This window comes from Haliea sp. (genome assembly GCF_041395985.1).
In the GTDB taxonomy this organism is placed as follows: Bacteria; Pseudomonadota; Gammaproteobacteria; order Pseudomonadales; family Halieaceae; genus Haliea.
Map to the genome: position 1 here is coordinate 285,162 of NZ_JAWKZJ010000005.1, position 51,008 is coordinate 336,169.

General features: G+C 59.1%; 37 protein-coding genes and 2 pseudogenes (1 of these 39 only partly in view). 12 read left to right on the forward strand and 27 right to left on the reverse strand.

The genetic code is table 11. The features are described 5' to 3' along the window. Positions 1–1,024: the 5' portion of a CDP-glycerol glycerophosphotransferase family protein gene (locus R3E49_RS11615; RefSeq protein ID WP_371295197.1), read on the reverse strand. It extends 194 nt beyond the left edge of the window; 1,024 of the gene's 1,218 nt are visible here — the first part of the coding sequence; the start codon lies at positions 1,022–1,024; its stop codon lies beyond the left edge, outside the window. A gap of 544 nt (positions 1,025–1,568) precedes the next feature. On the opposite strand from R3E49_RS11615, the pseudogene R3E49_RS11620 reads away from it, so the two are divergent. Beyond that, positions 1,569–2,632 (forward strand): annotated as a pseudogene (locus R3E49_RS11620) (IS3 family transposase); the annotation flags it as partial. Here R3E49_RS11620 and R3E49_RS11625 read toward each other — a convergent pair. After that, positions 2,628–3,787 (reverse strand): IS3 family transposase gene (locus R3E49_RS11625; protein WP_199228102.1). Its coding sequence is split into 2 segments (ribosomal slippage): positions 2,628–3,523 and positions 3,523–3,787, totalling 1,161 coding nucleotides; the frame shifts between segments, so codons are not numbered across the junction. The pseudogene R3E49_RS11620 and the gene R3E49_RS11625 sit on opposite strands and share 5 nt — an antisense overlap. A 50-nt stretch (positions 3,788–3,837) precedes the next feature. Here R3E49_RS11625 and R3E49_RS11630 point away from each other — a divergent pair. The 3 genes and pseudogenes from R3E49_RS11630 to R3E49_RS11640 all read left to right on the forward strand — a co-directional run. Beyond that, positions 3,838–3,975, forward strand: a pseudogene (locus R3E49_RS11630) (IS3 family transposase); the annotation flags it as partial. Positions 3,976–4,146: 171 nt separating this feature from the next. Next, on the forward strand, positions 4,147–5,088 hold the full coding sequence (locus R3E49_RS11635; RefSeq protein ID WP_371295198.1) for a glycosyltransferase family 2 protein: 942 nt from the start codon (positions 4,147–4,149) through the stop codon (positions 5,086–5,088). Next, positions 4,994–6,049 carry an alpha/beta hydrolase gene (locus R3E49_RS11640; protein WP_371295199.1) on the forward strand — a complete coding sequence of 352 codons (1,056 nt, stop codon included), beginning with the start codon at positions 4,994–4,996 and terminating at the stop codon, positions 6,047–6,049. Before R3E49_RS11635 ends, R3E49_RS11640 begins: the two co-directional genes overlap by 95 nt. Before the next feature lie 49 nt (positions 6,050–6,098). Here R3E49_RS11640 and pth read toward each other — a convergent pair whose 3' ends face one another. Then, positions 6,099–7,961, reverse strand: coding sequence for an aminoacyl-tRNA hydrolase (pth, locus tag R3E49_RS11645; RefSeq protein WP_371295200.1), 1,863 nt, complete (start codon positions 7,959–7,961; stop codon positions 6,099–6,101). 197 nt (positions 7,962–8,158) lie between these two features. Between pth and R3E49_RS11650 the strand changes: the two genes are divergently transcribed. Further along, complete coding sequence (locus R3E49_RS11650) at positions 8,159–9,124, forward strand: sugar-transfer associated ATP-grasp domain-containing protein (RefSeq protein ID WP_371295201.1); 966 nt, start codon at positions 8,159–8,161, stop codon at positions 9,122–9,124. A 159-nt stretch (positions 9,125–9,283) separates the two neighbouring features. Further along, on the forward strand, positions 9,284–10,138 hold the full coding sequence (locus tag R3E49_RS11655; protein WP_371295202.1) for a hypothetical protein: 855 nt from the start codon (positions 9,284–9,286) through the stop codon (positions 10,136–10,138). Positions 10,139–10,146: 8 nt separating this feature from the next. Here the strand turns inward: R3E49_RS11655 and R3E49_RS11660 are convergent, their stop codons facing one another. The 22 genes from R3E49_RS11660 to R3E49_RS11765 form a co-directional block, all read right to left on the reverse strand. Beyond that, entirely contained in the window at positions 10,147–11,382 is a 1,236-nt protein-coding gene (locus R3E49_RS11660; protein ID WP_371295204.1) for a hypothetical protein, read from the reverse strand. Next, positions 11,346–12,287, reverse strand: coding sequence for a TolB family protein (locus R3E49_RS11665; protein ID WP_371295205.1), 942 nt, complete (start codon positions 12,285–12,287; stop codon positions 11,346–11,348). Before R3E49_RS11665 ends, R3E49_RS11660 begins: the two co-directional genes overlap by 37 nt. Before the next feature lie 446 nt (positions 12,288–12,733). Next, the gene (locus R3E49_RS11670) at positions 12,734–13,687 is read right to left on the reverse strand and encodes a polysaccharide deacetylase family protein (RefSeq protein ID WP_371295207.1); all 954 of its coding nucleotides are present in this window, start codon (positions 13,685–13,687) and stop codon (positions 12,734–12,736) included. Continuing rightward, entirely contained in the window at positions 13,684–15,087 is a 1,404-nt protein-coding gene (locus R3E49_RS11675; protein ID WP_371295208.1) for a putative O-glycosylation ligase, exosortase A system-associated, read from the reverse strand. Before R3E49_RS11675 ends, R3E49_RS11670 begins: the two co-directional genes overlap by 4 nt. A 79-nt stretch (positions 15,088–15,166) precedes the next feature. After that, positions 15,167–16,519, reverse strand: a complete 1,353-nt coding sequence (locus R3E49_RS11680) for a phenylacetate--CoA ligase family protein (RefSeq protein ID WP_371295209.1) — start codon at positions 16,517–16,519, stop codon at positions 15,167–15,169. Further along, positions 16,516–17,196, reverse strand: a complete 681-nt coding sequence (locus tag R3E49_RS11685; RefSeq protein WP_371295210.1) for a glycosyltransferase family 4 protein — start codon at positions 17,194–17,196, stop codon at positions 16,516–16,518. Before R3E49_RS11685 ends, R3E49_RS11680 begins: the two co-directional genes overlap by 4 nt. A gap of 414 nt (positions 17,197–17,610) precedes the next feature. Then, the gene (locus R3E49_RS11690) at positions 17,611–18,810 is read right to left on the reverse strand and encodes a TIGR04063 family PEP-CTERM/XrtA system glycosyltransferase (RefSeq protein ID WP_371295211.1); all 1,200 of its coding nucleotides are present in this window, start codon (positions 18,808–18,810) and stop codon (positions 17,611–17,613) included. An 11-nt stretch (positions 18,811–18,821) separates the two neighbouring features. After that, on the reverse strand, positions 18,822–20,729 hold the full coding sequence (locus R3E49_RS11695) for an XrtA/PEP-CTERM system amidotransferase (RefSeq protein WP_371295212.1): 1,908 nt from the start codon (positions 20,727–20,729) through the stop codon (positions 18,822–18,824). A gap of 43 nt (positions 20,730–20,772) precedes the next feature. Then, positions 20,773–21,813: an acyltransferase family protein gene (locus R3E49_RS11700; protein WP_371295213.1), complete on the reverse strand. Its 1,041-nt coding sequence runs from the start codon at positions 21,811–21,813 to the stop codon at positions 20,773–20,775. Between the two features lie 74 nt (positions 21,814–21,887). Next, on the reverse strand, positions 21,888–23,093 hold the full coding sequence (locus R3E49_RS11705; protein ID WP_371295214.1) for a TIGR03088 family PEP-CTERM/XrtA system glycosyltransferase: 1,206 nt from the start codon (positions 23,091–23,093) through the stop codon (positions 21,888–21,890). Beyond that, entirely contained in the window at positions 23,090–24,625 is a 1,536-nt protein-coding gene (gene xrtA / locus R3E49_RS11710) for an exosortase A (protein ID WP_371295215.1), read from the reverse strand. Before xrtA ends, R3E49_RS11705 begins: the two co-directional genes overlap by 4 nt. Next, positions 24,618–25,883: a TIGR03087 family PEP-CTERM/XrtA system glycosyltransferase gene (locus R3E49_RS11715; protein ID WP_371295216.1), complete on the reverse strand. Its 1,266-nt coding sequence runs from the start codon at positions 25,881–25,883 to the stop codon at positions 24,618–24,620. The genes xrtA and R3E49_RS11715 overlap by 8 nt, the downstream gene beginning before the upstream one ends. Positions 25,884–25,887: 4 nt before the next feature. Beyond that, positions 25,888–26,919 carry a FemAB family XrtA/PEP-CTERM system-associated protein gene (locus R3E49_RS11720; protein ID WP_371295217.1) on the reverse strand — a complete coding sequence of 344 codons (1,032 nt, stop codon included), beginning with the start codon at positions 26,917–26,919 and terminating at the stop codon, positions 25,888–25,890. Next, positions 26,916–27,845 (reverse strand): XrtA system polysaccharide deacetylase, encoded by a 930-nt coding sequence (locus R3E49_RS11725; RefSeq protein ID WP_371295218.1) that lies wholly within the window; start codon positions 27,843–27,845, stop codon positions 26,916–26,918. The genes R3E49_RS11720 and R3E49_RS11725 overlap by 4 nt, the downstream gene beginning before the upstream one ends. Then, on the reverse strand, positions 27,842–28,975 hold the full coding sequence (gene wecB, locus R3E49_RS11730; protein WP_371295219.1) for a non-hydrolyzing UDP-N-acetylglucosamine 2-epimerase: 1,134 nt from the start codon (positions 28,973–28,975) through the stop codon (positions 27,842–27,844). Before wecB ends, R3E49_RS11725 begins: the two co-directional genes overlap by 4 nt. A 12-nt stretch (positions 28,976–28,987) precedes the next feature. Next, positions 28,988–30,553 (reverse strand): TIGR03016 family PEP-CTERM system-associated outer membrane protein, encoded by a 1,566-nt coding sequence (locus R3E49_RS11735; RefSeq protein ID WP_371295220.1) that lies wholly within the window; start codon positions 30,551–30,553, stop codon positions 28,988–28,990. Continuing rightward, positions 30,550–31,521, reverse strand: coding sequence for an XrtA-associated tyrosine autokinase (locus tag R3E49_RS11740; RefSeq protein ID WP_371295221.1), 972 nt, complete (start codon positions 31,519–31,521; stop codon positions 30,550–30,552). The genes R3E49_RS11735 and R3E49_RS11740 overlap by 4 nt, the downstream gene beginning before the upstream one ends. Positions 31,522–31,579: 58 nt before the next feature. Then, complete coding sequence (locus tag R3E49_RS11745) at positions 31,580–33,118, reverse strand: XrtA system polysaccharide chain length determinant (RefSeq protein ID WP_371295222.1); 1,539 nt, start codon at positions 33,116–33,118, stop codon at positions 31,580–31,582. A 41-nt stretch (positions 33,119–33,159) separates the two neighbouring features. Continuing rightward, a complete protein-coding gene (locus R3E49_RS11750) occupies positions 33,160–33,798 on the reverse strand; it encodes an XrtA/PEP-CTERM system exopolysaccharide export protein (RefSeq protein WP_290745863.1) in 639 nt (212 codons plus the stop codon). Between the two features lie 142 nt (positions 33,799–33,940). Then, positions 33,941–35,422: an ExeA family protein gene (locus R3E49_RS11755; protein ID WP_371295223.1), complete on the reverse strand. Its 1,482-nt coding sequence runs from the start codon at positions 35,420–35,422 to the stop codon at positions 33,941–33,943. A gap of 125 nt (positions 35,423–35,547) precedes the next feature. Beyond that, a complete protein-coding gene (locus tag R3E49_RS11760) occupies positions 35,548–36,861 on the reverse strand; it encodes a nucleotide sugar dehydrogenase (protein WP_371295224.1) in 1,314 nt (437 codons plus the stop codon). Positions 36,862–36,872: 11 nt separating this feature from the next. Next, entirely contained in the window at positions 36,873–37,898 is a 1,026-nt protein-coding gene (locus R3E49_RS11765; protein WP_371295225.1) for an SDR family oxidoreductase, read from the reverse strand. 195 nt (positions 37,899–38,093) lie between these two features. Between R3E49_RS11765 and prsK the strand changes: the two genes are divergently transcribed. Genes prsK through R3E49_RS11780 form a run of 3 tightly spaced genes read left to right on the forward strand, consistent with a single transcriptional unit; the run spans position 38,094 to position 44,920 of the window. After that, positions 38,094–40,169, forward strand: coding sequence for an XrtA/PEP-CTERM system histidine kinase PrsK (gene prsK / locus R3E49_RS11770; RefSeq protein ID WP_371295226.1), 2,076 nt, complete (start codon positions 38,094–38,096; stop codon positions 40,167–40,169). Between the two features lie 11 nt (positions 40,170–40,180). After that, complete coding sequence (gene prsR, locus R3E49_RS11775) at positions 40,181–41,539, forward strand: PEP-CTERM-box response regulator transcription factor (protein WP_371295227.1); 1,359 nt, start codon at positions 40,181–40,183, stop codon at positions 41,537–41,539. A 15-nt stretch (positions 41,540–41,554) separates the two neighbouring features. Continuing rightward, positions 41,555–44,920, forward strand: coding sequence for a VanZ family protein (locus R3E49_RS11780; protein ID WP_371295228.1), 3,366 nt, complete (start codon positions 41,555–41,557; stop codon positions 44,918–44,920). A 16-nt stretch (positions 44,921–44,936) separates the two neighbouring features. Here R3E49_RS11780 and R3E49_RS11785 read toward each other — a convergent pair whose 3' ends face one another. Both R3E49_RS11785 and R3E49_RS11790 read right to left on the reverse strand, forming a co-directional pair. Continuing rightward, entirely contained in the window at positions 44,937–45,440 is a 504-nt protein-coding gene (locus R3E49_RS11785) for a low molecular weight protein-tyrosine-phosphatase (protein WP_371295229.1), read from the reverse strand. A 22-nt stretch (positions 45,441–45,462) separates the two neighbouring features. After that, entirely contained in the window at positions 45,463–46,266 is an 804-nt protein-coding gene (locus R3E49_RS11790; RefSeq protein WP_371295230.1) for a S1C family serine protease, read from the reverse strand. 156 nt (positions 46,267–46,422) lie between these two features. On the opposite strand from R3E49_RS11790, the gene R3E49_RS11795 reads away from it, so the two are divergent. From R3E49_RS11795 to R3E49_RS11805, 3 genes are all read left to right on the forward strand, one after another. Next, a complete protein-coding gene (locus tag R3E49_RS11795; RefSeq protein WP_371295231.1) occupies positions 46,423–48,033 on the forward strand; it encodes an acyl-CoA ligase (AMP-forming), exosortase A system-associated in 1,611 nt (536 codons plus the stop codon). Further along, the gene (locus R3E49_RS11800; protein ID WP_371295232.1) at positions 48,030–49,301 is read left to right on the forward strand and encodes a pyridoxal-dependent decarboxylase, exosortase A system-associated; all 1,272 of its coding nucleotides are present in this window, start codon (positions 48,030–48,032) and stop codon (positions 49,299–49,301) included. Before R3E49_RS11795 ends, R3E49_RS11800 begins: the two co-directional genes overlap by 4 nt. Positions 49,302–49,451: 150 nt before the next feature. Next, complete coding sequence (locus tag R3E49_RS11805) at positions 49,452–50,873, forward strand: TIGR03013 family XrtA/PEP-CTERM system glycosyltransferase (protein WP_371295233.1); 1,422 nt, start codon at positions 49,452–49,454, stop codon at positions 50,871–50,873. Positions 50,874–51,008: the final 135 nt, after the last annotated feature.

Genomic DNA, 51,008 nt, shown 5'->3' on the forward strand with positions numbered 1-51,008 from the left:
TAAACACAACCTCGTTAAGCTCACCAGGGTCGCTGAATACCTCTGAAGATTCACGATAGAGAGTGTCGGTAATCGCTGAGTGACATTTGAATTTGGGGTTTCGGTACAGACCCACTGGCTTCATTAGAAGCGCATACTCTACTCTTATAGAACTGTGATCGCACAACATACAATCGGATACCTGCATTAAATCAAAAGGGTTCGCCGTCCGTATGAAAGCCATATTATGGTGTTTGGCCTCAAGCCGCTCACACATTCGCTTGATCCACTCGCCGTCGCCCCCATCACATTGGCCCAAGGTCAACAATCGGGGATGGCAGGTAACGATTACATTGAGGTTCGGATTGTTTTCGCACAATGAATCAATGCACGCTACATCAAGATCTCTAAGAAGAGACATTTTTGTCCAATGTGACGAAATCAGGACCGTGGAGGCGTCGGGGTTGAGGCCTAGCGACGATAGGAGAGTTCCTCTCTCAACCTCTTCCTCGAGAAGAGCGACCAGCTTCGGAGATCCGGATACAAACATTGCTTTGTCAAAGCGACTTGCAATATCGGGGGCCGAATCCCTCAAGCCCCAAAGGTGACCCGGGCCACTAAGGAACGCTAGGTCGATATTAGATTGCCGCAGAACGGTCTCTACAAACGGCACCGAATTTTCTTGCGCCAATTCATTACCAAAAGCACTGCCGTGATCGATATAAACCCCCAAGCTTGGCCACCGTAGCCAGAGATCAAGGCGATCAGTCACAATCACATAGTTCCAGATACCTGTCTGCGCTTGCACCTTGGATACCTCATGTCTCGAAAACAAAACTTGCATCCAATCCGCTGAGAAGATCAGAGGGACAGATTCCTCGTTGACGGTGGCAACCCGAAATCTGGGGTCATGAGCCATAAGCGCAAGGACCGGTGCTTGGTTTAAAAAACCAATTTCATTAACGACTGGGAATAGCACACGAATGGGACCAAAGTTTTCGGATATCCATGCAAAAATTGACCGCGTTATAAAATTATTAAGCATCGCGGATTCAACTGAATAGAATAGGCCCTTAACGGGGTCTCAGGTAGTGTTGAAAGAAAAATCCGCCAGGCCCCAATCAAATAAACACTAGCGAATTTATTGATGCAACGATCCGATATTCCTCACCCGGATCGAGGGGCCCGAGCGTGACATGCTGATGGTTTGGAGCAGATAGTCATGATCATACTGCTTGCTTGTGGCCTGGGTCAGGTGTTCAGTCGTCTTGTCCTTCTGCGACTTGTGCAGGTTGCCGAGGTTTTGACACCAACAAAGCATATCGTAGACCAAGGCCTTTCGAAACAGCTGCGCAGCCCTTAATGATATACCGGAATGTCAGGATTTCGTGCTGAAAACTCCCCCCTTTGCTGCAGGTGTGATCAGCAGGATGATCGCCGCTGACGGCGTCAATTATGCTTGAGCTTGACCTTCTCGTTTGCGTTAGAGTCTATGATCTTCTCCTTCCTATCCAATACTCTACATTGAAGTGGTTGAATGGATGTGACCAACCCAGTTAAGGATAATACCCTGAAACTGGAGGTTGGAAATGACCACAAGAAAGCAGTACTCGAAAGAATTCAAGCTGGACGCTATCAGCCTGGTGCTGGAGCAGGGTTATTCACGGTCAGAGGCGGCGCGTAGCCTGGAGATCAATGCCAACATGCTTGGGCGTTGGCTCAAAGAGCACGCGGCACCCGAGGGGCAGGCGTTCCGGGGCAATGGCAAGCTGACAGCGGAGCAGTTGGAGATCCGTCAATTGCGGGAGGAAAATCGCCGACTGAAGATGGAGAAAGAAATCTTAAAAAAGGCGACGGTCTTCTTTGCCAAGGAAACGCGGTGAAGTACGCGTTCATCACCCAGCACAAGAAGGCCTGGCCAGTCGACGTGATGAGTCGACTCCTGGGTGTCAGCCGCAATGCCTACTATCGGCAGTGCCAACGTCAGCGAGACAGACTGCCGGATCCCGAACACGAGGCGATGATTGCAGCAGTGAAGGAAGTCGCCAAAGGTAGCTGCGACAGCTATGGGTCTCGGCGGATGAAGCGCGCCCTGAACGCCCTGGGCCATCCCGTGGGCCGACGCAAGGCCCGGTCGCTGATGCGCGAGGCTGGCGTCAAAGCCCGGTACCGAAAGAAATACAAGGTGACAACCAACAGCGATCACAAACAGCCGGTGTTCGACAATGTGCTGGCCCGGGAATTTACCGCCTCCGTACCAGACCAGGCGTACGTGACTGACATCACTTATATCTGGACCCGGGAAGGCTGGCTGTACCTGACTGTGTTCATCGATCTGTTCAGCCGTCGTGTGGTGGGCTGGAGCATGGATTCGCGGATGAAGGCCAGGCTGGTGACGGATGCGCTACGCATGGCGGTCTGGCAGCGGCGACCGAGGGCGGGATTGATAGTGCATTCAGACCGAGGCTCTCAATACGCCAGCAAAGCCTACCGGCGCTTGCTGAAGGCTAATGGCTTTATTGGCAGCATGAGCCGCAAGGGAGACTGCTAGGACAATGCGGTCGCGGAGAGCTTCTTCGCGAGTTTGAAGAAAGAACGCGTGCAGTGGCGGCACTATCAGATCCGCGCTGAGGCACAACATGTTCTGGTCAACAATTCCCGGACACTTTTTTCAGCGAGTTTTCGTACTCCACCGGTGACAGATCACCGGCTGCTGTATGACGCCGCTCCAGATTGTAGTAACGGATATAGGCGGCAACGTCTTGCTTCATATGCTCACGTGTCGGCTGCACCACTTTGTAGAGCCAATCATGCTTGAGACTGCCAAAGAACCGCTCCACTACCGCGTTGTCCCAGCAGGCGCCGACGTCACCCATGCTGGCACGCATGCCATAGCCTCGCAGCAGTTGGCGGTACTTGGCGCTGGTGTACTGCGAGCCTCTGTCGCTGTGAAACACCAGGCCCTTGGGCGGTCGCCTGAGCGTATGGGCCATGATCAACGCTCGAGTAACCAACGCCGTCGTCATGCGCTTGTCGATATGCCAGCCCACGATGCGGCGCGAATGCAGGTCCATGACCACCGCCAGGTACATCCAGCCTTCGCCAGTGCGGCAGTAGGTCACGTCGCCGGCCCAGACCTGATTCGGTGCCGGTGGATTGAAGTTCTGATTCAACAGGTTATCCGCCACGGCATCTCCGTGCTTTCTTTTGGTCGTCACTTTGTGCGCCACGCGCTGAACCACCTTCAGCCCCATTTGCTGCATCAAGTGGCGAGTTCGATAGCGTCCGATTACAAAGCCTTCTCCGCGCAGAGCTTTCATCATCTCCCGACTACCCAGGCTGCTTCGACTTCTCTCGAACAGCGCTTTCATGCGCCGGCGCAGCATCAGTTCCTGCGCTTCGATCACCTTGCCTGGCCGGCTCGCCCAGTCATAGTAGGCCGATGTGCTGACCTGCATGACCCGGCACAGGGTGCGAATCGGGTACTGGACCGATTCAGCCCGGATGAACTCAAATCTCACTTCATTTCTTTCGCGAAGAAGGCTGACGCCTTTTTTAAAATTTCCTTTTCTGTCCGTAAGTTACGATTCTCCTTGCGCAGGCGCTTGAGCTCCTCGCGCTCGGACTCAGCCAGAGCACGGCCTTCGGCCTGGGCATCGAGTTTGTCCTTCCAGCGGTACAGCAGTGCCGGGTTGATACCCAGCGCCTTGGCTGCCTCTGGGACCGTATATCCCTGCTCCCGAACCATGGCGACGGCCTCTTCCTTGAACGGTTCCGGGTAACGTTTATGTGTACGTTTTTGAGTCATGCTGACACCTCAATAATCGACCAATATTGTCGCTTATTAAAGTGTCCGGTTCTATTAGACCACTACAACAGGACATTCTGGATTACATCGTGATGTTCTATAACAGTCGGCGGCTGCATTCTACGCTGCAATACGTCAGCCCGAATGACTACGAATCAGCAGTTTTTGAAATGAAGAAAGCGGCTTAACTGGGTTGTCACAAAATGGTTGACCACTCCACATAGAGACTGGCTCGATCATTATCGGCAAATGAGATCATGCTTTAAACAGCAAATGACGCTCGGAGTAAACTTATCTAAATGCATTGATGTAGAATGCGAGACGCTGGCCAGCGTTTAGTACACTACCAGGGAGCCTGTATGGAAGATCGTTCAATCGCTGTCGTAATCCCAGCGTATAATAGTGAGTCCACTCTAACAGAGACACTTACGTCGATTAGAAAGCAATCTGCTCCGCTCGACCAAATTATAGTGGTCGACGACGGATCTATAGACTCAACTCGAGATATCGCAGCAGAGTTCGACAAAAACATTCTACTTATCTCGGTACCGAACGGGGGGCAGGGAAAGGCTAGGGCGATTGCCATTGCTCGATCTTCGACTCGCTACATTGCGCTATGTGACAGTGATGACATCTGGGAGCCCTTTCATATCGAGCGACGCCTAATGCTACTGGACCGGTACCCTCAGGCAGACTTCACTTTCTCGGACTGCTATTCTTTCGGAAATGTGGAATACGGTGGCCATACATTACTCGACGAAGCACCCAAAGGATGGAGAGACGCTTTCACAACGATAGACGATTTAGGTTTTTATCAGTTGAGGACCCCATATCTCGGACTGCTAGCGTTCAACCCGGCTTATCTTTCCGGTGTTGTGTTTCGACGTGAAAGTTATCAGAAAATGGGAGGCTTTCTCAATAAATATAGTCGCTGGATAGGTGAGGATAGCGAATTTACCCGGCGCTTCGCCAGCCTTGAAGGCTGTGATTTCGTCGGCGACACGCAACCTACCTGGGGCTATAGGCGCCACGACTCTAACTACTCAGCTGTGCAGTGGAAAAACATCAAGGCCAAGGCCGACATCCTCGATGAACACTTGCGCCTGGGAGTCGTGCCGCCTCCCTGTATTGAGGCCACCGTATCCGAGCGCGACACTACCCGGGGAATTGCCTTCGACCAGGCGTGCTGGGAGAAGGCTCGCGGCGATGTTGCCCATCTGTACTCCGAGCTTCCACCAGCGCAGCGCACCGCAAAGAGACGAGCAAAACTCGTACTGGCAAAAGCAGGCGTATTTCTATAGGGAGATTCTTTTCCGGGACAGCATGAGACACCAACATCGGTTCACACGCCTGGCTTTTATCGCCCTGATTGGCGCAGGAGGTATAGCCCTTTTGATTTCTTCAGGACATTTTTTCCGCTGGAAACCCGTTTCAGTAATCTACAATGATGATAAAACCCAACAACCGGCGCTGCGGATGCAGATTTATCCAGCCAGGACCGAGGGCAGCAACCATCCCGCGGTGCTGTTTTTTCACGGTGGTGGGTGGATCACCGGCAGCCCGGACCAGTTCAAGTGGTTCGCGAAACGTTTCGCTGCCTGTGGCATAGTCGCTGCCCTTGTAGAGTATCGCGTCCATTCCCGACACGGCACCTTACCCGATCGTGCGGTAGATGATGCATCCACCGCCTATCGATGGATGCAGCGGAACCATGCCAGATTTGGTGTAAATCCCGCGCACATCGCACTTGTCGGAGGGTCCGCTGGAGCTCATGTCGCTGCCGCAAGTACACTCAGCTGCGCCGGCAGTAACGACTGCACCGGTCAGGATACTAAACCGCCCTTCGCCTTGGGGCTGTTGAATCCAGTCCTGGAGCTGACTGTTGCCAATGAGTCCCAAGGATACACGAAAGAAGAACTACTGCTAATTGATGCTCTGGGGCCATCCAAAGCCGCTGAACTGTCGCTTGGCTCCAAACTGGCGCGGGCAGACATACCAAAGCTAGTTATCTACGGCAGCCTGGACCCGCTGTTGCCAACGGCATATCAAGCCGTATCATCACAAGTTGAAGGCTCCAGAGACAGCATACAGCTGTTGATTGCAGCCGGTGAGAAACATGGATTCTTCAACAACGAACCTTGGCGGACAATTGTAGGCAATGCACTGATGGAGTTTTTTCACTCACAGGGAGCCAATCTTGATTGCGAGTTGGAGACCAATGATGCTACCAGGCTGCAAAAGGCAAGCGACCCTGGCGCCTGATGCAGCTCCCCAGCGCTCTGTGAGCCGCGCGTTGCGTAACCCTCCCAAACTAGGCCAGCGTTTCGAGAGCCTCACCCCGCACCTGGCTCAGCAGTTTCGGTAGACTGGACGAAAACGCCGCCGTGAGCTGTTGTAACTCCTTGTCTGAGAAATTGTCGTGGACCAGCTGCAGGCTCTTCCGGTCGTCGCCCTGAGGGCGCACTCCCAGCTTTACCCGTGAAAAATCCTGCGTCTGGCACACGGTGATGATAGACCTCACTCCGAGATGACCGCCATCACCTCCGCCTCGTCCCACCTTCACTTTGCCAAGCTCGATATCCATGTCGTCATGAATCACCACGGCGCGGCGCAATTCTTCCGAACCCAACATATGACGAATTGCTTCCCCAGAGTGATTAATGGACGCACCCGGCTTCACCAGCAGGAGCCGTACGCCCAGTAGCAATCCCTCGGCGAATTGCCCGGAAGATGCGTGCTCCCAGGTCATGCCATGTTCATGAACCAGTGTATCAAGCACGAGATGCCCAGCATTGTGCCGCGTTAGCCGATATTCTTCACCCGGATTCCCCAAGCCCACCAGGACAATACACTCTTCGCCAACGGCGACCACAGGCGGCGGGTCACCGGTTTTGCGAACCATTGCAGGATCTACATTGGAAGCTCTTTCAAAGTCGTACAGCCTCGGGCAGCTTGTACAGAACTGCGTCTTGCCACACCGACTCTCCCAGCAAGCAATGGGATTCTCCCGGTCAAGAATCAATCGCACCAAGTGATCCATACGAGACGACCCCTTGAGCAACACCAGGTCTCCCCGGCGCAGGTTCTCGCGTAGAAACACCGCCGCTTCACGCAACTCGCCGAAACCATGCAAGCGCTGCCGCTGTTCTCGCGTCGCCCTTTTCGTTGCCCGATAGGCATTTGCCCCGACAAAAATCACTTGATCGGCAATTTCCAGGGCCCTTTCTGCCACCCGAGGGTAGAGCTTGGATGCTGAGCGGGAGTAGTCCGAAAGGGTACCTATCACCATTACCTTGCGCGGGGCTGTCGCATCTTGCATGAAAGTCATGGGGGCATCCAGCGACCAAAGAGGCGCTTTCCAGTCATCCCTTAGAAACGTGACACCATCACCGCCCCTCACGACCTGCATCCGTCCCTCACTGGGCTCGACCTCCTGCAGATTGGCGCCAGCCTCGTGCAAGGTCAGGCCCGCGGCTAGCGCGACTGCGAGGGCACAGAGTGCCGGCAGCGCAAGATGTTCGCCGTGAAGCTTGGTGATCACGGTATATTGTTCTCCACTGTACGCCAGCTTCATCGCCAGTGGTTGTGGCCATCTGGACTGGCACTCCAACAGTCGCAGAGTGGCACCCTCACCGCGCCCCACCCAGATGACTTTGCCGCCCCATCGCTGCCCCCTCTCCCACAATAGGGGATCGTCGCTGTTGAGAACCGCTACTCCATCTTTCCCCAGGGCCTCGATGAGCCGAAACTTCTCGGTGGCAATTTCCTCGAGCCCAAACGCCGAACGGGCATGCTCTCGCTGAATGAGAGTGACGACGGCAATACGCGGCCTAATCAACCTGAGGGGCCAGTCCATCGCCCGAGGCTCTCCGCCGTGGATCTCCACTACCGCATAGCGATCACCGGGACGAACAGAGGTAACGGTCTCGGCCACCTTAGCGGCCTCATTGCAGGAATATTCAGTCTTGGTGACGGGGCCGGTACAGGCCAGAATGCCGGCACACAGATCCTTGGTCGTGGTTTTCCCCGCAGTCCCGGTGATGGCGACAAACTCCACCTTACCCAGCACGGGCCGTTTCAGCAGCGCTCGCCCCATGGCCACAGCAAATTCTGCCCGCCAGCGTACACTGGCGATGAGGTCTCTGCTGCGGCGGATCAAAGCGGACGTTGTCATCTGTAGTGATCTCGGTGCTAATATAAAAACTTGTCAATATCGAACCAGTATGCCCGATTGAACGCAGTCAACGCGAGAACATCCTCTTGAAAGCTCCGCCGAAGCAGCCGTCCAGCTCGACCATCCTTGACATAATACGCCAGTCCAGGAAGCGAGCAAGTGAGGGCCACTTGCCCGCCAGCAGGCAATTCGCAGAAATGCTTGTATTGAAACTCATGCATGGTTTGGGGCCGCGCCACTACCATGTAGCCAGATACTGGCGTAGGCACCTGCCCTGGCAATTCAAGACTGGATTTTGGACCTACAAGAAGTTTCGGGAATTGGTGCGGACACTCAACCCCCTCGAATACCAGAAGCTTTCTCAGAATAAAATCAGTGAGAAGGCGATTTTGCAACTGCTCGGAGTTCCTACACCCCAATTCATCGGCCGCCTACATCGCCATCGGGGAATGACCGGAGATGGCTCAACACTGGTCAGTGCAGAGGATTTAACAAAACTGCTGCAGTCAGCACCACGGATTGAGAGGCTATGCTTCAAGCTGGTAGAGGGCTATGGCGGCACAGGCTTTTGTGCAGTCAGTGTGGGCAGAGGACCGAACTTGACTTTAACACTGCTCGATACCCACCAGGAATTAACGGCCACGCAACTCATTGACGACGTTCTTCAGCTGCAGTTCGGGCCAGACTATATCGTCGAAGAATACATCCTGCAGCATTCCGAGCTTGCCAGATTCAACCATTCAAGCGCCAACACTCTCAGGATCTGGGCCATGAGCAAAGACGGTGCAAGTACCGTGTTGGGGGCATTCTTACGTGTGGGCCGCCGCGGAAGCCTTGTGGACAATACCAGCCAAGGGGGAGCGGCATTTCCCATAGACATCACCACGGGCGAAATAGGCACTGGTCTTAACCTGAATATTTGGAATGAAACATTCGAGAGCCACATAGACTCGGGGGAGGTTATAACTGGCGGTAGACTTCCTTTCTGGCAGGATTCAGCCAGGCTGGCGATAAGGGCGATTGAAGCCGTTCCCAACCTTCAATTTGCCGGCATCGATATTGCAATTACTCCTCATGGCCCGGTAGTAATCGAACTCAACGCAGAACCCGACCCGACAGGCGCTATTGTTTTCGACCGGCCCCACGATGAAATATTCGGGTGACGCTATTGCCCAATTCCACGCCGGAGTAAAAATCCATGACCAATGGGGCAGATCAACCTCGCGTCCAACTATTTTGCTTCCTGCATGATGAATTATACTGGACTGTGTTCATGTCTTTTATGATGCTCCCACCATGGCCCATTGCAACTCGAAGTCCCAATGAAACTGGATGTACAGGAATATTGCAATCTTGCTCTGTTACCGGCCCCCGGCGCCGACTATGCCGCTTTGCCACCCCGTTTACTGGCTGCAGAGAGGGCTTTGTCGACAAACAGTAAAGAAGGAGCGTTCACTCACAATAAACAGTTACTCAGCTTTCTCGTGCGCAACTTCTCCCCAGACAGTCCGCCATGGAAGCTGCCAGAAAGCGTTAGCAGGCTGTATGCTGTTGAACTGAGAAGACTCGAATACGAAAACAATACACAACCCCCTGATTATTTCAGCTTTCAAAACGATCCTTTTCGCAAGGACATCGCCATTTTGCTCCATAGACTGGTCCCCTTTGGGGCGGAGTTTGCAAACCCCTATTCGGGACTTCCACGTTCACTTGCTGTACGCCGAGGGCCGGCACAGCTAGTCAGGTTTTTGCAAGCCGTATTGGCCAGTCGCGGAATTCGGCCGTTTCTGGAGCTTCATATGCACCCCCACGTCGTGGAGCACTTCCATCCGGCTGGTTGGATAGAGTGCTACGAACATTTGGCCGACTTTCTGGATCTGAACCCACAATTTCGCGGAGTACAAAGCACGAGCTGGTTTCTGGACCCGGCTCTTGCGTCGGTCAGCCCGCGCCTGGCCTATCTCAGGGAAATTCCAGTGCAGTGTGGCGCGTATATTTTGTTCGCAGGCACGGACAAAGAAGGCAGGTCAGGAGCCTTGGCAACCTCGCCCACCCGGCGGCGCTTGCATGCGGCCGGCGACTATCAGCCGCGAATTTTCACCAGAATCTGGCCAAGATCACGCATCTTGCAGCGGCAATGGCGGCAACTCCAACCCACTTGCGACGGCATGAACTAGCGGGGCGCCTAGCGGGGCGCGCCGGAATCCAACCATTCGGCCAGGCTCCGCAATTCAGGCGTAGTGATACCCACCGGATGATTCGGGCCGAAGTCGATATCATCAGCAAATGTGGCGTCAGTGCGCCCATCTGTCCGTTGATTCGCCGCCTTCCAGTAAAGCAGGCTCTCACGGGCGAACATGTTGTTCACATACTTGCTGGTATAGGGGCGGTGCAGACCATATCGACGCCTAGGGTCTGTCGTCTCGCTCACCTGAACGCGTCTTTCAGGCGGTACTGACTCTTGGAAAAAGTCCCATACCAGTTTGTCGTAATCCATTAATGGCACATCATCAACATGGCAGGAAAGGCAACGGCGCTCAAACATGGGCTTGATGTTGTTCTCGTAGCCAGGCACCTGCCGAGCATCCAGCAGCCGGACGGGCTCCGCAGCGAACGCCAGCGATACATTGTAGGCACGCCCCGGGCTCGAGTGCTGGTGACATCCCGTACACACGCGCTTCTCACCCGGACGCAAAGACTGGGGCACCTGATCACGCTTGATCACACGCCCTTTGGCATCTACCCCCGCCATCAAGAAAGGCACATCGCAAGGAAGTTGCGCCTTGAAAGAGCCATCCGCGAGCAGCGGCACATCCCCGAGCAGAGCCAGACGGTTCCCGATTGAATTCTTGAACTCGGCTTTATCCGACCGGTTGGGAAACACCTTCCAGAAACGAATTGCAGTCAGTTCGTCGGCCGGCAAACCATCGATCTCGCCGCCGTTGTTCGCGGCTGTCACATAGTTGTTGTTGAAATCGTATGGCCGCCGGGGCTTGGTCTCCCCAGTCAGCGCATCGCTGCTTGCAATCTGGCAGCTGCTGTCATGCGTCGTCATTGGTACGGGGTTCTCTACGCTGCGCGCCCTGACGACCCGGGCACCGAATTCATGCCAATCGGGATGATCCACCACCTTGACGAGGTCCTGCATGTTCCGGGACGGCAGCACCGTAGTATGATACAGCCCGACATCGCAGGCACGCTTCTCTGGCTGTTCTACTACCGCGCGCTGGAAGCTCTGTACTGTCCCGGAGACCTGGGTGCAATATCCGCGCCCGACCGTCAGCAGCAGCTGGTCGCCGTCCATGCCCTCGGGGTAACCAATTTTGCCAAGAAATTCACCGTTTTCCGTGAACGAGGGCTCATCATTCGACTTCGACCAATCAGCTACATTATAGATGCCGCGAGGCAGGAAGCTGGGCAACGCACCCTCAACTCCGACGGGCTCCGGGGGCCAGCAGAACACGTCACCCAGCCCCAGATTGTTTCCACGATAGTAGTTTGCGACGCAATGTCGCCATTGAGTCGTTGGCCCAGAAAGTGGAGGGCCTTCATGGTCTTGGTCCGACCAGTGCTCGCCTGAATGGATGTTCGGTGTGCGCCCAGAAGCGCGGTCATATCCCCGCCGCGCGCATCCATATCCATGACCACCCAGAAGTTATCCAGGGTGCCGGGCCAATTGATACCGCCATTGGTACTGCTGTATGCGAGATTATGGCTCAACCAATGTGAGCCATAGGCGACCCTTCCACTGGCAAGGAGGTAGGGATGCATTGCGGTGGAAACTTCGTGTGGTGTGACATTGACCGCGTTGCGGCCGTCCGCATCGGCGATATATAGCTGAGTATGTGGACGGTTGTTGGGTGAAATCCAGTGCATCCAGGGCTCTCGAAAGCGCTGCCGGCTGGAGGCGAACATGATCCGGCCATCAGTCAGCCAGGTCGGGGACACATCAAACACACCTGGTCGGTGCGCCAGGGGTGTCACGATACCGGTCTCAAGGTTCACCACATGCAAGCGCGCTTGCGTTGCACCAGAGAGCACTCGATTAGGCAATGTGACTCCATCCCACCAGCCGTTGCCAAGCCGCTCGCCATAGTACACCGAGAACAACACTCGCTCGCCATCCAGTGACACAGCGGCATCAAGGGGCACGCAGGGTTCTGCGCGGCCCCGACAGTCAAACAGAAGGCGCTCACTGCCATCCGGGTTGCGAAGGATCAATTGTCCCGGAGCATTGAATCCACTGAAAACACGCCGCGTATCAGGCAATGCGTCCCAGACATCGGGGCTCTCAAGCCGAAACTCCGTTCCATCACGCAGCGTCACTGTGGCGGGGCCACGCGTACGTGGTACGCGCGTGTAGACCACGGGAGTCGTCAGCCTCGCAGAAGGGTCACCAGGAGCAACTACGCTATCTTGCGGTACCGGCTGCGATGGACGAATGGTGACCGGCGCAGGATTGGACGGCGGAGTACTCCCTTCAGGGGGAGCAAGCGTGGGAGCTGGAGGCGGCGTGGGTGCAGAAACTGGGGACTCTGCGGGAGCATTCTGCGCACCAAGGCGAATGCGGACGTACTCGGCCCAAACCTCCGCAGCCTCCCCGGAATAACGCTCGATATAGATTTGCTGCCCGAGGGCACTTCCTGCCAACCATAGACCTGCAATCAGTACAGTACGGAAGAGCATTGTTGTTACGTTTACAGACACCAGTGGCCTCTGGGCGTTAACTCAAGATTAAACCGCGAGTCTAGCACAAGCGCACCTATGTGCCGCTAATGTCGCTGTCTGGCGTTCAAAGCCATCCGGATAAGGTACTTCGCGCGATTTTTGTCCCAGGGAGTAAAGCGAGGCAACTCGAAACGAGAGGTCGCAGGAGAAGACACGCCCCAATTCGTGGTTACCGCAGCCACGAAGCCTGCGTCACGCACCAGATTGGCATCTAGTTGCCGGTAATCCTGATCCCTGCGGCCATTGGGGTACGCAAAAAAATTGACCGGTTCGCCAAGTATAGCCTCAAGATCCACCTTGCATTGTGCGATTTCGCTCCGAGCCTCGTCCTCATCGAGCGACGCCAGTATCGCATGGGAAACCGTATGGCCACCAATTTCCACGCCTCTGCGCCTTAACTCTTTCAGGCCTTCATGTGTCAACATGAGTCCACTGCTGTCGACATTCGCCGCCTCCGTCAGATATCGTACAACCTCCGAGCGCTGCTCCAGCGGGAGATATTTGCTATCGCGGATTATTCCCGTGGCCGCATGGAGACGGCTCGGTTCATCTCCTATATCAAACTCGCCCAAGCCAACCGTACGCAGATCCAGTGGACCCGGCCTGATCACCCGGAGTGCCTCGACAATACTGTCGTTCCACATCTGCCCGCCCGAGAGAAAGCCCGAGCTGACAAATACCGTGGCGGCAAACCCAAAACGCTCCAGCACCGGTAGCGCGACAGTCAGGTTGTCGGCATAGCCGTCATCAAAAGTGATGCACACACTGCGGGGAGGCAGGCATCCCCGCTCCAAGTGCTCGAGCGCATCGCGAAGTGAGAGCACGTTGAAGTGATCCCGAAGTAAACCCATCTGCCACTCAAACTCTCTGATTGTAATTTCGCCCGGACGCATACTGTCGATCTCAGGCAGAACTCGATGGTATATCAGGATAGATAGTCCCTGCGCGCCACAAGCGCTCCACAAAGCTCGGTATGCAATGTCCCGAAGTGATTTCATGTGCGCTCTACATTTGCGGACGCTACAGAGCGTCCTCCCCGCCTCGGTGTAGGATTGGACGTACTGCCAGGCCAACCAGACGAACTTGCAGACGTCTCGGTGGACAAATTTTCATTGACGAGCAATTCATTCCGCCGAAGCGTCATCACAGCTATGATCCCCAAGACCGTATAAAGCAAGTCAAAATAAGCCAGACTGACATTGGCACCCGTTATTCCGTATCCGACCAGGGATAGCGTAAGAAATCCTGCCAACTTGTTGTACCAAACGACTTGATGTGCCCTGCCTAACGCGACATTGCGCAGGTTGTTCAACAGCGCCAGCGCGAGCATCGACAAGAAGATAAACAAGCCCACAAAGCCATGATCGCCCAAAACCTGAAAATAGATATTGTGCGCGGCCTTGCTGCCGCTATCCTCTGGTATGGGTGGAGTTTCCAGGATTGAGAATTTTGGAGTGAAGGGCGCGTAGTAGTTCCATATCCGGCCGTCAAGAACTGCCTTGAAGCCACCGCCTGTCAACGGATGGTCCAGCGCGAGTAGAGTGGATATCTTCCAGGCCCACAGACGCCCTATGAAAGAGCTGTCTTCTTCCGCGGCGGTCGCAATTGTTGCCTGTCGTTCGCGCCACTCTTCAGGGGTACTCTGGTACAGCACCGGAAGGGCCAATAGCGCCACAATGGCTAGAGGAATCTTGTAACGTGACCGCAGCCAGAAAGCCACTGCCAGAATGGTCAGCCCGATGAACCCTCCGCGGGAACCGGTTCCCACAACACTCACCACATTGAGGAGGAGTATTCCCCAGAGTCCCAACCTCACCATCTTGTGCTGCGTAACCTGAATTAGATAGACCACCAAGGGAATACACATATTGATAGCAACCGCGAAATCATTGCGGTCGGCTATGATGCCGGCGCGCCCCGAGATCATATGGCCGCCACCGGAGAGTATGAACTTCACCGCTTCCATTGCCGCATACGAGGAGATCGCGAGTACGATCGCCCAGACCGATGTATCGATGTGCAAGCGTTTACGCACGGCGAGCGTGATAAAGAAAAACAGCATCAACACTTTGATGAACTGGTTCCAGTAGTCCCAGACCATGTCAGGATAGGTGTTCAAGTTGACACTGGTCGTAACCAGAGTCCAGAGGCCAAAAAGAAGGATCCAGACACCAAGGCCATTCACTTTGATGTCCTTGTTACGGGTCGCAAAGATATACGAAAGTGCGGTGACCACCACGATAGTGAGATTCAATCGGAAATTCTGCGAAAATCCGAAGGCCCAGTAGGACGGCGCCATCAGGGCTATCCAGATCCAGGCGGCGACACCGAGGTACGGGCGCTTGAACGAGTAGACAATCGCAATAAAAAGGAATAAAACCAGCAACAGGTCGCGCATCAGTCCCTGTCCTGCCTGTCGGCCCACCAAAACAGGTAGCACACACAACAAATAACCAACAACAAATACAAGCTATCGATCATACCGCGGAGACTCTACTCACGACATACCGGAATTTTCCGGAAGATTCACGCTTGAGAGCGCTCACCTCACTCACTTCGATCACTACCTCCTGCCCCAAACGCGCCTGCAAGCCCTGTCGAATTTCTTCTATCATGCCCGCCGTCAAAAACTCTCTGGGAACCACTTCCACCCGCGTCAACGCCACTGACTCCTGCACAATCCTGAAATTCGCCACTCCCGCCATGTCACGCAGTACATAGATGAGAGCGAGACCATGGAGAATGGTGCCATCCGACGCAGTCACAAAATCCGTGGTGCGCCCTTCCACGCTGGCAAGCACCGGCAGGCCGCGGCCACAGGCGCAAGGGCGCTCACTCAAAGTACCAATATCGCCGGTGCGGTAGCGCACGAAGGGAAACTCGCTGGTGAACAGGTGTGTAACAACGATTTCGCCGCTTTCACCAGGAGGCAGGATATTGCCTGCCGCATCGACAATTTCCAGAACCATATCCTCGGCGGTAATGTGCAGGCTGCCCTCCGGGCAGGCATGGGCAATAAAACCCGCATCGCGGCCACCGTAGCCATTCGCTACCGGACAGCCAAAAGTCCGCTCAATCGCTTCCCGCTGATGATCATACAACCGTTCGGAGGTGACAAACGCCACCCGGATGCCTAGCCCATCCAGGGCAATGCCCTGCTCCCCGGCAAACTGTGCAATAAGCGCCAGGGACGAGGGGTAGCCAAATAACATTTTTGGCCGGAGCTGGCGGATCCGCTGCACAAATTTCCGCAGGTTGGCCTGCGACATCTCGAAGGCCGACAGCAGCTCTGTGCGAAACAGCATGTCCCGCAAAAGGCGCACCCGGTCTTGGGAACCCAGCTCGATGGGAGACCCCCAGACCACGATCTCGCGATCGCCTATGTCCACGCCCCACCAGCGTGTGGCACGGCGCTTGGCCGCCACATCGTGGCTGACACGTTCGTTGCCCAAGTAAAAGATCAGCGGCTCGCCACTGGAACCGCCGGTGTTGAAGCGCTTGAGACCACGTGCATCCCGGGCCTTAAGTCGTTCCGTGTGGGCGCGGATGGTGGCCTTGTCCAGAAGAGGCAGGCGCTGAAGATCGGCCACCGAACGCACCATCTCGGGATTAAAGTCCAGCTCGGCAAATAGCGCACCATAGTACGGAACCGTACGGCCGATCTTCACCAGGAAGCGACGCAGATTAACCAGCTGTAGCTGCGCCATCTCGTCGGGCGCTAGCCACTGGGACTGTTCCATCGCCCTGTGCACGGCGACGGTATCGTGGCCTTTGAGCTTTTCGTGCAGGGGAAACAACAATCCTGCAACAGCCTTCTGGTAAAGGCTCATGCAGCGGCTCCCTGCTGCCGGTCCGCCACCGCCGCATAGGCACTCAGCCACTGCTGGCGCACCGCTGGCCAGCTATACTGCGTAACGTCCTCCAGGCCATTGGCACGCAGTTTCTGCTGCAATTGCGCGTCTCCGCGGAGCCGCAGAATCGCGTCCGCCATGGCGACCGGATCATTGGCCGGCACCAGTAGAGCGGTGTGTTCGTGTCGCACAATGAAAGGCACACCGCCGACATCGGTAGAGATCACAGGGACACCGCAGGCCAGTGCCTCAATCACCGAATTTGGCATATTGTCCACAGTGGTCGGGTTAAGCATAGCGTCAGCCTGAGCGTAAAGCCCAATAATACCGCTCCTGTCCAGGCGGCCCTCGAACTGTACGGCGGTAGCGATACCGAGCTGACTGGCGAGGGATTTCAGCTCCGTTTCCTGGGGCCCGCTGCCGGCGATGCGTAGCTGCGTATCCGGTGCTTCGTGCAATACTGATGCAAAAGCTCGCAAGGCGGTTTCTATGCCGTAGATTGGTTCCAGATTGCGAGTGATCACGAGAGTGAAGGCGCCAGCATTGTCTGCTGATTTCGGCCGGGGCCGAAACAGGCTTAGATCAACGATATTGGGAATCACCCGAGTCTGATGCCCGTAGCCCGCAAATACCGCTCGCAGGAAGCCCGAGGGCACCGCAATCAGGGCGGCCTTTTTCAGAGAGGGATCAACCCAGCGCCAGGACTGCCGGAAATACTCGCTGGCCTCGCCTCCCGGTAATTAACGATCACTGGACAGCGGCGCCGTGCAGCCAACCACAGCACTGGCGCCGCAAACAGCTGCCAGGACCAGCCGGAATTGGCCATCAGGTGAATGACATCCACCCTGCCCGCAAGCCGCCACACGGCCAGCAGGTAGGTAGCAGGCGGAATACCGCTCGCACGCCGGGCAGATGCTCGACAAAGCCGGCCGATAGGGTGCATTGGTCGCTACCCTACTAACCCGCAAACCCTCTCCCTGCAACAACCGACCCAGTTGCTCAGTCTGCATGGCCATGCCACCATTCGGAGGTGGAATTGGGCCCACAACCCAAGGTGCAAAGAAGCTCCGTCATACCAGACCGCCATAAACCTGCTGATAGCGCCCCACACTGGCCGCCCAGGTGCGCTCCTGCTCCACAAACGCGCGCCCACGGTCGCGCATCGACCGCCAGTCATCCCGACGGGCCAGCAGGTCATTCACCGCCGCCGCCAGTGCGTCCGCGTCACCCGCGGTAAACAGCATGCCGGTATCGCCGTGGCGCACCAGTTCCCTATGGCCTCCCACATCCGATGCCACTACCAGCCGCCCCTGGGCCATGGCCTCCAGCGGCTTCAATGGCGTCACCAGATCCGTCAGACGCATGGGCAGGCGTGGGTAGGCGAAGACATCCACCAGATTGTAGTAGTCCTGAACCCGTTCGTGGGGCACCCGGCCGGTAAGGATGACCGCTTCTTGCAAATCGAGTTTCGCAATGGTCGCCCTGATCTCCGCTTCCTGCGGTCCGCCACCTACCAGCAGCAGGCGCAACTCAGGATGCTGGCACTGCAACGCCGGCAGGGCCTGCAACAACAGGGGTATCCCCTCGTAGGCATAGAAGGAGCCAATAAAGCCCAACACCGTCTTTCCCGTCAGGCCGAGTTGCTCTTGCAGTTCGGACACGGCGGGGGCACCAAAGGTAAAGCTGTCGGTATCGACCGCGTTCGGTATGACCGTAATCTTGGCGGCATCTATGCCCCGCCCGGCGATTTCAGCTCGCAAACCCTCACAGATGGTAGTGACGGCATCGGCGCGCCGAAAAACGCGCGTTTCAAGCGCTCGTGTGACGCGATATCGCGGCCCCCACTCCCGACTCGTGCCGTGATCCACCGCGGCATCTTCCCAAAAAGCACGGCACTCATAGACCACTGGCAAACCAAGTTCACGACCGGCACGCAGGGCCGCCAGGCCATTCAACGCTGGCGAGTGCGCGTGGAGAATGTCCGGCTGTTCAATCGCTGCCACCTCCACAATGCGCCGCGCCAGCGTTGTCACCACCTCCCACTGGTCAAGTACGGGCAAGCGGTATAGCGGGTTGTTGCCGGGGCTTGTGCGGTAGAAGTGCAGGCCATCGACGGTTTCTTCCGCTACGTCACTCACCCCCTGCTTGAGCCCGGTCACGTGAGCGGTGTGCCAGCCCAGGGCGCGCTGGCACCGCAGAATATTGCGCGTACGAAAGGTGTAACCACTGTGCAGGGGTATGGAATGATCGAGGATATGCAGAATACGCATCGGGCCTCCGCTCACGCCGCTACCACAAACTGGTCATCACGCACCGTGGCCTGGAACATCAACAGGCTCCACAACGGGGCACTGTGATCGCGTCGTCCGGACTGGTGCTCATCAAACAGTCGCGCCAGATACTTCTGATTGAACAGCCCGGTGGCCGCGAGGCCGCCGGACTCCAGGAGATCCTTCCGTAAACGTTCCTTCAGCGGGCCGCGGAACCACTTGGCCAGTGGCACACCAAAGCCCATCTTGTCGCGGTACAGCACATCCTGCGGCAGGCGGGACTCGAGTGACTTCTTCAACAGATACTTCCCTTCCTGGCCGCGCAGTTTCCATTCCGGGGACAAGCCGGAAACCCATTCGGTCAGCGGGTGATCCAGCAGGGGTACCCGCACTTCCAGCGCATGGGCCATGCTGGCGCGGTCCACCTTGGTCAGGATGTCGCCCACCAGGTAGGTTTTCATGTCCAGGTACTGAATCATCGACAGCGGATCGTCGGTGGGGCTGTTAGCCGCATGTTCATCAAATACGCTGTGTACCGAATAGCCCTGCAATTCGCGCTTGAAGTTGTCGCTGAACAGTGCAGCACGCTGCTCATCGCTGCAGATCGACACCGAATGCAGGTAGGCCTGCACCGAGTTTCGCGCCAGCGCCTGAAAGGTTGTTTTTGCACGGAATACCCGGGGCGCCCAATCCGCCTTGGGATACAACCGGCCAAGAGCGCCAAAGACGGGTTTGCGCAGGCCCAATGGGAGCGCCTGCCGCAAACGCTCTTCGTGCATATGCCAGCGATAGCGCCGGTAGCCCGCAAAGTGTTCATCACCGCCATCACCTGACAGGGCCACCGTCACCCGTTTTTTGGCCAGCTGACACACACGGTAGGTGGGAATCGCCGAACTGTCGGCGTAGGGTTCATCGTAGAGCGCGGCGAGCTCGTCAAGAAGATCAAAGTCCTCGCTACTAACGATTTCCTGAAAGTGGTTGGTGTGATAACGCTCTGCGACGCGTGCGGCATACTCGGTTTCATTGAACTGCTTGACATCAAATCCGATAGCACAGGTGTTTACCGGATCGCTCTGCAACTCCGCCATCATCGCTACAACCGCGCTGGAATCCACACCGCCCGAAAGGAAGGCACCCAGCGGCACTTCGGCCACCATGCGCACCTGCACCGCCTCCCGCAGCCTGGCGATCAACTCGGCCTGCAGATCGGCCTCACTCGCCACCGTCACCGGCTTGAAGGGAATATCCCAGAACTGATTTTGTGCGGGCACGGGCTCGCCATGACGGAACAACATCGTGTGGCCAGGGCGCAACTTGAATACATCGCGATAGATGGTTTTCGGCTCCGGCACATATCCCAGTGCGAAATAATCCTCGACAGCCTGTGGCTGTAACGCGCGGGGCAGCCCGGGGTGCGCCTTGATCACCTTGAGCTCGGAACCGAATACCAGCTGCCCATCTGCCAGCACACTGTAGAAGAGGGGCTTAATGCCGAACCGATCCCTGGCGAGAAACAGGCTGCGGGTATTCGAATCGTACACGGCAAAGGCGAACATACCGCGGAAACGCTCTACACAGCGCTCACCCCAGGCTTGCCAGGCATAGAGAATGACCTCGGTGTCACAGTGCGTGCGAAAGTGGAAACCGAGCGCTTCCAACTCACTGGCAAGCGCTTTGAAGTTGTAGATTTCCCCGTTATAGACAACACAGAGTGTGTTATCCGCACTGAACATGGGCTGCTGCCCACTGGCCAGATCAATAATGGACAGCCTGCGGTGAGCGAGGCCGACCCCAGGCGCCAGGAAAACACCGCCCTCATCAGGGCCGCGATGAAACTGGGTCTGATTCATGGCTTCGAGCAAAGCACGATCCGGCTCGCGCTGCTGGGTCAGATCAAAAATACCGGCAATGCCACACATAGTCAGGTCCTGAATACTGGGAAAAATCGGCTTGATCGGCAATTCATTTAGCCGAAACCTCCCGAGGTGAATCGTCCGTTGAGCGACCAGCGGTACGAACAAGATCACGGACCCTGTCAATTGGCGATTGCAGTGCTACAACCACGACCTGTGAGACCGCCAATGTTACTATCACAGCTATTAAAAATGGCACTGGTGACGAAAGATCGGCAGAGAAACCAATAAGCTGAAAGAAAGCAATACAAAGAAAACCAACCTGAAAATGCATCAAGTAGATGGGATAGCTTAAATCCCCAACCCACTTGTCGATCACCTTCGCTGAACCCTGTAAATCCACAAACGAAAGGGCCAGCACAAGAAAAGAGCAGATAACGAAACTGAGGTAAAATCCGATATTCTTCCAAACCAAGAAATTTACAAAAAAGGAGTTCAGGATAAAGCATAGCGAAAGTGTGGCTAGTATTGATACCTGATTCCTGATTACAAATGCTCGAAAGCGATGGCGTTGAAAGAATATTAATGCTCCCGTGGAAAAAGGCAGGCTGGCAGCGGCAAAAGAAAAATATGTGTCTGACCACGGGAAAAATGGCGAGCTTGCAGTTACATGATAGAGGACACTGCAGAAGAACCAGACAATAACGAGATTCATACTTCTCGACAACCCAAATCCTATAAGAGCGTAGAAGAACAACTCTACTGTCAAAGCCCATGCCGGCGGAGAGAGACGGGCAGAGCTCAGATCTGGGAACAAAATAAACGCATTCTTGACTATTTCGTTGAATGTACTCGGGTAACGCATTGCACTATGAAAATCAGTAATCGTGCTCACTCCGAAAAGAAACATCAGACCAAGAGTAAACAAACATGCGACCCAATAAACGGGGTAGATCCTGAGACCACGATTAACTGCATACCGAAAAATACCCTGAGACGAAAAACCGTAGTTATGATGCATTATTGCTGTCATCAGGTAACCGCTAAGAATATAAAAGCCAAAGACAGCATATTTGCCTACTACAGGAACCTCTCCCAGATGCTGGAGCACTACCAAAAGAGCAAGAACTGTTCTATATATTCCGAACACCTGATTACGCCTCGAGACTGATCATCGAATGCAAACTAAATACACGGTAAAGGCAAATTAGAAATGCATGCATTTCATCGAGCACCAGTGGTGCCTAGTAGTACGTCGTAAACTTCTAAGTACGCGGCGACCGTGGCCTCCCAGTCAAAATCCCGTTGTACACGCCGCACAGCGGCGTGAGCCATTTGCTCGCACTGCGCGGGGTCTTCGACTAGTGTCAGTAGTGCATTCGCCAATGCTGTTACATCACCCACCGGGACCAGCAGTCCAGTAACCCCATCCTCCACCAGTTCTGGGTTGCCACCTACACGAGTGGCGACAACAGGCAAACCACTGGCCATGGCCTCCAGAACAGTGTTGGAAATGCCTTCACCCAGAGAAGGCAATACGAACACATCCAGACACGCTAGCAGCTCAGGTATGTCGTCCCGGTCACCAGCCATCCAGACGCTGCCCTCTATCCCCAGTTCTGCAATCAGGTTCTCCAGCGCGGAACGTTCGGGCCCATCGCCGACGAGTATACAGCGCAGGCTGTTCCTTTGCTGAGGGCTCGAACGCAATACCTCGGCAAAAGCGAGCAGAAGGGTCCTTTGGTCCTTTACCGCCGCAAGCCGCCCTACAGTACCGACGACTCTACACTCCGTGCCACCCCAAAAGCCTTCGGGCATACCCGACACTGCGATCTCTGCGGTGCCGCTTGCCAGACAAGAATCGCCATTTTTCATACTCCGCGGCGAAAACCTGTCATGCGCCACCCCGTTGTATATCTGCACGACTTTGTCGTCGGGGATGCCCACAGCGGTAACCAACCAGTCAGCAAGGTCACGGCTGACCGCGATGAATCGATGGATCAACGGGCTCAGGGCCCTACGCAACAGCTTGTACTTGGAATTGCTGCCATCAAGGTCACTCACATCCCTGCCATGCTCACCGTGCACCCGCTTACAGCCCGTCAACAATAAACCCAACGCCTGCGTCTCAAGGGCAGCAAGGTTACGTGTGTGCACAATAGCAGGCCGCAAGCGACGTAGCGTACGCCACAATCGCCAATACATACGCAGGTCGTGCCCTGGTTTTTTGTGCAGCTCAATTACCTCAACGCCGGGCATCCTGATTCGTCCCGCAAACTCTTCACTACGCGTCAGGCAGATAATGGTGTGCCGATACCGCTCGGGAGGGCATCGATTGATAATGTTTATCAAACCATTTTCCAGACCACCGGTGCCCAATGCAAAAATAACATGGACAACAAGAGGCGGGGTGTTAGTGCTCGCGGTCATTTCTTATTCAGCGCATCTTCTATGTTGCGTAGATGGCTATGCATAAAATTCTCAAGCACACGGCGTGACTCATCCTTATCCTTTACCAAAGGAGTCGCAAGGAAGAGCCGGCTTCCCACTCTACGACCTTCAAAGAGAACTTGCTTGGCTTCCAAGACTTTTACGCGGTACGGGTTGGCTGTGTATTCGCTGCCAACCCTATAGAAGCTCCAAACGAGTAGTCTCAGTTGTTCCGATGATTTCGCCAGTTCGGCTTCATCAACATAAATGTCCTCTACACCCACGTTGACTTGACGTGTCTGCTCTTTGACCAAGCGCCAAAGAGATCGATCTATTCTCCAAGCCTCGCCGCTACTAACTAACTCGGCACCTGGTACCTGATTCAGATATTGGTATAGCCCTACCATAACTATTGACTCACCAAGGTAGTATTCATGCGTTACTCGGTCTGCCCCATTCTGATTTGGAAGCCATTCCCACTGTGGATCCTTGGTAATGATCCAACCGGGAGCAGGCTTCGCCGGCTGCAATGCTTGCGCACTCTCCAACTGGTTTGAGGCAAAAACGCCTGAGAATCCTGGCGCCGCAATGAGCACCAGCAGTAACAGCAGGAGTACTTTCGGCTGGGAGAAGGACGTGGTGCGGTCAACAAAAGTGTTCCCAGCGTCACTTTCGCTCACCAGGAATTGGGGCTCTGCTTCTTGCCAAAAACTGCCAACCCAAAAGAGGAGAAGCATGACAACGCCAAAGAACACCCAACCATAGATGAGATGATCGACCCCGGTTGCCAATTCCATCCCGGAAAGGTGCCCAATCATAACGATTCCATAGGCGCGCAGGCTATTCGCTACCACTGGCAGCAAGATAGCGAACACGATAAAAATTATCTGTGTGCGTAGACTGCGATAACTTAAGTAGGCATATAGCAACCCAAGGGTGAAGGATGCGATAAGATAACGAACCCCACTGCAAGCCTCCACGACCGACCAGTGGCCGGTGGGCAACGTCAGGTACATTCCCTCTCGGTAGACTGGAATTCCGCTTAGACGCACAAGATATTCAGTGCTGTCTGCTGTTAACTCCATCAAAGGGGGTATCAGGCCCTCCCCCATCGGCACAGCTAAAAACAGGAAACACAGGGGAAAAGCGATACGCTTGGCCAGTTCAGTGCCGATAAGCGCCCAAATTCCGGTGACCGCAATCCATACCAAGGCAAGCTGTTGAACCAGATTCACGTCAACCAGCCAGCCAGCCAGCCAAAGGAGAGCGCCCAAGAACGTCAACACTATTACCCAAGGAGAAGGGTTTACATTTTGCCCTACTAGAGCGGCTCTCTGTCTTCCGATCAACCACAAGCTGATTGGAAGAACCAGAAAGCCGTGAGCGAAGGTCTCCCCCTCCACCCAAACCTTAACCATTGACATCACTGTCTCGTGAAACACAGACAACACGGCGAGGAAGTAGAGTGCTGGCAAGATCACACCAGAGTAGGTTTGACGCCACCTGCCCAACTGAACACTTGTGTCAAACATTCGGGCAATCCCTCGCATAGCACGGCATTTGCTTTTCGTTAGCCAACAACAAGACAACTTCTGGCAGGTTTTGCTGCCAGCTGAATCCTTTTACTACACATTGGCGTGCCCTTTCTCCAATAAGCGGATACTCATCGTTCAAGAGGGCAGTAATGATCTCCTGGTAGTCATCTGCTGTCTCCGCCAAGAGCACTTCCTCACGATCGGTTGCGGCTATACCCTCCAAACCTTTATCGCTAACAAGGACTGGGCACGCCATCGCCATGGCTTCTAGCACTTTGTTTTGAACCCCGCGCGCGATCCGCATTGGTGCAACTGCTGCCATGGCGTACTTCAAAAAGGGCCTCACATCGGCAACACGTCCGGTTACCGCAACACTGGGGTGTTGCGATAATCGCCGCACAGAGCGCACAGGACTACCACCTACAATAGTGAACGTAATTTTTGGGTTTACGCGAAGTAGTTCAGGCAGCACACTTTCTACAAACCAGACTACTGCATCGACGTTTGGCCAGTAGTCCATTGCGCCCGTAAATACCAATGGGATGCTGCCCTCGGCATAAGGGTTGATCCGAGGGCCAGCTTCGTCAAAGTCGGGATCAAAGTAGTCACAGTTCACCCCATTGTTGTAAAACCCGATTTTATGTGCGGTCTGTGGGGAAAGCCTGTGAAACAAGTCAGCCTCGGCTGATGAGACAAACAGCCCCGCGTCGAACTGGTCCGCGAGCGCCTGTTCCAGCGCCAGCAGGCAGCGCGCCTCGCGACGGTACACCCAGCTCAGGGGCCATGGCTTCTGCGCCGCATACTGTTGCCATTTGTCTGAATCAACATCCACAAAATCGATGACCTTGCGCTTGAACGCAGCACCCTGGGCGGGCAGAAACTGCGCCATGGAAGATGAATAGACAATGGCGTGCTCGATGCCGCACTGCTGCGTGGTACGTTCTGCCCAGTGCCGCATTTGCCTATCGCGATAGTAGGGAACCGAAAGCGCTTCACCGGTGAGAAACCCCAAGACGCTGCGCAAGGTGGCCAGCCGCGCGTTGAGCGGCCGCAGAAACACACTCGCGCAATATTTCTCCAGTTCCGGCACCCAGGGCCAGTCGTCCGGGTCATCCACAAAGCTGCCCAGATGGATATCGAAATGCTGGCTCAGGTGATGCAGGAGATGGAACGAACGAATCTTGTCACCCTTGTTGGGTGGATAAGGGATACGGTGGCACAAAAACAGCAGCGGGGGCTTCGGCGTGTCTCCCATGCGCCTATCCCAGACTGCGGGCCAACGGTGGCCCCAACAGGTTGGCAACCGGCAAGGGCAGTCGCTGCCAGGCATTCACCAACAAGCGGTACTTCGGGTTACTGGGGTTGACGTCAGGCACCTGATCGCTGTTGACCAGAAAATATTCGTAAGGCAGCGGTTGCGGCTGGAAACCCCAGTTTTTCTTGAAGTCGAAAGGCCCTGTGTCGCGCTTGCTGCGTCCGAAGTCATACAGCGTTACGCCCTCTTCGGCACTGCGACGCATCAGGTCCCAGTACATGAAATGGTTACAACCACGAATGCTGCGAGCGCGGGCGATGCTGCCGCCGTAGTAGGGCAATACCTCGTTGCGGAAATAGAAGCTCATCACCCCGGCGACATCCTCGTCGCCCTGGCGAATCATCAGCACGCGGCAATCTCCTGCAAACTCGGCGCGCAGTGCGTCAAGGTAGCGTCGGCTGAACACCGGAGTACCCAGATTGCGCACACTCTCTGCATACACGCGATACAGGCGCTGGGTGCCCTCGACCTCCTCGCCCTCCAGCCCTTCCTGAATACCTTTGCGAATCATGGCGCGCTGGCGATTGGGGATGGCCTTGAGGTTGGCATCGTTATCCGCGGTGATTGGCTTGCGAAAGGTGTAATAAAGCTCTTTCACAGGCCACCCGCTATCACTGCTTGCGCAATTGCGCAGTTCCAGGGCATCTACACCGAGGCGCACGGCCAGAGCCTCGGCCTCGCGCCGCAACACGCCAGCGGCCTGTTCATGCGCTGAGGCGATTCCCCCATACACACAGAAAGGCAGGCCGGCCAGTTTGTATCCGAACAGACGACTGCGCACCTCCGCGAGCGGCAGGACGCCCACCACGGCCCCATTTTCCTCGGCCAGCAAAAAATGGCAGCGATGTCGCAAGGCGCCTTCCAGCACCCGTTTCCAACCGAAGCGATGAAAGAAGGTGGCCTGCGGGCATTGCTGTACGAACCGCTCCCAGGCCGGCTCGTCAGCGGCTTCTGCACAGCGCACCCGCACCGTCACGCGCCCACCTCCTGCCGCAGACCGCCACGGGCGCCTGAGGCGCCAAAGGCCGGCTGCGGCAACGTTTCCGGCGCGGCTATCGCCGGGGCAAATACGCGATCCATACGGTCCCAGCGAAAATCACCCAGCAGCCGCTGCAGGCGTGACTCCATCCGGCCCAGGTTCAGGTAGTGGCGAAAGCGTGTGCGGGCGGTCAAACCCGGCGGCCGGGGTTGTTCAGGATCGATTTCCCAGGGGTGGAAATAGAAGTGGGCACTCTGGGCTTCTCTGTGGTTGATCCGGCGTAGCGCCCAACGTGAGAACGCGTAGGGAAACAGGCGGAACCAGCCTCCGCCGCCACAGTTGATATTGCGCCCGGCGAGGGGCAGCGTGGTCACGGGAATTTCCGCCAGCCGGCCCGACGCCGCGGAAAAGGCAAAACGTGGCGCTTCCGGCATCCCGTAGAGGTCATGTCGGATAGGCGCGATGCTGGAACTGTAGCGATAGCCCGCATCAGCCAGCGTATCCAGGGCCCAGAGGTTGTCGCGACCGATGGAGTAGCTGGCCGCGCGATAACCCTTGACCTCAACACCGGCGATGTCTTCCAGCAGGGCCTTGGTACGCCACACATCATCGAGGAATGCCGGGGGCTGCTGGGTGGTGACCCGTGTGTGCTCCCAACCGTGACTGGCAAGCTCATGGCCTTCAGCGACTATCCGGCGCACCATCTCGGGGTGGCGCTCCGCCACCCAGCCAAGCGTAAAGAAGGTGGCCTTGACGTCATGTCTATCGAACAGTGCCAGGATGCGCTCGACATTGGCCTGCACACGCAGCGGGGTCGTCTCCCACTCTGCGCGACTCACCTGCGACTCAAACGCGGAAACCTGGAAATAGTCCTCTACATCCACCGTCATGGCGTTCACTGTGCCAGCCGATGCAACACTCATGCTTGTCGCGCACCCCCACACCAGCGCGCCAGAATGGATGCGATGCGCTGTGCGGCCTGGCCATCCCAGTACTCAGGCTGGCGGCCCGCCTTGCCGCCCCCCTGAATCACCTCACGGTAGGCCTTGCGGATGGCCGCAGACTCTGTGCCGACAACGGTGTTCGTGCCCTGTTCAACGGTAATTGGCCGCTCTGTGCTCTCGCGCAGCGTGATACACGGCACACCCAGGGCCGTGGTTTCTTCCTGGATGCCACCGGAATCCGTCAGCACGACACGCGCATCGCGCATCAGGCCGAGCATTTCCAGGTAACCCTGTGGCGGCAGCAGGAGGATATCCGCCCCAGCGATCACGGCATCGAGGCCCGCGTCACGGATGCGGGCGCGCGTGCGCGGGTGCACTGGAAACACCAGCGGCGTCTCGCGACTGATATCGACGAGTTCCGTCAGCAGGCGCCGCAGCACCGTGGGATCATCCACATTGGAGGGACGGTGCAGGGTGAGCAAACCGTAGCCCTCTGTGAAGCGGGGGCCCGCCTCGGCCAGCGTGCTGGCTGAGGGTGTCGCCGACGCCAGATTGTAGCGCAGGGTATCGATCATCACGTTACCGACAAAGAACACCTTGTCCCGGCTGATGCCCTCGCGCTCCAGGTTGTCAGCCGCGGACATCTCCGTCGTGAACAGCAGGTCGGACAGCTGATCCGTGAGGATGCGATTGATCTCCTCCGGCATACCGCGGTCTCCACTGCGCAAGCCCGCTTCAACATGAATAACTGGTATACCCTTTTTCACCGCGACCAGGGCACAGGCAATAGTGGAATTGACGTCCCCCACCACTAACACCGCATCCGGCTGCTGCGCATCCAGCACAGGCTCAAACTTGAGCATGATCTGGGCCGTCTGCTCGGCGTGCGTGCCAGAGCCCACTCCCAGGTCGACATCGGGCTCCGGAATGTGCAACTGCTCGAAAAAGGCGTGCTTCATCGCCGCATCGTAGTGCTGCCCCGTGTGCACAAGGCTGGCGCGGAGTCCGCTCCCGGCCGCGTTGAAGGCACGCATGATGGGGGCGATCTTCATGAAGTTGGGCCGCGCACCTACTACACAGAGAATGTGCGCGCCTGTCTGTTCACTCATGATCGAGACGTCCTAGAAGGCGTGTCTGACGTTGAACGTTATCCGGTTCTCGTCGTAGTTATTCAGCGCGAAGTCTGAATCCTGTGTCAGGAACTGGTAGGCCAAGGTCAGTGTGGTGTCATTGCCGAGCTGGCGCGTAAGGCCCAGGCCAGCCAGCCAGCTTTCGCTGTTTTGGCCAAAGCCGCCAAAGTTCCCGCCCTCTCCCTCACGCTCGTCCCAGCGCAGGCGTGCGTTGACCGACAGCGTACTGGACAGATTGCGCGTAAACGTGACCCCCGCGTCCCTGAACGTTCCCTTTGCGCCATCGTCCGCACGCTGCTGCTGCGAATCCGACGCAGAAAACGTCGCTGAACTCCTGCGCGCCTCGAATCGGTAGCGCAACTCAAAGCGCTCGTCCAACACCGGCGAATTCCCGATGAATGTCGGCAACCCTTCGTTGCCCAACAAATCGCCGGGCAACTCCCCAAAGCCGGGGCCAAACGGGTCATTCGGGTCGACCAGGCTGGCATCGGCGCCACGCAGCGTGCGCGGCAGGGTGAGTGTGCGCACGTAGCTGGCGCTCAACTCGCTGCGCTTGTGGCGGTAGCGGATATCTGCCCGGGGGGTGCTGCCAAAAAAGCGCTCGCCCGTGCCGACATTGACTTCCACCCGGGAGTTGGGCGTCCAGCGAACACCCACATCCCAGTAGCTGCCATCGATATCGTCTCGCTGGCTGGTGAACTCGTTCCATTCCTCACCCGCGAGGCCATTCAACTGCAGGCTGTCCAGCACCTGGAAACCGAGGCGGAACTCGGCATTGGACAGCTCATTGTCGAAAGCCGGCTGGAAGTCCGTGGCTTCGTAGTTGATCTTGCTGTACTGACCGCCGAGCCCGGCACTCAGGCGCCCCGTTCCCGGCAGAGAGTCGAGGTCGAATTCTACGCGATCTTCATCGCTGTTGCCGTAGATATCGGCGTCATTGAACTGCTCGTTATACGCGTAGCGCAGACGCAGGTTGGCCGCCTGCGCCAGCCGGCGCTGCAACAGCGCACCTACCGTATAGTCGTAGACGATGTTGGTATTGTCTCGGCCATTGCCGGTGCCGGGTGGGCCGAAGGGGTTCAGCGCATTTTCCCGTGCAGAGGCCGCGGCATCCAGTTGCAGCCAGTTCTCCACCAGCTCGTAGTCGCTGTTGAAACGCACACTCGGAATGAAGGACTTGCGGTTGCTCAGATTCGAGGCCTGGCCGGTTTCACACTCGAGGTCGCTGTCCCCCAGCGAATTGTACTCAACCGCCGCCTGCAGGTTCAGGTTGCCGCGTGCGCCGCGCCCGGTGACGCTGACATCGGGCCGCGCTGTCGCCACCGCCTTGCCTTCCTTGTCGTTCGGTGCCAGGCAAATATTGTCGGAGTAGTAGCCACCCACCGACATGCCCGCGTTGGTTTCCCAATCCGCGGAGAGTGCCGGCAGCGTTGCCAGTAATCCCGCCAGCGCGGTGAGAGCGAGCGTCGGGCCACAGTGGCGCCCGTCGCTGCGATAGGTGACGGTGGGTTGTACGCGCCCACGGACTGCTAAGCCGGCTTTCTGTGGACTCTTCACGGGTTCATGGCCCTCGCTGCATCCTGATCCGCCGCCTCGGCGGCCTCGGCACGGCCACCATAACCATACCCGTAGCCATACCCGTAGCCGTAGCCGACACCCATACCGAACAGACCCATGCGCCGGCGCGAGGCGCGGTTCAACATGACCGCCACCATCTTGTCGGCGCCGATGTGTTCCAGCGCCTCCTTGACCGCGTGTTGCGGCGTAATGTCTGCCGAGGCGACAAACACAATCTGCCCCATAAAACTGGCCAGCACGCCCGCCTCGGTGGTGAGCAGCAGTGGCGGTGAATCAAAGACGATGATGCGATCGGGGTAACGGGCGGAGAGCTCCAGCATAAACTGGTGCATGTTTTCACTGGCCAACAGCTCTGTGGAATGTTCGTCGGCGGTGCCAGCGGGCAAGACGCGCAGCTTTTCCATGTTGGTGCGCAGTATGACGTCTTCCGGTTTCGCATCGCGACGCAGGACATCAAGCAGGCCCGGTGTACCAGCGGGAATGCCCAGACGGTGCCCAGCCGTGGCCTTGAGCACATCCGCATCGACAAACAAGACGGTCTTGTCCCGCTCCATGGCGATACTCATCGCCAGATTGATCGATGAAAACGTCTTGCCATCCCCCTGCAAGGCGCTGGTGACCATAATCAGGTTGGCATTGGGAATGGGCGTGGGTGACGCGCCAGAGGCGTTTTTCAGCAGAGGCCGCTTGATGGCGCGAAACTCCTCGGCGATAGCACTACGCGGAATCGCGGGCGTAAGAAAACCCTGAGCATGCAGCGCATCGAAGGGAATATGCACTTCGGCGCCACTTTGCCAGTCAGAGTCCTCGTCGCGCTGCTCTGCGACGGTGGCCTGCTGCGGCTCGCTTACGCCGGCCCGCTCCACCGTATTCTGCGGCTCAGGCTGCGGGGGCTGCGACTTCTTGGCCGCCTCCATCTGGCTGAGGGCTTTCTCGATTGTACTCATTGTTCTGCTCTCCGGCCCCTGGGCCTGCTGTCAGCCGAACCGGCCCCGATAACGGACATCATGCTGTCATCCCCGGCGCGATGAGCACACCGGCAAACGCGACCAACAAGGCCCCGCCGCACACCGCAAACCCCGCCAGACGCCACAGGCTGCTGCGCTTTTCCTCCGGCGACTTGTTCCAGGTGACGGTGCCCAACAGGGGCAAACCCGTCGAATGTGCCAGCATGCGGGCGTCGGTCACAATCGGATGCACCAGCGTCAGCAGCAGTGCCACGCCCACACCCGCACCCAGCGCAACGATCAGCACGCCGGCGTTCAACAGCAGCTTGTTGGGCTTGCTGGGTTTACGCGGCACAAACGGCGGATCGATAACGCGGAAGCTGACTTCACCACCCGTGCTTTCCACATCGCCGGACAACCGCGCGGACTCACGCCGCTCCAGCATCTGCTGATGCTGCCGTGCGATCACATCGTAATCGCGATTCAGTTGCTTCAGCTCGGCTTCAACTTCGGGAATCTGATTCACCTTCGCCGCCAACTCGTCGGCACGGCGCTCGAATTCGGCGACGCGCACCCGCAGCTCGGCGGCTTCGGCTTCGGTCTGCGCCAGCATGCTGCGCATGCCCTGGTAGACCGGGCTGCTGGCCAGGCCACTGAACGAGGCACCGGGCTGTTCCCGCATGCGCGCGTACTCCGCCTGCCGCTCCGCCTCCAACTCCTCGATAAGACCGCGCAGGCGCACGACTTCGGGGTGCTTCGCCGTATAACGCGCCAGCAATCCGTCCATCTGCAGCTGCAGGGACTGCACCCGGGCATCCAGCGGCGACTGCGCCATGCCGGAGGAGCCTCCCGCTATAAACACAGGGTCCTCACCCTCGATTTGGCGCTGCAACTCACGGCGGCGGTTCTCGACTTCGCGCAATTGCAGCTGCGCCTGCTGCAAAGCACCCCGGGTTTCCTGCAGGCGGCTGTAGTAGTCCCCGCCGCCCCCGGGCAACACGTCGACATTCTGTTGCTTGAACATGGCCAGCCGGCGCTCGGCCTCGACCAGCCGCTGCTCCGACTCTGCGATTTGCTGTTGCAGGAAGCTCTGCGCGTCGGAACTGTCCTCGCGTTTGTCACTCATGGAGTTTTCGATGAACACCGTGATCAGCGCCTGCGCCACGCGCCGGGCGGTCTCCCGGTCTGGGTCCGTCACGGAAATGGTATAGAGCGAGGTGTTGCCACGACTGCCGGACAGCCCAATGGACTCCTGCATACGCTTGATCAACGCTTCTTTCTCGACCTCCGTGGTCGCCCCGAGGTCCAGATCGGTCATGCGCGCCAGCCGCTCCATATTCGGCCGGCTGAGCAGCGTCTGGCTCATCATCTGGATACGCTGGTTTATGTCCGGCGTGATGGTGAGCCCACGCATGAGTGGGCGCAGGACGGAGTTCGTATCCACGTGCATGCGGGCCGTCGCCACGTAGGACTCCGGCATCTGCCAGACGTAAGCCCAGCCCGTGAGGGCCAACACCCAGGCCGTGCCGAGCGCGAGCCAGCGGTGTCGCCAGACGCCCAGCACATAGCTGACCAGTTGCGCAAACACATCCTGCATGGCTCGCTACTCCGCGACCGACCGGAACCGCACCCGACTCATCAGAACCAGCTCTCGGAAATGATGACGATATCGCCGGGCTGCAGCGCCATGTTCGCCGAGATGTCGCCCTTCTTCAGAAGGTCATCCAGACGCAGGCCGTAGGAGTCCTGCGTGCCACCGTGGGTACGTACCAGTACCGATTTATTGCCCGCGGCAAACTCGGTCATCCCGCCCACCGCGATCATCAGGTCGAGCAGCGTCATGTGCTGTCGATAGGGTACGCTGGAGGGTGTTGCTGCTTCGCCCACGACGCGCACCTGCTGCTCAGGCACGCCCACAAACCCGTTGACGATGACACTGACCACGGGCTGGCGCACGTAATCGCCATAGGCTTTCTCGATATCACGCGCCAGTTCGGTCGAGGTACGACCACTCGCCTGCAGATCCTCAACCAGACGCGTGGTGAACTTGCCGTCCGGACGCACAATGCCCGTCGTGGTGAGTTCCGGGTTACCCCAGACGAAAATCTCCATCGTATCGCCGGGACCGATGACATAGTTGTAATCTGGCGCCGCAGACCGCTCAGCGACCGGCGCCGGTGGATGCGAGGCACAGGCCGCCAGGGTCAAGACCATCAGCGCTGCCAGCACGCGGGCAACAGGCGAACGCCCCTCTGGAAGTTCGGTGAATATGCTCATCTTCTTCTACTCCTCAGCGAGCCATTGGCGGCCCATTTTGTTTTACCACGTTTGCCAGGTGCCACGTCGTCAGCACAAAAACAACTGCCAGCGTAACAACAGGTAACCACATTCGATGGGCAATATCCCACCGTTTTCCCCACTATTCCAGAAAAAACCCGAAGCTGAACCCGGTAGCCGCCCAGGCGACCAGGGCAATGGACGCCAGCAGGATTCCGCCGATCACCCAGCCCCCGCCTAGCTCCCCGCCCGGGCTCTGGGCACTGTGGCCGCCGCGCGCCGCGGTGGTCGGCTTCGTTACCCGCCCCTTTTTGGCGGGCGCAGCGCGCCGTGTCCTACCCGACGCCACGGTAGCTCCACCCGGTGTCGGCCTCCCCTTGACGGAAGGCTGGTCACTCGCCGCGTCCTGTGCTGTTGATGCTGGCGCAGGAGCGGGCGCAATCGTTTCCGTGGCGCGCATCGCGTCCACCGCTGCGGTAACCGCGACTTCTGTCTCCACATGCCCGTGTATCGGCGCTGGAACTGATTCGTCGGTGCCGGTGCGCCGCGCCGTCACGCCGGCGGCGCCGGCAACCACCGTCAGGTGCTGACGCCCCCGAACCACCTGCTGTTCCGGCTGCTGCAAAACGGCACCCTGCGACTGAATAGTATCTCCGGTTGTTGCCTCGCCCGATTGCTGCTGCGCAGCCTCCTCTGCATCGTCAACAGCCTCGTGCTGTGCGTCGGCGTCGACCTGCGCCGCCGCAGGCTCTTCATCCGGTGTGTCCTCCAGCCCGTGAAAATCCGCCTCGGACCAGCTGGCGCCAGCAGCCAGATGCTCGTCCTGCAGTTCGCCGATCACCTCGCGCACATCCGCGACTTCCACACGATGCCGCTGCTCCAGCGCGCAGTGCAGCAGCAGTCGACTGCAAATAAGGTTGATACGCCGCGGTATCCCTTCACTGAACTTGTACACCAAGGGGAATACGGCCTGACTGAAGGCCGGATCGCCCCGCCAGCCGACGACATCGAGGCGATGCAGAATGTACTCCCGGGTTTCTTCCATCTCGAGTGACTTCAGGTGGCTGGCCGCAACGATGCGCTGGTGCACCTGTTCCAGCTCCGGGCGCAGCACCAGCTCCCGCAGCTCGGGTTGGCCAAGGAGGAAGATCTGCAGCAGGGGCTTCCCAGCCACCTGGATGTTGGTCAGCAGACGCAGCTCTTCCATTGCAGACACTGCGAGATCCTGTGCCTCATCGACGATCAGCAGCGCACGCCGCCCATCGCGGTGCCAGGCGCGCAGCTGCTGGGTGAGCCGCTGCAGCAACTCGCCTTTTTCCACGACATCAACCGCCACCCCGAACTCATAGGCGACGAGCTTCAGCAAGTCGTCAGCTTTCAGCTGGCTGCACACCAGGTTGGCCACCCGCACGTTTTCGCCGCTGAGGTGTTCAATCAGCGCGCCGACCAGCGTGGTCTTGCCGGTGCCGGGGCGACCGGTGACCATGACGAAGCCTTCCTCACGCATGAACGCATACGCCATGTAGGCGCGCGCTTTGATATAGCCCTTGTGCGCATAGGCAAACGCATGGTCCGGGCTGAGCCGGAAGGGCTCCGAATTGAAGCGGTAGAACTGGTCGTACATGGCGACGCGTCTCTACGGGTTGCTCGTTATGACCCTAATGGTGCAGGCAAAGCCATTGTACCGCAAGGTAACATGTGCCTTGACTTCCCGGATTGTGAACCAGTTCAAGGCAGGCACACACGGCACTATAGCCGCCAGAGTGCCACTCCGGCCGCTGCGGCCTCTGCACGGTCCAGCACGCCCTTCACGTCGATGACCACTCCGCCCGGCGCCAGAATGGGGGTGACCACATCCAGGCCCTTTGCCAGATACTCGGCATGCGGCACAGCCAACACCACAGCATGCGCCGCGGGCAAGGACGCCCAGCCGACCAACTCGATGCCGTACTCCTCCTCTGCCTCCGCCGCATCGGCGAGGGGGTCGTGCACAGTCACATCGCAGCAGTAGTCCTGTAATTCGCGGATGATGTCCTCAACCCGCGAGTTGCGCAGGTCCGGGCAGTTCTCCTTGAAGGTAAGACCGAGCACGGTGACGCGCGCTCCTGCCACCGGATGGCCCCGGCTGACCAGCTGCTTGACCGTCTGCTCGGCGATGAACTTGCCCATGCCATCGTTCGTTTTGCGCCCGCCCAGCACGACCTGCGGATGGTAGCCCGCGCTCTCGGCCTTGTACGTGAGGTAGTAAGGGTCCACGCCGATACAATGCCCCCCCACCAGACCGGGGCGGAACGGCAGGAAGTTCCATTTGGTGCCCGCCGCCTCCAGCACATCCAGGGTGTCGATGCCCAGCTTGTTGAAAATCATCGCCAACTCGTTCATCAGGGCGATATTCAGGTCGCGCTGGGTATTCTCGATGACCTTGGCCGCCTCAGCCACTTTCACACTGGCGGCGCGGTGCACGCCGGCGTCAACCACGCTCTCGTAAAGTCGGGCAACGCGATCGAGGGTGGCAGGAGTGTCCCCCGAAACCACCTTGGTGATGGTCTCCAAGCGGTGAACCTTGTCACCGGGGTTGATGCGTTCCGGCGAGTAGCCAATGAAAAAACCGGCATCCGCCGCGACATCCTCTCCGCTGCGACCCGCCCAGGTCAGCCCTGAACCGGCCTCCAGCAGGGGCACGCACACTTCCTCCGTACACCCCGGGTATACCGTGGACTCGAAGATGACCACCGTGCCCGGGCGCAGGTGTTGCGCCACAGTGCGCGACGCCCCTTCAAGGGGACTCAGGTCCGGCCGATGGGCGTGGTCAATCGGCGTCGGCACCACCACAATAATAATAGACGCCTCAGAAAGCGCCGCAGGCTCGGTGGTGAACTCCAACTGTGAAGCCGAAGCCAGCGCCTCTGGCGACACCTCGCCACTCGGATCATGGCCGGCACGGTAATGGGCAAGCTTGCGTGCATTCAGGTCGAAGCCGATGGTGCGGCGCTTGCGGCCGAAGGCGACCGCCAGAGGAAGGCCAACATAGCCAAGCCCAACAATTGCTACCGTTTCTTGCATGGATAAATCGCTCATTTGGATGACTGCCCCATAAACCACGCCGCGGTGCGGGCCAGACCTTCTTCAACCGCGTACTGTGGCGTATACCCCAGCAGGCGCGCTGCTTTGCTGATGTCCGCCTGGGAATGCCGTACATCGCCTTCCCGGAAATCTGCGTAGACCGGCTCCAGGGCGGCCAACTCCGGACTACGCTCACTCAACAGGTCACGTATGCCGTAGTACAGGGCGTTCAGCGTTGTGCGCCCGCCGTAAGCCACGTTGTAGACCTGGTTCACCGCCTCCGGCGACTCCACGGTGGCCGCCAGCAGGTTGGCTTGCACCACGTTGTCGATGTAACAGAAGTCGCGCGAGGTTTCGCCATCACCGTTGATCTGGCAGCGCTGCCCGGCGGTGAGTTCGCCGAACCAGCGCGGAATAACGGCAGCGTAGGCACCCTGCGGGTCCTGCCGGGGCCCGAACACATTGAAATAGCGCAGGCCAACCGTCTGCATGCCGTAGGCCCGCCCGAACACATCCGCGTAAAGCTCGTTGACATATTTGGTCACGGCGTAGGGCGACAGCGGCTTGCCAATCTCGGCCTCGACCTTGGGCAAACCCGGATGATCACCGTAGGTCGATGACGAGGCGGCATAGACGAAACGCCTGACGCCGGCGTCACGCGCGGCCACCAGCATGTTGACAAAGCCATCGATGTTGGCGGCATTGGTCAGGAGAGGATCCTCCAGAGAGCGGGGAACACTGCCCAGCGCTGCTTCGTGGAGCACGTAGTGGACACCCTCCACGGCCTGCCGACAATCCGCGAGCGAACGGATATCCCCCTCCTGGAATTCGAAGCTGCCCGCCCCTGGCGCCTCCTGGTGCAACGCCTCAAGATTGTGACGGTGGCCGGTTGCGAAGTTGTCCAGGCCGCGCACATGCTGACCCAGCTGCAGCAGACGCTGGCACAGGTGCGAGCCGATGAACCCTGCGGCACCGGTCACCAGCCAGGTCACCGGGCTCGCCCGCAGCGCACCCTCGGTTGCTTCGATTGTTCTCATTCCCCACTCTTCCCCATTCGGAACAGGCGCGGCGGCGCGACCCTGTAGACCTGAAATGTGCTGCGTTTGGCATCTACGCGCTGTCAGCGTTTACACACTGTTACACTGAGTATAAGGTCTGAACGCTATCACGGCCATGCCTGCACACGCAGCGCGGCATAACACGACAGATTCGGCGGGGAGTGGGACAATCGGATGATGGGCAATATCGGCCTGATAACGCACCTGATTGCCGCCACCAGTTTCGGACTGCTGGCCCTGCTGCTCGTCTTTCAGTGGCGCGTGCAGCCACTGGGTATCAGCCTCGTGCTTGCCTGCACGGCCTCCGCACTCTGGTCCGCCATCATCGGGCTTGGCACACTGGCAGAGTATCCCCCCGTCCACCTGATACAGGTCGCAGAACTGGTCCGCAATATCGCCTGGGTGTACTTCCTGCTACAACTGCTTGGCCTGCAGACCGACGGCGCCTCGCTCACCCTGCGCGGCCGCGACTGGCGGCCGCTGTTCTACCTGGGTTCTGCGGTCGCCCTGTTGATTATGCTGGCGCCGATGCTGGCACCACTGGGAGGCCTGCACTTCGGCTACGAAGTCACGCTCGGCCTGTGGCTGGCCTTTGCCCTCGGCACGCTGTTGGTTGTGGAACAGCTCTACCGCAATGCCACCACGGCGGAGCGCTGGTCGCTGAAGTTTCTCTGTTTCAGCCTGGGCGCCATCGCCGCCTGGGACTTCTTCATGTACTCCGAGGCCCTGCTGTTCCGTCGCCTGGACCCGGACCTGTGGCAGGCGCGCGGACTGGTCAACGCGGTGGTCACACCGGCGCTGGGTATTGCCTTTGCACGCTACAGCTCATGGCGTGTGAAACTCCAGGTCTCCCGACAGGTCGTCTTCCATACGGTCACGCTGGTGGGTGCCGGCATCTACCTGCTGGGCATGGCCGCGATCGGCTACTTCCTCAAGTTCATGGGAGGCACCTGGGGTACAGTGCTGCAGCTCGCTTTTCTGGTCGCCGCCGCAACGCTGCTGTTCAGCCTGCTGTTCTCCGGCCGCCTGAGAGCGCTACTGCGCGTGCAGTTGAGTAAACACTTCTTCAGCTATCGCTATGATTACCGTGAGGAGTGGTTAAAGTTCACCCGGGCACTCGCCAGCCTCAATGAAGAAGTCGCTGAGGGGATCATCCGGATCATGGGCCCGCTGGTCGACAGCCGGGCTGGGCTGCTGTGGGGCGGCAGCGAGGGCCAACCCCTGCGCCTGCTCGCACACTGGGAGATGAGCGTTCCCGAGGGCGCCGCCGAAGAGGGCCTCGGGGCGTTGCCCGCCTGGCTGCAGCGCACAGACTGGGTGATCAACCTGCAGGAATGGCGGGCCTCGCCGGATGTCTATGTTGACCTGCAACTGCCGCGTTGGTTGCGGCAGGATGAATCGCTCTGGCTGATCATCCCACTGGTCTTCCGCGACCGCCTGGAGGGTGTATTGATGCTGCGACGGTCGGAACTGAAGGACAGTATCAACTGGGAAGACCGCGACCTGCTGAAAACCGCCGGCCGCCAGGCCGCCAGCCACCTGGCTCAGCATCTGGCGAGCCAGGCACTCGTTGAGGCGCGGCAGTTCGATGCGTTCAACCGCTTATCAGCGTATGTCGTGCACGACCTGAAAAATATTCTGGCGCAGCAGTCCCTGATCGTATCCAATGCTGCCAAGCACCGCCATAATCCGGCATTTATTGATGACATGATCGCCACTGTCGACAACTCGGTGGCGCGCATGCAGCGCCTGATGGAGCAAATGCGCAGCGGTATGCGCAGTGTCAGTGCGGCTGATGTTGAGCTGGAACCACTGCTGCGCCAGGTCGTTGAGGGCAGGAGTAGCGCCCGGCCCATCCCCAGTCTTGCAGGCCTCGACCACCCGGTGCACGTGGAAGCGGACAGCGAACGGATCGCCACCGTATTCAACCACCTGATCCAGAACGCACAGGAGGCGACCCCGGCCGATGGCAGCGTCAGTGTGCAGATCACCACCGGCGACAACCAGGTGATCGTGGACATCAGCGACAGCGGCCGCGGCATGGACGCCGAGTTCCTGCGACTGCGACTGTTCCGCCCCTTTGAATCCACCAAGGGCCTGACCGGTATGGGCATCGGCGCATTCGAGAGCCGGGAGTACATCCGCCAGCTGGGTGGCGATATCAGCGTGCAGAGCGAGCCGGGCGTCGGGAGCCGTTTCCGGGTGACCCTGCCCCAGGCCGGCGGACTCTCAACGAGCAACATGGAATAACCGGATACAACATGGCAAAGACAACAACCAGACACCTGTTGGTGGTAGAAGATGACAAGGGGCTGCAGAGCCAGCTGCGCTGGGCCTTCGACGGCTACGAGGTGGCCATCGCGGGAGATCGCAGCGAGGCCATCACCGCACTGCGCCGCTTCGAGCCCGGTGTGGTGTTGCTGGATCTCGGGCTGCCGCCTGATCCGGGGGGCGTCACCGAAGGTCTCGCTACTCTGCGCGAGGTCCTGAGCCTCGCGCCGGAAACAAAGGTGATTGTGGTGACCGGCGACAACGACCGCGCGAACGCGGTGAAGGCGATTGCCGGTGGCGCCTGGGATTTCCACCAGAAGCCCGCCGATGCGGAGCTGCTGTCGATGCTGGTGGACCGCGCCTATCACGTCTATGCCCTGGAGCGGGAAAACCTGCGGCTGCAGAAAGCCAGCGAGAACATGCCGCTGCGCGACATCATTGCGGTCAGCCCGGAGATGCTGAAGGTGTGTCGCACCGTGGAGAAAATTGCGCCCACCGACATCACCACGTTACTGCTTGGCGCCAGCGGCACCGGCAAGGAGCGCTTCGCACGCGCGCTGCACGAACTGAGCCCCAGGGCGGGTAAACGCATGGTGGCCATCAACTGTGCCGCGATTCCGGAAAACCTGCTCGAAAGCGAACTGTTCGGGTATGAAAAAGGCGCCTTCACCGGCGCCAACCAGCAGACCATCGGCAAAATTGAATATGCCAACGAGGGCACGCTGTTCCTCGATGAAATCGGCGACTTGCCGCTGGAGTTGCAGGCCAAGTTGCTGCGCTTTCTGCAGGAGCGCGTGGTCGAGCGTATTGGAGGGCGTAAAGAGATACCGGTTGACGTGCGTATCGTGTGTGCGACGCACCAGAACCTGGAAGAGCAGATGCGAGAGGGTCGCTTCCGTGAGGATCTCTATTACCGAATCAGTGAAATGACGATCAAGATTCCCGCGTTGAAAGATCGCACCGGTGACACGGCCGTGCTGGCCAAGGCATTCCTGTCGCGCTTCACCGCCGAGCTCGGCAATGGTGGCCGCAGCTTCGACAGCAGTGCCCTCGAAGCGTTGGAACGCTACACCTGGCCAGGCAATGTGCGGGAACTGGAGAGCCGGGTGAAACGGGCGGCCATTATGGCTGACGGCCCCCAGGTAACCGCAGAGGATCTGGAACTCGACACGCAATCCACCGAGGATGCCCTGCCGTTGAACCTGCGGCAGGTGAGGGACGCAGCGGAGCGGGGGGCGATCATCCGCGCGATGGGGCATGCCGGGGACAACGTCTCGGAAGCGGCAGCGTTGCTCGGTGTAACCCGGCCGACCCTGTACACTCTACTGGAAAAGTACGGTCTCAAATAACCGGAGCTCTCTGCGGTGATACCACCGACCCGCTCACCGTTTCCCTGGCTGTGGCTTGGGTACTCCCTGCTGCTGGTCTACGGCACCTGGTTCCCGCTCGACCGCTGGGACTGGGCACTGGGAGGCTGGCAGGCTTTCATGGCCATGGACTGGCCAAAACGGGTGGCCCGCTCGGACTTTATTCTCAACCTGATCGTGTACCTGCCCTTCGGACTGCTGGCCATGCTCTGCCTGCGCGGGCCGTTTGTGCGCAGACTGCTGCTCGCAACAGCGGCGGCCACGGCGCTGTCCGCCAGCCTGGAGTTTGGTCAAACCTACCTGCCCGGGCGGGTGAGTTCACTGGCAGACCTGCTACTGAACAGCGCCGGCGGGTTCCTCGGCGCGCTGGGCGCCGGACTGGCCGTGCGCCTGACGCTCTCCAGACGGCTTACCCAGCGCGTGCTTGCAGCACTCCGTGACCCCGCTACCGGCAGGCTGGGCCTGCTGGCGCTGGGCTGCTGGATCCTCGCTCAATGGGCCCCACTCGTGCCCAGCCTCGATATCGGCAACCTGCGCGCAGGCCTGGCCCCCCTCAAGGCCACACTCACCGGCAAGGCACCCCTGAACAGCGCCCAGGTCGTCAGCTATCTATTCATGCTGTTTACCGTGGGCACGCTGCTGCTGAGCGTTCTTGCCCCCGTCCAGCGCCGCCTGTCCGCTGTGTGTGGACTGCTGGCGCTGGTGTTGGCAGGCAAGATTCTGGTGCTGGGACGGGTACTGTCGGCCGAGGCACTACTGGCCTTCGTCTGCCTGATCCCGATATTCTGGCTGTTGCGCACCGCCTCCACCGGCCTGCTGCGCGGATTGCTGCTGCTGTCGCTGACCGCCTTCCTGATAGAGGACGCGTTGCTGCCTGCGGAGGGCAACAGCGCATTGCGTACCATCAACTGGATACCGTTTCGCGGTCACATCAATAGCGTGCACGGGGTGGTCAACCTGCTGGAGACCCTGTGGGTGTTCATCGCGCTCGCCTGGGTCACCTACCCCTGGAGCCGCAACCGCAACCTGCGCACCGTGCTGGCCTGCCTCATTGCTGCCGTTACCCTGGGGCTGGAGTGGTGGCAGCAATTCGTGCCCGGCCGCTACCCCGACATCACCGACGCACTGGTGGCGACGGGCGGCTGGTGGCTGGCCACGGTCTGGCCCTGGCCCGTTGAGCAGGACCCACAGCGTGACCAGGGACAGCCGCCCACACCAGCTGGACGCCGCAGGGGCGGAAAATCGGGATTTCCCCGGCGTCACCGCGTGTTGCTGCTCGCCGGCGCCAGCCTCGTGGGGCTGTTGGCAGGCCTGTACGCATACCTCGCCCGGGAGGACATTGCACCTTACGCGCTGCCGACAATTGAACAACTCCCAGCGCCCACTTTTCCGTCCTGGCGACAGGCGCATCCAAGGCTGCCGGCACCGACAGACCAGGACATCGCCCTGCTGCGCGCACACCATCCGGCCTTCTGGGAGCGACACCGGAAAGCCGCGCGGGAAGGAAAACTGTACTCACGGATTCTCATGGCCCTTGTAGAACCCGGCTCCGTGGATCTACAGGCCCTGCACACGGACTTGATGGCACTGCAACCCACCTGGCGTGGCCACGAGCAAACCCGTCCGCTGGCGCTGGCCTACGACTGGCTGTACGCACAGTGGACGCCAGCGCAACGGCAAAGCCTGCTCGCCAGCGTGGAGGCAGCCTGCGACTACCAGATTCACGTGATCACCGACAAGTACGCCCTCTCGCCGTACAACGTCTACCTCTACAACAGTCCGCTGCAGGCACTGATGATGGCCGCCATCGCCAGCCATGGTGATAGTGACGGCGACCGTTGCATGCGATTCACCGCAGACTACTGGCGCCACCGGGTACTGCCCGTGTGGCGCCAGGTGATGGGCTCCACAGGTGGCTGGCATGAAGGGGGAGAATACATCGGTATTGGTATCGGCCAGGCGGTGTACCAGTTGCCCGCGCTGTGGCGCAACGCCACCGGCGAGGATCTCTTCGCCCGCGAAGCGGGTATCCGCGGCTTCGCCGATTTCGCCCTGCACAGGACCCGACCCGACGGCACCTACATTCGCAGTGGGGACGCGGCGCACTTCCGTCGCCGTATTCCGGACCTGGCACCGCTGGCCCTGGAGGTCGGGCACCGCGCCGCCTATACCCTCGCCGCGCCAACAACGCCGCTGCGCCCCCTGTCCTGGCCCTGGGGCCCCCTGGCGCAGCCCGGCTTTGCGGATACGACTGCCCTGCAGCGCGAGCCCACCAGCCGCTGGTTCGACGGCATTGGACTGCTGCTGGCGCGCTCCAGCTGGAGCGAAGACGCCACCTTTGTAACCTTTCGCGCGGGCGACAACTACTGGTCACACTCACATCTGGACCAGGGAGCGTTCACCATTTTCCGCAACGGAGCACTGGCCATAGACAGCGGCCTCTACAACCGCTACGGCTCTGAGCACCACATGAACTACACCTCTCAAAGCATCGCCCACAACGTCATCACGGTCACCGACCCGGAAGACACTGTGCCCATGCCACCCAAGGACGAGGGCGGCTCCAGCCGCGCCATCGCCAATGATGGCGGGCAGCGGCGAGTCGGCTCCGGATGGGGGCGCGCGGCACCGCTGGACTTCCAGCACTGGCAGCAACAGGCCGAGCAGTATCGCACCGTCGGTGAAGTGCGCCACGGAGACGAGCGCGGCGTGTCCTGGGTGGTCGCAGACCTCACCCCAGCCTATACCAATGCGGCTTCAGGCAAGGGGGACTTTTCGGCGCGCCGCCAGCGGGTGCGCAGCTACCAGCGCAGTTTTGTCTTCGACAGAGAACAGCAGGTCATCATTGTCTACGATCGCGTGACGGCCCACGATGCCAGTTTCCGGCAAAAATGGTTACTGCACAGCGAACTCGAACCTGAACTTCAGGGCAGGGACTTTCGCATCGCGGCACCGCTCAACCCAGGTGGCCTGCGCGGACAGCTGCATGGCCAGGTCCTGCTACCAGAGGATGCAAACCTCACCGCCATCGGCGGGTCGGGACTGGAGTTCTTCGTAGACGAACAGAACTATGACGAGGGCGGCACGCTACAGGCAACCGCCCAGCGCCTGCGCCGCGAGCGTGGTGCCGAACCCGGCGCCTGGCGCCTGGAACTGCAGCCAGGCCGGGAGGCTGAAACCCAGGAGTTCCTCGTTGTCATGCGCACTACCGATTTGCAATCCCTGGCACAACCGACGCAGCCGATGCTGGCGACACTGACAACAACGAACGATACCTTGACGGTGCAACTGCCCGGTGCACAGCCGTTGACGGTGCAACTGCCCCGGGGCATGGGAAACGTACAGCTGCAGCGCCGTCGTTAACAGCGCCTGCTTTCCCTCAGTGCAGGTTCAGGTCGGCGACCAGCTGTTCCAACAGGCCGTCCAGTGCTCCATCAATCTGTGCATACACGGCCTCGAAGCCCTGCCAGTCACCGAAATAGGGGTCCGCGACTGGCCGGCCTGCCGCGGCGCCCGGCTGATAGTCCCCCAACAAGCGCACACGCTGCAGCGCCACACTACCGGCAGCCAGTTGCGCGAGCTCCTCGCTATGCGCGTGCTCCATGACCAGAATGTGCGTGCTGCGCTCAAGCAGGGCTGGGGTTGCCTGGCGAGCGCGTATTCTACCCAGTGGAACACCATAGACCTGCGCCAGCCTGACAACCCGAGGATCGGGAGGACGCCCGAGCTGCCCGGGACGCGTCCCCGCAGAGGCCACCGCAATCCGCCGCCCCAGCCCCATGCCACGCAGACGGTGACGCAGCATGGCTTCTGCCAGCGGTGACCGGCACACATTTGCGGTACACACAAACAGAACACGCAACTGCGGCCGCCACCAGATCACCTGTGTTCGCCCTTACGCCGCCTCAAGGGGCAATCCGATCAAGCAATTGATGCACCCAGGTCACCGGTATCACATAGCTGATGCCGGAGGGGCGCTCGAGCACGGACTCCCGGGATTCCTTGACGAACACGCTGTTCACGACGCCGATCACCTTTCCGGTTGCCGGATCGTATACCGGACTGCCGCTGTTGCCCGGGTAGGCTGTGGCGTCGAGCTGGAAGACATCGAACGGGTTACGCATGCGCTGCAGCTGCACGGCATTGAGATCGCGCGCGGCGTCGGCGGTGCGTGCAACGGGAGTGATCGCTGACACCATGCCGCGATGAGTCACGGGATACAAACCCAGCACACCGCCGATCGGAAAGCCGGTAAACGCCACCGCATCGCCCTCACGAACACCGTCGGAATCGCCCAGGGTCAGTGTCGGCAGCGGGCTACCGGTGATTCGCAGAACAGCCAGATCATGCACAGGGTCCTGTGCCGCAATTTCAGCCGGGTGTACACGGGCCTGGCGTCCGCGCCCTGAAAACACAGCCAGCATCTGTTGATTGTCGTGGTCCAGCAGTTCCGGAAGGACATGGTAGTTGGTCACGATCAACTGGCCGTTTCCCACCACGAAACCGGTCCCACGCAAACTGTCCGGGCGCCGATCCCCGATCGGCTGGCGCGGCGGATAACTCGTACCCACGCCGACAATGGCCGGGCGCACACGCTCGATCACATCGGCCAGCGACGCCGCATTGACCGGCACCGGCTGCATAAGGGCAACGATGCACAGCAGCGCAGCGAGCGCGGGCACGGAGATCAGGCGAAAAAAAATGCTCATGGCATCACTCCTGTGACAAGGGCCTGCATCCTGCGCCGCTTCAGGCTTGCCCAAGCGGCTTTTGCAGGCGACACTGCAAACCTGTGACCATAGTCCAGAACCATCAGGCCGCGCAACGGCGGCAACGCTGGCAACCCCTGGCAAGGAGAACCCCGGGTGACAGATCTTATCCATGAGTTTATCGCACGCGGCGCGCACGTGCAGGGCGACCGACCCGCATTGTTGTTCCGGGACGCGGTGCTTTCGTACGCGCAGGTCTGGGATCTGGTGAGCAATGCCGCCAATGGCCTGCTCGCACAGGGACTCTGTGCGGCAGAACGTGTCGCCATCTATTTGCCGAAGCAGCCGGAGACCGTCGTGGGCATTTTCGCCACGGCAGCTGCGGGTGGCTGCTTCGTTCCGGTCAATCCGGTCCTCAAGCCGCGACAGGTGAGCTACATTCTGCGCCACAGCCAGGCCCGGATACTGGTCACCTCGGCACAGAGGCTGCAGCAGCTGGCGGCGGAGCTGCCCGACTGCAGCGACCTGCACACACTGGTTCTGGTCGACACACTGAGCGGCGAGCGCCGGGAGGCGCTGGCACGTGACCTCCCGGGGCTGACCATCATCGACTGGCAGGATCTGCTGGAAGCGACTCCCCTCCCGCGCCACCGGCGCATCGACACCGACATGACCGCCCTGCTGTATACCTCGGGCAGTACGGGGAACCCCAAGGGCGTAGTGCTCTCGCACCGAAACATGGTGGCCGGCGCACGCAGTGTCGCCGAGTATCTGGAGAACACCCCTGAAGATCGGCTGCTCGCGGTGCTGCCTCTCAGTTTTGATGCCGGCCTGAGTCAGATCACTACCGCGTTTTCCGTGGGTGCCTCGGTGGTACTCATGGACTACCTGCTGCCGCGCGATGTGCTGAAAGCCGTGGCCCGCTATGAAGTAACGGGGCTGGCCGCAGTCCCCCCGCTGTGGAACCAGCTGTTGCAACAGGAGTGGCCAGCGGAGGTCGCCACCAGCCTGCGCTACGTCACCAACACCGGAGGCGCCATGCCGGTCGCGAGTACGCGGGCCCTGCAACAGAAACTGCCGCGCACCCGCATCTTTCTCATGTATGGGCTCACCGAGGCCTTTCGCTCAACGTACCTGCCACCCGAGGAACTCGAGCAACGACCCCAGTCCATCGGCAAAGCCATTCCCAATGCAGAAATCCTGGTGGTGAACGAGGCCGGCGAGCTCTGCGCTGCCGACGAGCCGGGCGAACTGGTACACCGCGGCGCCCTGGTCGCCCTGGGCTACTGGAACGACCCGGAGAAAACCGCGGAACGGTTCCGGCCCGCACCGGGGCAAGACCCGGCTCTACCGCTGCCGGAGCTCGCCGTGTGGTCGGGAGACCAGGTTGTGCGTGATGCAGAGGGCTACCTGTACTTCGTTAGCCGCAAGGACGATATGATCAAAACCTCGGGCTACCGGGTCAGCCCGACCGAGGTGGAGGAAGTGGCCTACCTGTCCGGCCTGGTTGCCGGCGCCGCTGCACTGGGCCTGACACATGTGCAGCTCGGGCAGGCCATCGCGCTGGTCGTCACGCCCTCTTCCCAGGCCAGCAGCGCAACCCTCGAGCGGGACCTGCTGGCATTCTGCCAGCGTGAGTTACCGAATTTCATGGTGCCCACGAGGGTCATCGTGCGCGAAGCACTGCCCCATAACCAGAACGGAAAAATTGACCGACGCGCGCTCAACGCCGAGTATGCAGGCCTGTTCGAGGAGCCAACAGCATGACCGACCCGCAAGAAACCGAGTCCACTTCGCCACCGGAGCGCGGCCGTCCGCAGCATGCACCGCAGCAGCACTTCCCCGTTATCGACAACTGCCTGCACATCGGCGGGCGGCCAATCACGGCACTCGCAGCGGAGGCCAACAACCGGCCTTTCTACGCCTACGACCGCAACGTAATGAAGACGCGCGTAGCGCAACTGCGGCAACAGCTGCCCGAGGCCATTCACCTGCACTATGCGATCAAAGCCAACCCCATGCCCGCGGTGGTGCAACACATGGCCGGGCTGACCGATGGACTCGATGTCGCTTCCGCCGCCGAGTTGGCAACAGCACTGGCCACGGGCATCGCGCCCCGGGACATCAGTTTCGCGGGCCCCGGAAAATCGCTGGAGGACCTGCGCGCGGCCGTGAGCGCCGGTGTCATTATCATTCTCGAGTCCATGACGGAGATGCAGCGAGTTGCCGAACTCGCTGCTGAGTTCGCGACCACACCGCCCGTTGCCATCCGCGTCAATCCCGACTTCGAACTCAAGGCCTCTGGCATGAAAATGGGCGGCGGACCCAAACCGTTTGGTATCGACGCCGAATTGGTGCCGCAGGCGATGGCACGCGCCGCCGATCTGGGCCTCGATCTGGTGGGCCTGCATATCTTCAGTGGATCACAGAACCTGAGGCCCGAAGCGCTCATTGAAGCGCACGACAAGACCTTCGAGCTCGCCCTGCGGCTCGCGGCACAGGCCCCCAGAAATTTCCGCTGGCTGAACATTGGCGGCGGTTTTGGCGTACCCTATTTCCCGGGAGAGGTGCCGCTTGACCTGGCGCCAGTGGTTGAAAATCTGCAACGGCGCATTGACGAAGCGCTACGGGAGCTACCTGACGTCGAACTGGTCATGGAGCTTGGACGTTACCTCGTCGCGGAGGCCGGCATCTATGTCTGCACCATCACCGATAAAAAGGTCTCTCGCGGCCAGACCTTCCTGATCACCAATGGTGGGTTGCATCATCACCTCGCGGCATCCGGCAATTTTGGCCAGGTAATCCGCAAGAACTACCCTGTGTGCATTGGCAACCGCGTTGCGAGCGAGCGAGAGGAAACCGTCAATATTGTCGGCCCCCTGTGTACCCCCCTGGACCTTTTGGGGGAACGCATGCCGTTGCCGGCTGCGGACATCGGGGACCTGGTGGTATTGTTCCAGTCCGGTGCCTATGGATATACGGCCAGTCCACACCTGTTCCTGAGCCACCCGCAACCGCTGGAATTCTTCGTTTAGCGGTTGCGGATCTGAGAACCCTGTCACAGAATATAACATTCTCCCTGTACTAATGCCTGCAGCTGCTAGAGTTTGAAGGCTGGCGGACGTTCGCCTTCATCAAACCGCGCGAAAAACAGAACATGCACAGTATACTGGGGCCAGACCACCATGTTAGCGAGTAGCCTGTTGGGAACCCGACGCGTTTTCAAGCACCACGTTCACGTTGCCTACTACTGGCTGGCATTGCTTGATGCTGTATTGTTTACCGGTGCCTGCTACCTGGGGACCTTTCTGTACTTCCTGCGCGACCAGGCGTTGCTGGACTCCCATCTGGAGACGCTGCTGCCCCGCGCCCTGGTGTTTGCCATCACCACCGTGCTGGCCATGACCTCCCTTGGTCTCTACCAGCCTCGCCTGCGCGAAGGACTGAATGGCATCCTACTGCGTGTTGCGGGGTCTTTGGTGCTGGTGACCATCGCCATGGCCGCCACATTCTATCTGCTGCCCTCCCTGCATCTGTGGCGCGGTGTACTGGCCTACTCATCCGTCCTGGCCTTTACCTCCTGCCTGATCACGCGGGTGATTTTCGCCAACACCGTCGAACTCGAGCAGTTCAAGCGCAAGATCCTGGTCCTGGGCACTGGCCAGAGGGCACTCAACATCGCAGAACGTATGCGCCGCAAAAGCGACCGTCGCGGCTTCCGCATTGCCGGCTATGTCCGCACGGAGGGCGAGGACACACTCGTAGAGACAGGGAGCGTATTCACCCCGAGTGAACCCCTGCACGATTATGCGCTGGCACACGACATCCGCCAGATTGTCGTGGCCCTTGATGACCCCGGTGCATTGCCTGCGGAGGAGCTGATGCATTGCCGCACATCCGGGATAGAAGTCGTCAACATTCTTGATTTTTTTGAGCAGGAAGCGAGCAAGATTCTGGTAGAAGAAGCGCCGCGGGAATGGTTCATTTACTCCGATGGCTTCGCCGCTGGCGGCGCCAAGAATCGTGGCAAACGCGCACTCGACCTGCTCGCCGCCTTTTTCCTGCTGGCTGGCACCTGGCCTCTGATGCTCCTGACAGCACTGGCGATCAAACTGGAAGACGGGTGGCGGGCGCCGGTCATTTTCCGCCAGAAACGCGTGGGCCTGAACGGGCGTGTGTTCGACGTCCTCAAGTTCCGCAGTATGAGCGTGGACGCGGAAGGCGACGGCAAGGCGCGCTGGGCGACCACCAATGACAGCCGGGTAACGCGGGTTGGGCAGGTCGTTCGCAAACTGCGCATCGATGAACTGCCACAGATCGTCAACGTACTTGTGGGGGACATGGCACTGGTAGGGCCGCGACCGGAACGGCCGGAGTTCGTGCGCGAGCTGTCCGCGAGTATTCCATTCTTCGACAAGCGCCACTGTGTGAAGCCCGGCATTACCGGCTGGGCCCAGCTGAATTACCCCTATGGCGCCTCCACACGCGATGCCCTGCACAAACTGGAGTACGACCTCTACTACGTCAAGAACCAAAGCCTGTTTCTCGACTGCCTGGTGATTCTGCAAACTGCCGAGGTGATTCTGTTCGGCAAGGGTGCCCGCTAAACCCGCCAAAAGTGCGTTACCGTGACGGCGAATGTGACGCCCCTGTTACCCAAATGTGTCAGGTTTTTTAATTCTGCAGCCGGCTGTTTGGCTTGTGATGCCACCTCGCATTAGGTAACCTCTTGAATTCAATTT

Coding starts and splice junctions, on each gene's coding strand:
- R3E49_RS11675 (WP_371295208.1), bottom strand. CDS start 15,087: ATGCGCGACCTGTTGCTGGTTTTATTCCTTTTTATTGCGATTGTCTAC.
- R3E49_RS11690 (WP_371295211.1), bottom strand. CDS start 18,810: ATGCGTATTCTGCATATCCTCGATCATTCCATACCCCTGCACAGTGGT.
- R3E49_RS11725 (WP_371295218.1), bottom strand. CDS start 27,845: ATGAGTGTTGCATCGGCTGGCACAGTGAACGCCATGACGGTGGATGTA.
- R3E49_RS11715 (WP_371295216.1), bottom strand. CDS start 25,883: ATGGGAGACACGCCGAAGCCCCCGCTGCTGTTTTTGTGCCACCGTATC.
- R3E49_RS11760 (WP_371295224.1), bottom strand. CDS start 36,861: ATGCAAGAAACGGTAGCAATTGTTGGGCTTGGCTATGTTGGCCTTCCT.
- prsR (WP_371295227.1), top strand. CDS start 40,181: ATGGCAAAGACAACAACCAGACACCTGTTGGTGGTAGAAGATGACAAG.
- xrtA (WP_371295215.1), bottom strand. CDS start 24,625: ATGTTTGACACAAGTGTTCAGTTGGGCAGGTGGCGTCAAACCTACTCT.
- R3E49_RS11650 (WP_371295201.1), top strand. CDS start 8,159: ATGCTTGTATTGAAACTCATGCATGGTTTGGGGCCGCGCCACTACCAT.
- R3E49_RS11740 (WP_371295221.1), bottom strand. CDS start 31,521: ATGAGTACAATCGAGAAAGCCCTCAGCCAGATGGAGGCGGCCAAGAAG.
- R3E49_RS11695 (WP_371295212.1), bottom strand. CDS start 20,729: ATGTGTGGCATTGCCGGTATTTTTGATCTGACCCAGCAGCGCGAGCCG.
- R3E49_RS11805 (WP_371295233.1), top strand. CDS start 49,452: ATGTTAGCGAGTAGCCTGTTGGGAACCCGACGCGTTTTCAAGCACCAC.
- wecB (WP_371295219.1), bottom strand. CDS start 28,975: ATGAGTGAACAGACAGGCGCGCACATTCTCTGTGTAGTAGGTGCGCGG.
- pth (WP_371295200.1), bottom strand. CDS start 7,961: ATGACAACGTCCGCTTTGATCCGCCGCAGCAGAGACCTCATCGCCAGT.
- R3E49_RS11655 (WP_371295202.1), top strand. CDS start 9,284: ATGAAACTGGATGTACAGGAATATTGCAATCTTGCTCTGTTACCGGCC.
- R3E49_RS11670 (WP_371295207.1), bottom strand. CDS start 13,687: ATGAAATCACTTCGGGACATTGCATACCGAGCTTTGTGGAGCGCTTGT.
- R3E49_RS11755 (WP_371295223.1), bottom strand. CDS start 35,422: ATGTACGACCAGTTCTACCGCTTCAATTCGGAGCCCTTCCGGCTCAGC.
- R3E49_RS11790 (WP_371295230.1), bottom strand. CDS start 46,266: ATGAGCATTTTTTTTCGCCTGATCTCCGTGCCCGCGCTCGCTGCGCTG.
- R3E49_RS11800 (WP_371295232.1), top strand. CDS start 48,030: ATGACCGACCCGCAAGAAACCGAGTCCACTTCGCCACCGGAGCGCGGC.
- R3E49_RS11765 (WP_371295225.1), bottom strand. CDS start 37,898: ATGAGAACAATCGAAGCAACCGAGGGTGCGCTGCGGGCGAGCCCGGTG.
- prsK (WP_371295226.1), top strand. CDS start 38,094: ATGATGGGCAATATCGGCCTGATAACGCACCTGATTGCCGCCACCAGT.
- R3E49_RS11745 (WP_371295222.1), bottom strand. CDS start 33,118: ATGCAGGATGTGTTTGCGCAACTGGTCAGCTATGTGCTGGGCGTCTGG.
- R3E49_RS11640 (WP_371295199.1), top strand. CDS start 4,994: ATGTTGCCCATCTGTACTCCGAGCTTCCACCAGCGCAGCGCACCGCAA.
- R3E49_RS11680 (WP_371295209.1), bottom strand. CDS start 16,519: ATGAGCCTTTACCAGAAGGCTGTTGCAGGATTGTTGTTTCCCCTGCAC.
- R3E49_RS11705 (WP_371295214.1), bottom strand. CDS start 23,093: ATGACCGCGAGCACTAACACCCCGCCTCTTGTTGTCCATGTTATTTTT.
- R3E49_RS11635 (WP_371295198.1), top strand. CDS start 4,147: ATGGAAGATCGTTCAATCGCTGTCGTAATCCCAGCGTATAATAGTGAG.
- R3E49_RS11750 (WP_290745863.1), bottom strand. CDS start 33,798: ATGAGCATATTCACCGAACTTCCAGAGGGGCGTTCGCCTGTTGCCCGC.